Source organism: Xenorhabdus sp. SGI 60 (assembly GCF_056632175.1).
The window spans coordinates 749730-807400 of record NZ_CP196860.1; the positions used below are offsets into that span (position 1 = coordinate 749730).

Sequence of the window (57671 nt, forward strand, 5' to 3'; positions counted from 1 at the left end):
CGCGCAAAATGCGGATACCGGTGGCATTATCCTGATTGATCGCCTAACCAACGTTACCGTAGGAGCGGGATTGGTGCGTGAAATTCAAGTCGATGTTTACGAAGAGACGAAAGAATACAGTGAGTTTGAACTGGAACTTAATCGCTTAGTTCGTCGTCACTTCCCGCACTGGGGCGTACGTGATCTATTGGGAGGAAAATAAGTGGCTCAGGAGAATATCGTCTGGCATCCACATGCTTTGGATAGGGCACAGCGGGAAAGCGCAAATGGTCATCCTGCATTGGTGATTTGGTTTACAGGGCTATCTGGCTCAGGAAAATCCACTCTTGCAGGGGCATTGGAGCAGACATTGTTTGCACAGGGAATCAAAACGTACTTACTGGATGGTGATAATGTGCGCCACGGCCTATGCAGTGATTTGGGCTTTTCTGAAACAGATCGGCAGGAAAATATCCGACGAGTCGGTGAAGTCGCAAAATTGATGGTTGATGCAGGCCTGGTTGTTCTGACCGCATTTATTTCTCCCCATAGAGCTGAGCGGCAAAAAATCCGTGAATTAATGGAAGAGGGGCAATTCATTGAAGTGTACGTCGATACGCCACTGGAGATATGTGAGAGCCGTGATCCCAAAGGACTCTATAAAAAAGCACGGGCGGGAACATTGCACAATTTCACCGGAATTGATGCGGCCTATGAAACGCCCGAACAGCCAGAAGTCTATTTAGATGGTTCACAGTCTATGGAATCTTCAATTGAAAAACTGCTTTTTGTCCTGAAAAACGGCAATATCCTGCCAACTTAACGACCAAATCAAACAAACTGTCATGAAACACATTATTATTGTTAGTGAAATAATGTGTTTTTACACTCAGTTAATTCAATATCTCGCGTGATCCTGTTTTTGAGTGGGTTTGCAAATGGTTTTGTGAGAGTCAGTGGCGTCATGCTTTCAGTTGTGGGATGATTAGCGAGTTTTCAGGGGGGGAGATGGGCAAATTAACGCTATTATTACTGGTTCTACTAGGTTGGTTACAGTATTCGCTGTGGTTCGGCAAAAATGGTATTCACGATTATGTGCGGGTGAAGGCTGACGTTGATAAACAAGAGGTTGATAACCTTAAACTGAAAGCACGTAACGAACAGTTATTAGCTGAAATTCAGGATCTTAAAGGAGGACAGGAAGCGATTGAAGAACGTGCTCGTAATGAATTGGGCATGATTAAACCAGGAGAATCTTTTTATCGTATGGTGCCTGATACCTCAAAAAATAATGCGCAGTAACTTTAAATCAAGACAGTAAATAATAATCGAAATGAATAATTCACAACTTCGTCCCCCTGCTGAAATCATCGCCTTGATCCCGGCTGCGGGTATCGGTAGCCGGATGAAATTAGATTGCCCAAAACAGTATCTGAAAGTTGCCGGAAAAACGATTCTTGAACATACCCTGACAGCACTGCTTGAGCATCCTCGTATACAACGCGTTATTATCGCGCTGAATCCTGCTGATACACAATTTGCGCAATTACCTATTGCTTCTGATCCAAGAATAATGACTGTCATTGGCGGTGAAGAACGCGCTGATTCGGTATTGGCTGGATTAGATTATCTGATTGGTTTGGCTACAGACAAGGCAATCTGGGTCTTAGTGCATGATGCAGCCCGTCCTTGTCTTCATAGAAATGATCTTGATAGCTTGTTGCGGGTGATTGATCACAACACAGAATCCCCTGACATATGTGGCGGGCTTTTGGCATCTCCTGTGAGGGATACGATGAAACGCATGGTATCGCTATCAGTGGCAGGATCATCCACACTTTCCCCCCCTTGATTGCTCATACCGTTGACCGTAACGGACTTTGGCATGCTTTGACCCCACAATTATTCCCTTTGCAGCTATTGCGTGATTGCTTGCTCAAGGCACTTGCAGATCAAGCCTGCACCACCGATGAATCTTCGGCGCTTGAACATTGTGGTTATCGTCCCGTACTGATCAAGGGACGAGCGGATAATATAAAAGTGACCCAACCTGAAGATTTGGCACTGGCTGAATTTTACCTATCCCGAAAAGCTAAGGAATCTATCGTATGAGAATTGGACACGGTTTTGATGTGCATAAATTTGGCGGAGAAGGGCCATTGGTCATTGGCGGTGTCCGTATTCCTTATGAACAAGGGTTAATTGCCCATTCAGATGGTGATGTCGCCTTACATGCAGCTACAGATGCCTTACTGGGCGCGGCAGCTTTAGGTGATATTGGTAAATTATTTCCCGATACCGATCCTGCCTTCAAAGGCGCAGATAGCCGTGAGCTACTGAAAGAAGCCTACCGCCGCATTCGTGCGAAGGGCTATCGGCTGGGAAACCTGGATATCACGATTATCGCACAAGCGCCGAAAATGCTGCCACATATTCCCCAGATGCGGGTTAATCTGGCAGAAGATCTTGAATGTCATATGGACGATATTAACGTTAAAGCGACAACAACAGAAAAATTGGGATTTGTTGGGCGTAAAGAAGGCATTGCCTGCGAAGCGGTTGCTTTGTTGGTTAAAGAGTAAGCAGATAAAAGAAATAAGCATGACACTGAGTAAATTACATTGGCTTTATGGCCAGCCGGAAGCAACCGGTATTATTAAAGCCACACCAGAAGATTTTATTGTTCGCGAAGATTTGGGATTTTCTCCTGATGGAGAAGGCGAACACTTAATGGTATATATCCGTAAAACAGGATGTAATACCCAGTTTGTCGCGGATCAGCTTGCCTGTTTTGCCAAAATACCGGCTCGCTCTGTCAGCTATGCGGGATTGAAAGATCGCAACGCAGTGACGGAACAGTGGTTCTGCTTACACTTACCGGGGAAACAAGATCCGGATTTAGCGGCATTTCAACTTGAAGGTTGTGAAATGCTGGCAACTTCCCGCCAGAAACGCAAGCTGCGGATTGGCGCATTGAAAGGCAATGATTTCATTCTGGTATTAAGAGACATTTCTGACCGACAATCGGTGGAAAAACGCTTGCAGCAGATAGCGCAAACCGGCGTTCCAAATTACTTTGGTGAACAACGTTTCGGGCGGGATGGACAAAATTTAGTTCAGGCTCAACGCTGGGCAGCTAATGAAATCCATGTCAAAGAACGCAACCGCCGCAGTTTTTATCTTTCTGCCTGTCGCAGCGCGATGTTTAATGCTGTTGCCAGCCGACGTATTGCCCAGGATGAACACCAAAAGGTAAAAAATGGCGATGCATTACAATTAACAGGGCGTAGTAGCTGGTTTGTCGCTGATGAATCTGAATTGTCGGTATTGCAGCAACGAGTTATGGGTGGAGAATTACAAATAACGGCTCCTTTACCGGGTGATAAGGCATTAGGAACGCAGCATCAGGCTTTGGATTTCGAACAACAATGCTTATTGGATTATGAGGATTTTTGGGGATTAGCCAAACGTGAACGTGTGGAGAGCGCCCGTCGGGCAATATTGGTGAAACCACTGAACTTGCGTTGGGAATGGCAAGATGATCAAACTGTCACTCTGCATTTCTCTTTGCCATCTGGTAGCTTTGCAACCAGTGTTGTTAGAGAACTGATCAATCAGGATCTCGGCTCTTCCCTTGATGTGGCTTGATTGCAAAGCACTCTACAAAACTGTCAACGTCATGCTAAGATCAAACACACACAGGGTAATTTACATTATTAACCTATTTTATTTTTATTAAAATCAATGAGATATATCAATGTTGCGGATATTGCTGAGTAACGATGATGGTGTCACCGCACCGGGTATTCAAACCTTAGCGGCTACATTGCGGAAACACTATCATGTTCAGGTCGTTGCACCTGACCGTAACCGTAGTGGGGCGTCGAATGCCTTAACGCTGGATCGCCCTTTGCGCATCAACACACTGAACAATGGTGATATTTCTGTTCAGGAAGGTACACCGACGGATTGTGTCTATTTGGGCGTAAATAATCTGGTACTCCCTCGTCCTGACATTGTCGTTTCTGGCATCAACTGTGGCCCTAACCTTGGTGATGACGTGATTTACTCTGGCACGGTCGCGGCTGCAATGGAAGGACGCCACTTAGGCCTACCCGCATTGGCGGTATCACTCAATGGTGACCAACATTACGAAACGGCGGCAGAAGTGACCGTGCGTTTATTAGCTTTGCTGCAAAAATCCCCATTGAGAGCAGGTAATATTCTGAATGTTAACGTACCTGATATTCCCTTTGAACAGATCAAAGGGTTTCGGGTGACGCGATGCGGTCGCCGTAGTGCTGCTGAACAAGTCTATGCGATGGAAGATCCCAAAGGCAATATGCTCTATTGGCTAGGTCCTCCGGGAGAAAAAAGTGATTTTGGGCCTGAAACAGATTTTGCTGCGGTAGAAGAAGGATTTGTCTCCATTACCCCTTTGCATGTGGACTTAACAGCTTATAAAGCCCAGGCGCTGATAAGTGATTGGTTGGCAAAAGTCGGGGATATTGGGGAATGTTAAACCGATCAATGAAAAATTTGCTGGTGCAACTGCGCCAGCAAGGAATTCACAATGAGCCACTATTGGAGGTTATTGGCAAAGTCCCTCGAGAATGTTTTGTTGATGAAGCTCTCGCACATAAGGCATATGAAAATACCGCACTGCCTATTGGTCATGGGCAAACGATATCCCAACCCTATATTGTTGCTCGCATGACTGAGTTGCTGAATTTAACCCCGGCATCCAACGTATTGGAAATTGGAACAGGCTCAGGTTATCAAACAGCAATACTTGCCCACTTAGCCAAACGCGTTTTCTCCGTGGAGCGGATTAAAGGATTGCAGTGGCAGGCTAAACGCAGATTGAAGCAACTCGACCTACATAATATCTCAACCCGCCACGGTGATGGCTGGGATGGATGGCCATCAAAAGGACCCTTTGACGCTATTATTGTCACAGCCGCACCACCAGAAATTCCGCAGGCATTACTCCATCAACTTGCTGACGGAGGTGTGATGGTTTTACCTGTCGGCGAGCGTACTCAGTTACTGAAAGTCGTACATCGTTATGGGAATGATTTTCATGGCGATGTTATCGAACCTGTCCGTTTTGTACCTCTAATTCAAGGCGAGCTAACATAATCAGCTAATTTATTTGAGGGTAGTTTCAAATTAGCTGTTCTTTTTTCTGAATTTAAGCAAAATGTTTCGCTTTAAATCTTTCGTAATCCTAAATTTTCATAAATCATTATTATTTTCACTTATATTTGCCTTTATGGGGGAATAAAGTATGAATCTGGAAAAACCAGTGAAAAAAATAAAGTGGATAATCGCCAGTACTGTTATGGGCGTTGTGTTGATAGGTTGCAGTAATACACCAAATCGTCCAGCTCCAATCGTGAATATCGATACAAATCGTGTTTCGGATAATCATGCGATTAAAAATCGTCAGGCAGTGAATAATGCTGCCAATAGTAATTCATCTCAAGGGCGAATTATTTATCGCCGTAACTATGAAAATATTCCCAAAGGAAGCTACAACGGAAGCACTTATACGGTTAAACATAGCGATACTTTGTTTTATATCGCCTGGATTACAGGCAGTGATTTCCGTGATCTAGCTCTCAGAAATAATATTTCAGAGCCTTATAGCTTAAATGTTGGTCAGGTCCTGAGAATAGGTAATTCAACCTCCAAAAATGGTGTATTAATAGCATCAAATAGTACTGAATCAAAAATTAGTCAGGTTGATTTTCAAAAAATTAATGCGTATCCTGCAAATATTGATAAACCAAAGTCAGGGAAAATGTTGCCAAAGGCAACCATTTCTGATGGCGACAATTCTGCTCCAAAATTATCTATAGCAACAGATACAGGGGCAAATAATGCTATTAATGGTATTGATACTATTAATAGTTGGAGGTGGCCGGCAGAAGGAAAAATTCTTGAAGGTTTCTCTGATTCTCAAGGAGGAAATAAAGGCATTGATATTGCGGGGAGCCGTGGTCAACCCGTATTTGCTACAGCCCGTGGGAAAGTGGTTTATGCCGGAAATGCATTACGTGGCTATGGAAATCTAATAATAATAAAACATAACGATGACTACCTAAGTGCTTATGCGCACAACGACACAATGTTGGTTCGTGAGCAACAGGACGTTCAAGCGGGGCAAAAAATTGCCACTATGGGTAGCACCGGAACAAGTTCAGTAAGATTGCATTTTGAAATTCGCTATAAGGGAAAATCCGTAAACCCGCTGCGTTATCTTTCGCAGCGATAAACCGGGGCAGGGATCTGAAATTCCTGCCCGCATTATCATGGGTAGGAGCAGCTGATGAGCCAAAGTACGCTTAAAGTTAATGAGTTGTATGATGATGCGAATTTAGACGAAAATAGCACGGAAGCTGATGACTTTGATGAAGCGTTGCTGAAAGATGAGGATGATATAACTGGTCTTGATGAAGATTTGGATTTGTTGCAAGGAGTAAACCAACGGGTTCTTGATGCAACACAGCTTTATCTCGGAGAGATTGGTTTCTCACCTCTGCTGACAGCAGAGGAAGAGGTTCTTTTCGCCAGACGAGCACTACGAGGGGATGTTGCTGCACGCCAACGCATGATTGAAAGTAACTTGCGATTGGTTGTAAAAATATCCCGCCGATATAGCAATCGTGGATTAGCACTGCTAGATCTGATTGAAGAAGGTAACCTTGGGCTTATTCGTGCAGTGGAAAAATTTGATCCTGAAAGAGGTTTTCGTTTTTCTACTTATGCAACATGGTGGATCCGTCAAACCATTGAACGTGCCATTATGAATCAAACTCGCACAATTCGCTTGCCTATTCACATTGTCAAAGAATTGAACGTCTATTTACGTACTGCAAGAGAACTGGCACACAAATTGGATCATGAACCCAGTATCGAAGAAATTGCGGAAAAACTGGATAAACCTATTGAAGATGTCAGTCGTATGATGCGACTTAACGAACGCATTACTTCTGTTGATACACCAATGAGTGGTGATTCAGATAAGGCATTATTGGATATTTTATCTGATGAGAATGATTCAGGGCCAGAAACAACCATTCAAGATGATGATATGAAACAGAGTATCGTGAAATGGCTGTTTGAGCTGAACGCAAAACAGCGCGAAGTTTTGGCCCGTCGTTTCGGTTTGCTTGGATACGAAGCAGAAACATTGGAAGATGTTGGGCGAGAAATTGGTTTAACAAGAGAGAGAGTTCGTCAGATTCAAGTTGAGGGATTGCGCCGTCTTAGAGACATATTGCATACCCAAGGTTTGAATATAGAATCATTATTTCGTACTTAATTTTTTATTCCTGAGAACGTATACCTAAGAAATTTTAAATTGCAGCGTGAGTGGAAAATAGATGAATTTCCAGAAACAAAGATAATTAGATAACTTGGTGATGGCAAGAGTAGAAGTAATTCCAAAAGTGATAATTGAAAAGATAAAGGAATAGAGAAGAGAGGCAGTAATCTTAAGGTGGGCTTATTTAGCCCACCTTTTATTTAGGCATTTATATTTCTATTACCATTTGGTGTGACATTTATCAAAAGCTAGATAATCGGAACACCACTATGAAATTTAAAATCATGATCGGGAGTTTGAATAAGTTCTGCTTCAACCTGGCCGAAATAATTCACTCTTTCTGTAATATCTTCTTTAGATATTGACTGAGCGAGCATTAAATAATCTTGGTAATGGCGAGCTTCTGAACGCAGCAGAGAAATATAAAACTTACCCAAGTCCTCATCCAGATGAGGAGCCAGTTTTGCGAAACGTTCGCATGAGCGTGCTTCAATATAAGCACCAATAATTAATTTATCGACCAACGTATAAGGTTCATGATTGGTAACATGCTGAAATAGGGATTTAGCATAGCGGCTGGCACTGATACTGTCATAGCTTACCCCTCTGGCATCCATGATTTCTAATACTTGATAAAAATGATGCAACTCTTCCTTAATTAATAACACCATCTTATCGATGAGATCTTGACTATAAGGTGATTTTGCCCGCGCGGTAATTTGCTTGGTGGCCTGATTTTTTCCTTTCAATGAATGGATATCCCCCATTTTTTTATAGGCAAAATCCTCATAGGGCTGAAACCAAGCCAGCAGAGCATCCGCACTCTCAGGATCAACGGCATATTTACGAATTAAGAACATAGCACTTTGTGCCGCTTTTAATTCACATAGTAGATGATCGCGCAATAAAATGGGCAAATGCTCGGGCAGCCGCGCTTTTTCTACCCATTGGTCGGGAGTCTCGCACTGTAAAAATTGATAAATGGGTACTAACAGATGAGTATCAAACTTCATTGTTGTTCCCTTCATGGCTGTTTCATTCATTGCTAAACCATCTCTTTCAGACGATAAATCCACTCTAATGCCTGACGTGGTGTCAAGGTATCTGGATTCAGGTTTTCCAATGCTTCAACTGCCGGAGAGGTTTCTTCTGTCAGCAGGGTTAACTGCGGAGTATCGACATGGCCTATTGCCGCATTATTGGAGAGTGATTCCAGCTCTTTCAATTTTTGGCGCGCACGTTTAATGACATCGCGTGGAACACCGGCCAGCGAAGCGACCGCCAATCCATAACTCTTGCTTGCTGCCCCTTCCTGTACACTGTGCATGAAAGCAATGGTATCGCCATGTTCGACAGCATCAAGATGAATATTGACGACCCCTTCCAGTTTCTCAGGTAGTGTTGTCAGTTCGAAATAGTGGGTTGCAAACAGGGTCATTGCTTTGATGCGATTAGCTAAATTTTCCGCACAGGCCCACGCCAGGGATAAACCATCATAAGTTGATGTACCACGACCGATCTCATCCATCAAAACCAGACTGTGTTCAGTCGCGTTATGCAAGATATTGGCCGTTTCAGTCATTTCCACCATAAAAGTAGAACGTCCTGATGCCAGGTCATCGGATGCACCGACACGCGTAAAGATGCGATCTACAGGGCCAATAACCGCTTTTTCGGCAGGAACAAAGCTTCCAATATAAGCCATCAACGTGATCAAAGCCGTCTGACGCATATAGGTACTTTTACCCCCCATATTTGGCCCTGTAATAATCAGCAAACGGCGCTGTGATGAGAGCGTCAATGGGTTAGAAATAAACGGTTCACTTAATACTTGTTCGACAACCGGATGCCGACCGCCAGTGATCTGAATACCCACTTTATCGGTTAGTATCGGGCGGGTGTAATTTAGAGTTTCAGCACGTTCGGCGAGGTTTGCCAGTACATCCAGCTCTGACAGCGCTTCGGCACAGGTTTGCAAATCGGCCAGATGAGGCAGCAACAGATCAAACAACTCTTCGTACAGGGCTTTTTCGATGGCAAGTGCTTTGCCTTTGGAAGTCAGCACCTTGTCTTCATATTCCTTTAATTCAGGAATGATATAGCGTTCTGCATTTTTCAGCGTTTGACGACGAACGTAATGGATAGGGACTAGATGGCTTTGTCCACGACTGACCTGAATATAGTAACCATGTACCGCATTAAAGCCCACTTTCAGGGTATCAATGCCAAGTTTTTCACGTTCGCGGATCTCCAGTTTATCCAGATAATCACTGGCACCATCGGCTAGTGCTCGCCATTCATCCAATTCAGCATTATAGCCTGTGGCAATGACGCCACCGTCACGCACCAGGACAGGAGGCGTTTCGACAATCGCATTCTCTAGCAGAATCTGCAATTCATCAAAATGTCCCACACGCTGCTGTAGTACTTGGATATAAGGGGCATCGGAGGACGCCAGGATCTGATGAATATCAGGCAATTGCTGAAAAGCATGGCGCATTCTGGCCAGATCACGGGGACGAGCAGAGCGGAGAGCAAGACGGCCAAGCACACGCTCTAAGTCACCGACCTGACGCAAAAACGGCCGTAATTCATAACCGATTTCCTGTAATGCGGAAATAGCTTGATGGCGATTTTCCAGCATAACTTTATTGCGGGTTGGTGCATGCAGCCAGCGTTTCAGCATTCGGCTGCCCATCGGTGTCACACATTGATCGAGTACCGCCGCCAGCGTATTCTCAGTGCCACCGGACAAATTTTGTGTCAGCTCCAGATTACGGCGGGTGGCGGCATCCATAATCACCGTTTCCTGCTGGCGTTCCATCGTAATACTGCGAATATGAGGTAAAGTGGTGCGTTGAGTATCTTTGACATATTGCAGCAAACAGCCTGCTGCACGCAGGGCGAGCATCGCTTTTTCCACCCCGAAGCCAATCAGGTCACGGGTGCCAAATTGCAAATTAAGTTGCTGTCTTGCTGTATCCAGCTCAAATTCCCACATTGGGCGCCGGCGCAGACCATGACAACGTTCAATCAGCGCCATATGCTCAAAGGTTTCAGGATAAAGCAATTCCGCGGGACGGGTGCGCTGCAATTCTGCGGCAATACTATCTTGATCGGACATTTCAGAAACGCGGAAACGGCCAGAAGTGATATCCAGCGTCGCGTAACCAAATCCCTGATTATCATGCCAGATAGCGGCGAGCAGATTATCCTGACGTTCTTGTAGTAAAGCTTCATCAGTGACGGTGCCAGGAGTGACAATACGCACAACTTTGCGTTCAACAGGGCCTTTACTGGTTGCAGGATCACCAACTTGTTCGCAGATCGCCGCAGATTCACCGAGTTGTACCAGTTTTGCCAGATAGTTTTCGATCGCGTGATAAGGAACACCTGCCATCGGAATAGGCTGACCAGCCGATTGCCCGCGCTTGGTTAGGGAGATATCCAGTAACCTCGCCGCTTTTTTGGCATCGTCATAAAACAACTCGTAAAAATCCCCCATTCTATACAGCAGCATAATATCGGGGTGCTGCGCTTTCAGACGCAGATACTGCTGCATCATGGGAGTATGGCTATCTATATCCTTTGCTGGAGATTCTTTCATATTGACTTGATTCAATTCTATTATTCCTGTTGACTCAGTTGGGCTATCGACGCTCAGTCAACCCATCTAAATGACAAAACCTAAATATAATCAGCTAAGGATGGAACGCTAATAGACCTCATCCTGGGCGAAAACGCTATCTTATCACTGATAATCTGTGTGATTCATCTGTGGATGCGATGAGAAGATTTAAACGGTAGGTTAGCAGGATTACTCGCAGGAATGTATCAGATTTTTTCACAATTCAGCAGGATTGCGAAGCAGCTCGATTGTTGTTTGGTTTGAGTCATGTTCTTTGCCATGATGATATCATCAATACCCTTGATGCGATACCGGGTAGCTTAGGGCAATATGGTTTTCCTTATACAGTCAATACCTCAGTAAATCACGTTGTTTGTCATGGCTGGCCTTCGGAAAAGAAGCTGAAATCGCTGGCTGGCTACTGAAAGGTGGGGATATTGTTAATGTGGATGTTACCGCCAAAAAAGAGGGATATTATAGCGATAGCACATAGCAGCATAGAAGCATAGGGACTGCATAGTTTGTATGAGGGATTTATTGTCCGCACATAGCCATTGATGACTGGATTGGTTGATCGTCCATGCCAATACGTTTGGTTGATGTGAATTTATCAAGGCAGTTTATCGATATGGCATAATCTTACCGTCAATACCACGGCTCACTCAGGGGGAATATGACATGGTGCAACATACGGTACAGCGACATGCCAAGCAATGACACGATGAGTGAATTAATTATAATTACACGATGGTAACCGTGAATCGTTTGTGAGCAATATTGATTTTGAGCACGGTATTGGCGGCAATATGCATGAGGAACCGACAAGTTCTGCATTATGGCAAGGCGGGAGAAGGTATTATTTGGCTTGGAAGAGTGACTTTCATGACTTTCACCATTTATCGAACCTATGCAAAAAATCAACTGAAGCAAAAAGATTTTGGAGCTGTAATAAAGAAGATTGCGTTGTCGGTAGACAGTAACAACCAAGGTATGCAGATAACCAATTGGCCGTGATGGTATCGGCCCAGTTTGAGCATACGATCGTACCCGTGATGGTGTTAACGTGTTGACGCTCTTGGCCCGTGTGGTGTGTTAACGTGTTGACGCTGCGGGATGAAGAACGCGAAATTGAAGAACGCGAAATTTTTGCACGTTATAGAGTCAGTCAATAAATTACAATTTATTATGTGATAGTTATTCCCAATACTGTGTTGTGCAGTGTTGGGCTTATAGAAATTTAACTGCGACTATGTGAAATTACAGGGTGATTATGTCTTGGCTTTATAAAAACAAGAATCTTTCTTGTTTTATTGTTCTCTTTTTTCTTATTTTTCTGATACATAAATGTTTGGGGTATCAATTAAAACTCATATATGTCTTTAGTGCCTTTGCACTCTTTTTATTTTTGGCTGCTATCAGTAGACGAATATATATCTTTTTGATTGCTTTTTTTTCCTTGACAGGAATGCTCTATACCCCAATTGGCCTCAATTACGGTTATCCAGACATCAATGCGGTGGGATCATTAATCTATACAAATAGGAATGAAACGGCGGAATATATTAGTGGCCTTTCTGTTTCAACATATTTAACTGCTATAGCTATTTTTGTTCTGATGATATTTTCACTTAAGCTAAATGTCACCTTAACAGGCAAAAGTAAAAAGTGGCTGTTTACCCTGTTTTTTATTTCGGCTTTCTGGTCCCCAGCCAAAGGGTATATAAAATCGGGTTTTGAAGATAGCTCGGAACTTTTGAATACCAGCTTACCGGAAGTTCGCTTTTTCAGTGATGTCTATCAGAGCTACAAGCAAGTCATGTCAGAAAATCACCGATTTGCCAAGATCATTAAATATCGGGATGACTGGCAGCCAGTGGTGAAAGAAGAGAAATACGATACCTATATCATGGTGATCGGTGAGAGCGTCCGAAAAGATTTTATGAGTGTCTATGGGTTCCCGGATAAAAATACCTCTTGGTTGGATAACGCAAATGCCACCGTGTTAACCAACTATATTTCTGCGGCACCATCGACACAGTTATCGTTGACTAACTCTCTGGCAGTTCGTGAAGCAAATGAAATTCAACTGAACAACAGTATTGTTTCACTGGCGAAAAAAGCGGGATTTGAAACGTACTGGCTGTCCAACCAGGGAATGAAGGGAGGGTTTGATTCTCCTGTAGCACTGATTGGTCAGCAGGCCACTCATTATACTTTTCTAAAAGAAGGCAATTCAGATGATCGCAGTTATATGCCGGATGAAAATTTATTGCCTTATATTCGCAAAGCATTAGGGAAGAGTGAGCAAAAAAAGAAACTGATTATTATTCACTTAATGGGTTCGCATCCACAACCTTGCACCAGAACGAATGATAAATACGGCATCTATTTTCATTCCAAAAATATTTCATGTTATCTCCAGAGTATTCATAATACGGACAGCCTGCTGGCTGACATTGAAAGTATTGCCAATAAAAATCAATTGCACTGGACAATGCTTTACTTTGCGGATCATGGTTTGTCGCTTGTGAATAAGAATACAGATAGCGAGAATCTGACCCATAACGATAGTAATAAGCAGAACTATCAAGTTCCCTTTATTATTACCGGTTATGACTATGGCATTAAAAATGCCGACAAGAACACAGCAAACAAAAATATCATAGATGCTCACCGCAGCGGTTTGAATCTACTGTCTATGTTATCCACATGGTTGGGAATTGAAGAACCTCGCCTGGTATCCAAATGTGCTTGGTTTTCCAACCAAGCGTGTCCGAACCAACATACCGTGATTTCATTCAGTAACGAATATAAAGACTTTAATCACCTAAAGGATGACGCTATTAACTTCGATTGGTGAATATACCTTCGTCTTGCAATTTATTGAGGAAGTGAGTTACCTCACAAAACCCGGCTCATGCTCTATATGTATGAACCACTGATTGGGGGATTTTGACCGCTTAATGTTGGTATTCAACCGCTGAGTAAGATCCTCTCCCTCTTATCAGGGAGAGTTTTATATCATAGTGCAGTGTGACGAGGAGTATATACCTTTTAATGGGTATCGCTTCCTGCCGGCTGTAGATGGTCGGTTTATGGAGAAGGAAGTAAAAATTAAATAATGACTTGCTGTTCGTCTTACTGTGGAAAAGGAAGTTTTATGAAGAATAATAAATTGTTAAAACATATCCCCTGGATGATATTGGGGATAATTGGTGCATTCTGTCTTGGAGTCGTTGCGCTGCGCCGGGGAGAACACGTTAGTGCTTTGTGGATCATAGTCGCTTCCGTAGCCGTTTATTTGGTTGCTTATCGGTATTACAGTCTGTACATCGCTACGAAGGTGATGAAGCTGGATGCCACGCGAGCAACGCCTGCTGTTGTCAATAATGATGGCTTGAACTATGTTCCCACCAACAAAAATGTCCTGTTTGGTCACCATTTTGCCGCCATTGCAGGGGCGGGTCCGTTGGTAGGGCCGGTATTGGCGGCACAGGTTGGTTATCTGCCAGGAACATTGTGGCTATTGGCAGGGGTAGTGCTTGCCGGAGCGGTACAGGACTTTATGGTGCTGTTTATCTCCTCCCGCCGTAATGGGGCATCACTGGGTGAGATCGTCAAGGAAGAGATGGGGCGCGTGCCAGGCACAATCGCCCTGTTTGGTTGCTTCTTAATCATGATCATCATTCTGGCGGTACTAGCCTTAATCGTCGTGAAAGCATTGGCGGAAAGTCCGTGGGGCGTATTTACTGTTTGCTCAACAGTACCAATTGCGCTTTTCATGGGGATCTACATGCGATATATCCGTCCGGGGCGTGTGGGTGAAGTCTCTGTGATCGGTATTTTCCTGCTGATTGCCGCCATTTGGTTAGGTGGCGTTGTCGCCGCAGATCCTTACTGGGGACCCGCGCTGACTTTCAAAGATACCACCATCACTTATGCACTGATCGGGTATGCCTTTATCTCTGCATTATTGCCCGTCTGGCTTATTTTGGCGCCACGTGATTATCTGGCAACCTTCCTGAAAATAGGGGTTATTGTTGGTCTTGCAATTGGGATTGTCATCCTGAACCCTGAACTGAAAATGCCAGCCGTCACACAATATATTGATGGTACAGGGCCAGTCTGGAAAGGAACGTTGTTCCCATTCTTGTTCATTACTATTGCTTGTGGCGCGGTGTCTGGTTTCCATGCCCTGATCTCTTCGGGGACGACACCTAAACTGTTGGCAAATGAAAAAGATGCTCGCTTCATTGGTTACGGTGCGATGTTAATGGAATCGTTTGTGGCGATCATGGCATTGGTTGCTGCATCCATCATTGAGCCAGGCCTGTATTTTGCGATGAATACCCCGCCGGCAGCACTGGGCATTACCATGCCTGATTTGCATAATTTGGGTACTGCCGAAGCGCCAATGATCATGGCCTCTTTGCAAGAAGTCACGAGCCATGCGGCAGCGACCGTCAGTTCCTGGGGCTTTGTTATTTCACCCGATCAAATTCTGCAAACGGCAAAAGACATTGGTGAGCCATCCGTTCTGAACCGCGCAGGGGGAGCGCCAACCTTGGCAGTGGGTATTGCCCATGTATTCCATCAGATCATGCCTGCGGCAGACATGGGCTTTTGGTATCATTTTGGTATTCTGTTTGAAGCGTTGTTTATTCTGACGGCGCTGGATGCAGGTACACGCTCTGGCCGTTTCATGTTGCAGGATCTTCTGGGTAACTTTGTTCCATTCCTGAAAAAAACGGACTCTTTGATTGCGGGTATTATTGGTACAGCCGGTTGTGTCGGCTTATGGGGTTATTTGCTGTATCAAGGTGTGGTTGATCCATTGGGTGGCGTCAAGAGCTTGTGGCCGCTATTTGGTATCTCCAACCAGATGTTGGCCGCCGTTGCGTTGGTATTGGGTACGGTTGTCTTAATCAAGATGAAACGCACCCGATATATCTGGGTAACGGTTATTCCTGCGGTTTGGTTGTTGATTTGTACCACATGGGCGTTGGGGCTGAAATTATTCAGTGATAACCCACGGCTTGAAGGCTTCTTCTTTCTGGCGAAAGAATACAAGCAGCGGATTGCCGAAGGTGGTGCAGAATTAACAGTTCAGCAAATCAGTAACATGAACCATATTGTTATAAACAATTACACCAATGCGGGCTTAAGTATTTTGTTCCTAATCGTGGTGTATAGCATCATTATTTATGGTATCAAAACGGCGATCAAAGCAAGTAAGAACCCAGAGCGTACCGATAATGAAACGCCTTATGTTCCGGTTCCTGAAGGTGGGGTGAAAGTCTCTTCTACGCACTGATGCGATACGAAAACTGATACCGACCCAATCATTCCGTATCAGTAACCGCTATACCCCACATAATTGACTTTGTATTATGTGGGGTATTTTTTATTGGGAAGCTATTCCTTATAGAACAAAGAACAAGCCTTGGAGAACAATTTATGTTTGATAACCTTGGTCGGGCAGGCAAGTATTTGGGGCAGGCTGCCCGCATGTTGGTGGGCGTTCCTGACTATGACACCTATGTACAACATATGAAGGAAAACCACCCAGATAAGCCTTATATGTCTTATGAAGAATTTTTTCGCGAACGTCAGAATGCTCGCTATGGTGGCGATGGCAAAGGCGGGATGCGTTGCTGTTAGTGAAAAATTGGGAAACGAAAATGCAACCAATATCAGTCACGATCCTGAGCGGTTTTTTGGGTTCAGGCAAAACGACGCTGCTGCGTCATATCCTTAATGCCAATCATGGTTATAAAATCGCCGTCATTGAAAATGAATTTGGTGAAGTCCCTATTGATAATGAATTGATTGGTGATCGGGCAACTCAGATTAAGACATTAAGTAACGGATGCATCTGTTGTAGTCGTTCGAATGAGCTGGAAGATGCATTATTGGACTTGCTGGATAGCTTGGATAAAGGGCAGATCAACTTTGGCCGCTTGATTATCGAATGTACGGGCATGGCTGATCCTGGTCCGATTACGCAAACTTTCTTTTCCCATGAAATTTTGTGTCAGCGTTTTTTGCTCGATGGCATTATTACGCTGGTGGATGTGGTTCATGCGGAACAGCAGTTAGATCGTTTTTCCATTGCACAGGCACAGGTAGGATATGCAGACAGCATTCTTTTAACCAAAACAGATGTTGCTCCCGTTCATGATGCCTTAGTTGAACGTTTGCAGCGAATCAATGCCAGAGCACCCATCCACAAAGTTATTCAAGGTGAAGCAGATTTAGACTTACTGTTCGATATCGAAGGTTTTATGTTGAATGACAAACTGTCGGTTTCGACACCTATTTTTCGATTTTTACCCAAACAACAAAACTCGGTTCAGTCGATTGTCATTAACTTGGCGTATCCAGTTGAACTGCCAGAAATTTCTAACCTGATGGAAGAGCTATTACTGAGTTTTGCGGATAATTTCCTGCGATACAAAGGCATTCTTGCTATCAAAGAAGAACCTCGTCGGTTACTGTTTCAAGGGGTTCAGCGTCTGTATAGCGCAGATTGGGATAGGGAATGGCGCGATAATGAAGTACGTGAAAGTGTGCTGGTTTTTATTGGTATAGATCTGCCAGAACAGAAAATCCGTGAAAAATTTGCGGAATTGGTTGAAGAATAATTGATTGAGTAATCAATTTTTGTGGAATTTTAATGGAAAAGGCTCTCTGCTTTTTACAAAGTTATCCGTACGTTCGACTTCGAGATAGCGTGTTGTAATGCGTGATATGGACCTAAAAAGCAATGCAGTTCCCAGTCACTCAGGACACCAAGAAAATCCCAGATATTGCGCGGGTCGTAAAAACGGAAAAAGACCGGTTTATCCTGCCGGGGAAGCAGTACTTGCAGGTATTTGCGTAAATGCTGGCGCACGGTTTTCATATCCGCTTCACTATGGATGAAAATTCCCCACGGCGTGCGGCGGCATTCCAGCCAGATTTTGACTTCTTCAGTAACCTGCACCAGATAAGGCGCGATTTTAACCAGCTCTGGCTGAAGGGGTTCACCATAAAGGCAGGCCGAAGGCGGATCGTAGCGTTCCAGCGCCAAAAACAAATCGGGTTCTGCCGCGCCATCAATAATCGCGTAACGTTTTGCCTGACTCATTCCTGCTTCTCCTTATCTTTCATGGGGCAATGGGCGACGAACATCGAACCCTCACTTGCCGCAGCAAGTAAAATAGCGGGTGATAATTTTTATTTCTTATTGAGCAGTGAAGTTATTTATATAAATTCGCTGCTCAAGTTTAAATAAAATTTATATATTGACCTGTTGGACTTAAGTTTTTTTAAAGAATAAACTTAGGTTATTTAACAGATGGAAAACAATAAAAATAAAATTTATTTACAAATCAGGTTTGTCATGCGTATAAAATAGTAATTTATCTTAGATGTACATGGCATTGTCTATTTTGCCTGTCGGCAATCTCCACAAATTAATTAGTGGAGATTGTTACAATAACCGATCATGTTAGTGAAAACAGCAGAAAAAATAACACAACTATTTAGAGTGAGACTCCCAAATTCTGGAAAAACGTTTCACATTACTGGCGGTGTAAATTACAGTATGCGAAATATTACGGTGTCCGAGATAGTCTTGAATCAAGCGGGTATCGCGACCGAGATCAGCTAAAGCATAACCACAAGCGTGCCTTAACATATGCGGATGTGGAGAAACACTGACAGATGCCTGCTTTCCATAACGTTTTAATAAACCATAAACTTGTTGCCGTGAAACAGGACCCGATTTTTGGGAGAGAAATACCCACGGAGAATCGGCTTCACGCCATTTTTGACGAATATCTAGCCACTTATTTAACGCTTCAATTTCCTCTGGAATTAAAGGATGTGTGGTTGAAAGCCCACCTTTTAACCGTCTGATGTGAATGATCGCTGAATTCAAATCGAGATCAGATAGGCATAGATTACATAACTCACTTACTCTAAAGCCGTGAATGAAACACATTAACAGCATGCAATAATCCCGCTCTGCGTGACGTCCTTGTTTTGTTGCTGCCAAAATTGCGTCTATTTCGTATCGGGTTAAAAACTTACGTTGTTTCATGAAATTATCATTCCTATGAAATCAGAGAGATAAATTGTGAATAGCGAGGTATTTAAGTTAATCGAATACAACAAAACATTAGTTTTTTTTAAATATGATTAGCTAAATACCAGATTAATTTAATTGGAATAACGCAAATAAAAAAATTGCTGCTTATTTTTGTCTTATTTTTAATGAAAATGCTAATTGAAATCGTATAAATACGTGTTATGTGATTCTGATACACAGAATGAGGCAATCATAAATAGAATTCCATATATAAAAACAGCTCTATTGAACTTTACAACTAATCATTTAGCTTGGTTTGTTTTTTAGTTTTTTATTCTTTTAAAAATCCTTTTAAGTGTACTGGGTTTGTATTTTTACTGCATTTAGTGGAAAAAGTAAATGATTTATCTAATTTGTTTAGATAACGCCTTATTATTGATTGAAAATTAACTTTTACTTGGTGTTTTTGAAACAATATTTTTATTTTTTGTTTGATATTGGATTTTTATCCTGATTTACTGCGTTTTTTGGATAAAAAAGGAGAAATATTGAGGGAGATCAAGGGATAATGCTTGAAATAACATTAGGTTAAAATAAGGGTTTTCGTTAACTTGGTAACATTGGTTATAGTTTCCAATATTTATTATATCTTTGTTTGGATTGAGCTGGGCGGTCGTTTTTTGTTCATTTTGTGCAATTTAATTAAATAGATATTTTTCATGATTAATTAAATATAGCGTCATCATTAAAAGGATTATTTAATGAATAAATGAAGTAGAATTTTGTAGGGCGTTGATTAGTTGAATGCGCCTTATATCCCCTAACTAGAAAGACGAGGATTTAGGGCGCACTGGGTAAACCTTAATAATAAGCCCTCATATCAGGAGAAGGCCAGGAAAGGGGAAATACATAGCAAGATCCCAGTAAAGATGATCAAGATGAGCGATATCCCTTTGTAATGGTGCAGTCCAGGGAGCTTGTAGACCAAATAAGCCGGAATAAGGCAGCCAACAATGCCAAATATTGGGCTACAAATAGAAGTAAAACTTAATACTGGGGCATTCAGGAGGATCGCGCCCCATGACAATAAGATGGCAAAAACCATGATGCCTTTTTGTACCCACTTTTCATTGATCTTTTCGGCAGGCACCAGGCGACTAAGAATATTCATGGCAATGCCTTGGCTGGCTTCGCGAAACCCAAGGTAAACACCAAAAAACGCAGTCATCACGGCAAAGACATTGAGCATGATACTGACGGCAATAACCCAACCGCCGGGAAAGAATTGGGCGGCAATGGCTAATGCTGAAATATTCTGTTCATAGGCTTTGAGTGCTTCGTCATGTCCCATTGCCAGCGTAAAAGAGATAGCATAGAAAAATACCGTACAAAACAGGATACCAAAGGCAATGTTCATAGCTCGCAGTGCCTTGTGACGGGCAACTTCACGGTTTTTCTCCCGATTGCGATAAGAAATCACCATTGGGCTAAGTGTTTGGATAAACAGGATGGACGTGAGCGTAAAAGGTAACGTGATGATGGCTTGTTTGATCAATAGCCCCAAGGGAGGCAATGCCCCGATATTGTAAAGATGCCACATACCGATCATGGAAAATCCTAATGCTGCGATAACAAATAACTTTGTTATGACCATCAGGCTGGATATTTTGAACAGTAATTGTTCACCACGGGAAGAGATAGCGACTAATACACAGATTAATACCAATCCATAAAGCGGATTTTTCGATATTAATTCATCAGTGATCCCAAATGTTTGCAGGTAAGAAGCACTATCATTGGTTATCGCGGTGGAATAAACAAACATCCAGATCACCAGCATAATAAAGTAGAGTATTCCTAACAGAATGCCCCAATTTTTACCAAGATAACCACTAATAACACTAGGATAATCTTTGCATTCTGGTGACTCGGCAAGGGTGTTGATGAAGAGTCGCTGAAAGAGATACATGGCAGGATAACCAATAATGGAAGAGAGGAGGAAAACCCACAATCCCATCAATCCAACCTGAACAGGCAAGAAAACAATTCCGGCTCCGATTGCCATACCAATACTCATAATGACCCAACCGGTATCGATATGGTCAAATTTTATTGCTTTTTTCCACTCAGCCTCCGTCATGTTGGCTCGTTTGGCCGATGGAGATAACTGTGGCGTGACATCATTGTTGTTTGTTGCTGTTTTCATATCTTTTAATAAGTGAATTGTCGTTTGCTGATCGTCAATGTGATTCCAAGGAGAACAACTTTTTCATGAAGAAGAAATTACAAAGGGAAACTGCGCAAAAAAGAAAATTGTCAAAAACACGTTGTCAGGATTAAATCCTTTTTATCGTTAATATTATGCTGTAATTCAAAGGATTAATCTATACCAATCTAACTTCAAGATGCGTGTGATATCTCCCCGCGAAGCGGGGAGATATCAGGTTTCATATCGTGTTGTAAATTGCAGCTTGAAGTTTAATGCGTATAGAATTTTTTACTATACGCGTTACCTTTCAAGTTACTCATTGTAAGACAACATAACTTATTGTTTCTCACTCGCTTTGCGGGGAGAAACAATATGCATCTTGAAGTTAGATTGGTATAAATAGGTTTCCATAATACTGAGAATATCAGATGTTGGCTTTCCTTACCCCGCGCGGCGTAAGGAATATTCCTATCATTTTGAAACGCTATTTAGTGAAATAGGATTAAACTATGTGTCATCCTGTTTCTCGATGAAAAATAAAGGAAAATTAATACTTAATTGGTAAGGCCTTATTTTACTATACCAATCCAACTTCAAATCAATGTGATTGTTTATATCTCCCCGCTATGCGCTGAGGGATCCCCACAAAACGGTGCTAATAAATCAAAACCATATTTTGGTAGATTTTGGCGAGGTATTTGAGGAGTTGATTAAGAACTATTTCAAATAATATTAGCGGGGAATGGCGTAATACATTCTCCGCTAATGTCAGGTAAGAGATGACCCTTCTTGATTTGAGACTATTTGCCTGATAATGGAGGTGTAACCCTTGGTTTTCAGCATAAAATCCAATCAGCCAAAGGACAATTGAGCTGAGTGTAGCAAGCAGGCTCAATACGGATAAACGACCAGCGCCTTGGCTATAACTCGCCCTGAGTCCAAATCCAAAACGCTCGCTCTTTTCATCTCTAAAATTTTGCTCTATTTGCATTCTTCGGCTGTATAATTTCATGACCTGCCGAGGTTTAAAATCATCCATGCTGGTAAAAATTAGCCAGGGTTCTTTGGCTGACGAACGTCCATCTTTCACCTGCGACATTCGTTCCATTCGGTAGCGTGACTTTTTAAATTTTCTACCTTTATTGGGTCTCTTATGGAGATAGAAGAAACCATCACAACGTGCATATTTTGCTTTTGATAATGTCCCCATGCCCAAAAATTGGGGGGTTTCCGTGGCTTTTAACGCTTGTCGTTTAAACCAAAGCTCACCGTATTTCTCAAGCCTTAATTGCGTATTTCCCCGAATGCGTCCGACAAAATCCCAACCGAGTGTTTTTATATGCTTAAACCAGGCATTTTGAAAACCGGCATCGGTGATAATAAGGACTCTGGCTTTAGGGTTAACGGCTTGCGCTAAACTGTCAAGAAACACCTTCTGTATCTTTGAATTTTGTTGCTCGCATGACGGAACTATTTGACTTAACAAAGGGATTGAGCGTCCATCACAAATCAAACTCGCGCGCAGTACATGATGTTCTTGTGATGGATATCCACTCCAATCAACAGCAATCACACACAGTGATAGCGGTTCAGTCAGCATGGCGATAATGTGACGAAAAATATCAGGAATATCTCTATGGAGTGCTTCATTACCGAGTAATCGGTCAACGCGTTTAATTTTATGTTTGACGTGAGCCTTTCCGGGCAAAAAACGTCCTATACTGGTTAACGTCAGAGAAGCCCCATTAATTAAAGCGGTAGTGGCATCGATTAATGCGTTCTGACGATATTGATGAAACGGCGCTAAGGCATCTTTGAAGAAGTTATGGCATACTTGACGTGCAGGCATAGCAGTGACCCTATTGACTTGGTGGAACAATCAGTAGATCACACAACGCTATGCTTGTCTATTTTCTGGGGATTCCTCAGCGCTATGCGGGGAGATATAAGACGCATCTTGAAAGACGATTGGTATATAGACTTGGTATTAATAAAAACAAAGCGGATAATGTTATTTATAAAATAAAACGGAAATAGCCCTGTTTTTTATTTTTTCACAGTCTTGAAATTAAGTTATCAGATAAAGACTGAATAACATATTAATGAGAAACTTGTTCAAGTTACTATGCAATTATTAGTCAAACCCATCTTTGATTAAAATGCCGCAAGTTTATTTGCGGCATTTTTTATACCAATCTAACTTCAAGATGCGTGTGATATCGTGTTGTAAATCGCAGCTTGAAGTTTAATGTGTATGCACTTATTGTTACTGTTATTTTTTAACTAGACATTCAATCGCTTGGTTTGCCATTTTTTAGACTTCCAACGCCAGGCGTTCACTAACCCACGGATCCACTCATCACAGAAGAATCCTATCCAGATCCCCAATATCCCCATGCCCATAGTAATTCCCAGAAAATAACCGACTGGAATAGATATTCCCCACATACAAATCAATGCAGTATAGAGTGGAAAACGTGCATCACCGGAAGCACGCAGGGCATTGACCATCACAATGTTGAAAGTGCGTCCTGGTTCCAAAAATACCGAGAGCAGGAACAAAGGCAGCAGAAGTTCAACAATCTTCTGATCTTCTGTCATGATATAGAGAAGCGGCTCCCTGAAAATCCAGAACATTAAGACGATGCCTACTGTAACAATCACACCAATTCTCAGGCTCTTCAACCCTCGAAGATAGGCATCTTCAAAACGCTTTGCTCCAACAAGGTGACCAACCATAATCTCATTGCCAATGCTGATAGAGATACCAAACAACATAATGAACAGAGATAGCTGGAAGTACAGCGTTTGCGCGGCCAGAGACATTTCACCCATCAGGCCGATAAATGCCTGTGCAGTCATATATTGCAGGATCCACACCAAATTTTCACCTGCGGCGGGTAAACCGACGTGCAGGATTTTTCCCAATATATTCTTGGACCAGTTCACGAGCAATTTAGGTTCGAGTTTGAGCTTCAAACCCCAAAACAGTAATCCGAAGAGCAGAATAACAGCCACAGTACGGCCAAATACCGTAGACCACGCTACGCCTTCAAGCCCATATTGAGGCAGTCCAAAGAATCCATACAACACGATCATATTGCCGATAATGGTAAGCAAGTTGGCAATCAGCGTGACATACATGGCCGATTTCGACTTGCCATAAACCCGCATACAGGCGGCCAGAATAATTGAAATCGCTTCGGGGATCAGACAGATACCAAGAACATGCAGATAAGCGAACCCATCTTCCATCAGATTTTCAGGCAGGTTCATGAGATGCAGGATCTTATAACCGAAGAACACGGTGATCAGCGCACAACTGAAACCCAACAGAAAATTAAAGGCGATGGAAATATGAATCGCCTGACCTGCTTTATTGCGTTTCCCTGATCCCAGATATTGCGCGATGACAACACTGCAACCTACGCTAATGAAGTTAAAAATTGTAATAAAGAGATCAAAAACATGATTACCCACTCCCATTGCAGCAAGGTAAGCAGTAGAAATATGGCTGACCATATACGTATTGATTAATAACGTCGCCATATGCAGAAAGATATCAATGAAAATCGGCCAGCTTAATGAAAAAAGCGAGCGATCAACAACATCAGACTGATGCATTAGTAAAACCTATTTATTAGAAGTGAAATGAAGGGTCTTTTGCGGTGAGACATACCCAGAAAGCATAGTTGATTTTACAGGGTTTATTGGTGATTTGATAGGCAGAGCAAGCGATTTATGTCTTAATCTCCCTGCGGCAATTATCGGTGTTTTTTTTTAAGGTCTGTAGGTATTGGTTTTTGTTTTGTTAACTTTTCCATCCGCAGGAGTCAGGTGTTGTGGAATTATTTTCCAAAAGAGTCTGATAAACACGGTAAATTTGGTTATGAGTTTGTTATTTTTTCGCGTGACCTTCGGCGCTTTCCTGCCTTGCCGTCTTACCGTTGAGTTTTGTTAAGCCTAAGCATGTGTCTCCTCGTCCAAAACAAACATCCCGATTGGTGTTTAATTTCCAGATAATAATCTTCATCAACTTTGGGTTGTAGCTGAGTGGCATTGACTTGCAATAGCAGCGTTTGTCCATGCAGTCAACCGTTACTTCATATTGTGCTCCCATATACGCGACATGATTGACCTTACAGCGCCGGCTTTCACTGCCTTGCCAAAGGTAATGGCTTCAGGGCGAATGCAATGTGTTAACTGTTTTTTGATAATAATTTTTATAGATGTATTTCAGTGATCCTGAGACTTAATTTTATTGTGTTAATAATATAGTGTTGTTCTAATCGTGTAGTGTTCAATTTACTTGAACACTACAGCGATATCATTCTGTTATCAGTATGCTTTATACTCTTTACTGACGTCAGCCATTAACATTGGCATCAGTAATAACCCCATCACAGCGGCTGCAAGAGTCAGCAAAGCAAACATGCCTGTCCAATCATAGTGGTCAATGACTTGGCTTAATGGCCAACCAGCAATTGCAGCACCATAATAGGCATACAATCCTAAATATCCAGTTACCGTACCTGCCGCTTTTTTGTGGCAGTGTTCAGTTGCTGAAAGGCCTATTAACATCTGGGGACCAAATACAAAAAAGCCAATACTAAAAATACAGATAGATAATAGTACATAATTATTTATAGGAATTAACCAGAGCGCGGCCATAGAAAAGAAAAGGCCGAGAGAAAATAGTAGAATTACTGGTGTACGTTGACTGCGAAATAATAAATCAGAGCCCCATCCAGAACAAAGAGCACCTAATAATCCTCCCAGTTCAAATAGTGATAGGGTGGCATTGGCATTCAGTAAGTTAGCTCCATGTTTTTCTAATAACCATAAATTACCCCAGTCATTAATTGCGATCCTAATGAAATAGACGAGGATATAAGAAAAACCAAGGAGCCAGATGGTACGGTTGAATAAAATGGTTTCCTTTAGGATTTTTATCATGGGCATGGGTAAAGACAATCGTTCTTGCCGTAGTTCCATAGTATCTTGTCGCCAATGCCCTACGCTAGGTAAACCATGTTCCTGTGGAATTCCCCGTATTCTCCGGCATAACCAAATTCCAAGCACAATGCTAATGAGTCCAGGAACGAATAATGCCGCGCGCCAACCATAATAATTTGCTAAAAATGCAGACAATAATGGCAGAAAAATACCACTTATATTGATAGATATATTCCAGCAGCCCCACCAGAAACCTCGCTCATTACGCGAATACCAGTGAGTGAGAAGTCGAGCACATGTTGGCCATCCCCATCCCTGAAAAAAGCCATTCAACGTCCAGACAAAGAGTAAGGAAGGCAGTGATGAGCAGAAGGTAAAAATAATATTTAGTACTCCTGTCATTAATAGCCCTATCCCCATGAACCAGCGATAACCAGTATGATCGTGAAAAATGCCGGAAAAAAATTTTGAACTGCCATATGCAAGGTAAAATAAACTGGTTATCCATCCAATATCAGTTTTATTAAGAGCCAATTCCAGCTGCATGGCTGGCATAACGACATTCAAACTTTTGCGAGTTAGGTAGAATGCGGAATAGCCTATAATCATTGACATGAGCAAATGGCTTCGCCAATAACGATAATGTTGTGATATTTGCTTATGGCTGGTGCCTTGCATTAGTGCCTCCATAAAAAAGATACGAATAGTCGTTGTTGCTTTAGCCGTCCCAAAGAGGATAGTTTGTTATTCAGTATCACTGCCTGAATCTATTGGTAAATATATAATGACATGGGTTCCTTGTTGGATTTTGAGCCTCCAATGGCCTCCGAGTGCCCGGACACGTTCTTCAATACCCTTAAGCCCAAATCCCGTATTTTTTTTATCATTAATAATACCAATACCGTTATCGCCAATCTGAAGCACAATTAAATTTCTTTTTTGCTTTAATGTAATGTCTATTTGGTTGGCGTTAGCATGTTTACTGATATTGTTCAGTAATTCTTGAATCAGCCTATAAAGTGTCAGAGTGATCGTGTTATCACTGGGAGTGTGTGGTAACTGGTAATCAAAATGGCAGCAAATGTGTTGTTCTTCAAAAGCAAACTCATTTATTAAGTGATGAATTGATTGCTCAAGAGACATTTCGTCAAGTGCAGGTGGGCGAAGTTCACGCAGCAGTTGACGAGTCGTTTGATGTATTTGTTGGGAGAGTTGATTAATCTGTTCGGCAGATTTATGAGCTAATGATAACGTTGAAGTACGCTTTATTAGCATAGATTGAATTTGAATGGCAGTTATATTTTGTCCAATGGCATCATGAAGTTCTCTGGCAATATTTTTACGAATATCTTCTTCTGTATGTACTAATTTTTGCATCAAAATATGGCGTGTTGCTAACTCTTTTTCTAATCGTTCACGATAACGGTTTAAATTATTTGCCAACTGTTTTTGATAGGTTAGGCTACCTGCCAATTGTTGCTGGCGACTGATGGCAATACCAAGCCCTATCCCTAATAAAGCCTGAGTGGTTAAAAAAATCTCCAATTCCTGTAATTCACTGAATGAGCCATTGAATTGACGGGCAGAAGTGACGAGTAAACTTCCTAACAATGCGGAGAGAACACCGCCTTGCCAACCATAATGATAAGCCATGAATATATTAGGAATAAAGACTAAAATTGACAGTAACCACTCTATTTCCGAGGATAGAAGATATTGGCCACTTATTCCCAGTAAACTAAACAGGAAACACCACATTAGCAAGGATGTTCTTAATTGTGGTTCGGGTATATCGGCTTTGGTATGCTGATTCTTCCAATATTTCTCATATAAATAAACATAAATCAGATAGATGAACGGGGAGAGTAAAAATCCGCCAGTTAAGGAAGAGAGAAAAATAAAGCTGATTTGATCAGGTAACGAAAAGCTTAAAAACAAGATTTGTAAAAGGCTATTAATGATAACGCCCGCCAACAAGATAGAAAGCTGTTGCCAATAAAGAGAATAATTCCACCATATCTTTTGAATAGTTAGTGCTGTGATCACACTAATAAATGGTGAAAGCAGAATGATTGGATATATAATGAGTTGCTCGCTTTTTAGCCACAGCAATATACAGGTTTCACTCATCAGAAGGATTGGAAGATAACGCCGCCCCAGTAATATCATAAATACTAAACGTATCCCTTGGGGTAAAAATAGTGTCGCCTGTAGTCCACTATTGTGAAAATAAAAACTAATGACCCATAATGAAATCCAAATCAGTGAATAAAATAGACAAAGGAACAGTGATTGTAAAATGAAGAGAAATTTTTCATTCATTGATTAACTCGTCGTAATGATTTGATTCTTGAGGGCATAATGAACTAGATCAATAGTGGTATTACATTGTAATTTATCTAAAATTCTGGCTCGATGGACATGAACTGTATTGTGGCTAAGTTCAAGTTGCTCTGCAATTACTTTTACACTGCTCCCATTGACTAATAGGGTAAAAATTTCTCTTTCTCTTGGTGTCAGAGCGTGTAGTGCTGTAATTTCTTGAGGCTTTTGGCGAAGTGCTTTTAGTGCATGAGCGCAAAGATAAATATTTCCTTGATGGACTAACCGGACGGCCTGTACTAATTCCTCTGGCCCACAGCATTTCGTCAAATAACCTCGTGCACCTGAATCTAGCGCACTTTGCACAAGCGCAGCGGTGTCATAAATGCTTAACATGATCGTACGAAAATTTGGGTTGGTGGGGCGAAGCCGGGTCAGAAGCTGTAGGCCACTTTCGTTGGGCATGGAGATATCCATGATAACAATATCAATCGTTTTTCTTAGTAAATCCGACCATGCTTCATCGGCACTGCTGTATTGGCCAACGATTATAATATCATCTTCAAGTGTCAATAATTGGGCAAAACCTGAACGGACAACAACATGATCATCAATGAGGGCAATTTTTATCGTCATTTTTATTGTATGTCGTAAGGAGTTTTATTATAAATCATTTAGATATCATAATGTTCATAAAATAAAAATCATGCAAATAAATAAAGTAAATTTGTTAGTTAGATAACAAAATTTAGTTTAAGGCAGGTAAAGCCTATTGATTTCAGTTGGTTATTATTATTTTTTTATTGTTATTTCTGTACCCCTATATAGTAGTAATGAATGCTATTTTTATGGATTTCCATAAAAACTAAAAACATTCATGAATATTAAATGGTGTTTTTTTTCTTACGCTTTATTATTTCCATTATTATTTTTCGGAAAAATGACGTATAACACACAAAGAGGATCTTTAAAATAAAGAATGTTATGTTTGATAAAAAATGAATGACTGGTTGATTGATATTCAGCCAGTCAAATAGATCAGGCTGAATTCAATTAGTTATAGATCGGGTAAATTTCGGCCATAATAGATTTCTTTTATCTCTTTCTTAAGTAACTGGATGATTTCTCTCTTTTCCGTTTCACTCAAGTCTTCAGCTGTGGTATTGAACAAATATTCATTCAGATCAAATTCTTTCAGCATCATTTTAGTATGGAAGAGATTTTCCTGGAAAATATTCACATCAATCATATGGTACTGAGATTGGATCTCTTCTGTCACATAATTCTGGATGGAGCTAATTTCATGGTCGATATAGTGCTTTACGCCATTAATATCTCGGGTAAAACCACGAACACGATAATCCATTGTCACAATGTCAGATTCCAATTCATAAATCAGATAATTCAGAGCATTAAGGGGAGAAATAACACCACAGGTTGAGACTTCAATATCTGCCCTGAAGGTACATATGCCGCCATCTGGATGGCTTTCTGGATAGGTATGCACACAGATATGGCTCTTGTCCAAGTGAGCAACGACAGAATCAGGGAGTAGGCCTAGGCTTTCCGTATTATCCACCAGCTTGGGATCAATGGGGTCTTCACTAATTAAAATGGTAACGCTTGCCCCTTTGGGGTCATAGTCTTGGCGAGCAATATTAAGAATGTTTGCACCAATGATTGAACAGGTTTCACTGAGAATTTCAGTTAGGCGGGTTGCATTATACTGTTCATCAATGTACGCGATATAACTGTCGCGATCGGCTTTTGTTTTTGCATAACAGATGTCATAGATACAGAAACTCAAGCTTTTTGTTAGATTATTAAAGCCGTGCAATTTCAGTTTGCGCAATTTAGTTCACCTCCCGGTTAATGGATGATTATTGGTTTCCAGATAGAGCATCCAGTAAGTATTGCGGTAGTGCAAAACTGCCTGCATGTACGGCGGGTGTGTAGTAACGGCAGGTTATGGCCGCGTCTTCAACGCGTTGTTGTAACGTTGTCAGAGATACCTGACGCAAGGCAGAATTCTGGGTTGCCCATGCAAATGTCATGATCCCACCGTAATAGGTTGGAATGGCTGCCTGATAAAAACTGCTGTCAGTAAAATAGTGGCTTAACTTTTTATGGCTGTTGACGGCTTCATCCTGTTGAAAGAAACAGACACCGTTTTGGGCAACAAAAATACCACCTTCGTTTAGGCAACCAGCGCAGCCTGCATAAAATTCAGAAGTAAACAGGCTTTCACCTGGTCCATCAGGATCGGTACAATCTGAAATGATGACATCAAATTTTTCAGATATGGTTTTGACAAAATTAATGCCATCGTCAATCACCAGCTTGAAACGGGGATCGTTATAGGCTCCCGCGTTATGGTTTGGCAAATATTGGCGACAGAATTCGACTACACCAGCATCAATTTCTACCATTGTAATATTGTCGAGATAGTGATGACGGCAAACTTCACGCAGCATCCCGCCATCACCACCGCCAATGATCAACACTTTCTGGGCTTGGCCGTGCGCAAATAGTGGTACATGGGCCATCATTTCATGGTAGATAAACTCATCGCGCTCTGTGGTTTGAACCACACCATCAAGTGCCATGATGCGGCCTAGTTCTGTATTTTCAAAAATAATGAGATCTTGATGCTCTGTTTTATCGTGATAAAGTACGTTTTCAACTGCGAAATACTGACCGAAATTGGGATGTAACGTTTCATACCAAATTTCTTTTTGTGACATGTTCTGCTATTCCTCCATTGTGATCTTCATCGGCATTGGGTGCACATAGTAACCAACAATTCACATAGCTGTCACTTAGTTTCAACATGAAATTAATCTTGGAAGTCGTTAAAAGGAACTTTTTATATAGGAGAGCAGGCTGAGGGAGTTCCTTGCAAGAGAACGGCATTTAACCTCATGAGGCAGGTTGATTTCCTTTAAATCGTTGTAACCTAATTGATTTAGTTTTTGCATTAACTGACTATCATAGTTATTGAGATCCCACTTGTTGCGTTGGGCAAAATAGATAATTGTACGCTTAATTTGAAAATCTGGGATTTGGCTATAGCCGCAGTCATGTTTTAGATAGATATAGACGGCTGTCAGATCAGCGAGATCTTCAGCTTCATTCTCAGACAGTGCTGTTGCTGGTTGAGCAAAACTAAACAGAGCCAGAATGTACGCGAATAAGGCAATTTTTTGCATAATTTCTATTATACTGATTTTTTACCATTTTACTTAAATTAACATATTAATGTCTTTGTTAGCCAAACTTTATTTGCTTCAATTTAATAAAATTACCGTTTTTTCTGCCAGTGAGAAAATTGGGTTGTATGTTAACGAACAGGTTTGTTCTGATGGCAGAGAGTGTTATTTTATGCGCTCGGTGAGCTTATGCTATTGAGCGGTATGTTTAAAATAGTCACATTCATTTTTGGGTTTTGCTTGTAACTATTTAGATAAAATCAACTGGTTATATTAATGAAGAAACATATTGTAGAAGTAATGATCTCCGAACAAGAGGTTAAGCAACGTATTGCTGAGTTAGGGCAGCAGATTACAGAACACTATCGTAATAGCGATCGTGAATTAGTGTTGGTTGGCTTGTTGAGAGGGTCGTTTATCTTTATGGCAGATTTATGCCGTGAAATTCAGGTTCCCCACGAAGTGGATTTTATGACTGCATCCAGCTATGGCAATGAGATGAGTTCTACCCGCGATGTGAAAATCCTCAAGGATCTGGATGAAGACATTCGTGGTAAAGATGTGCTGATCGTTGAAGATATTATCGACTCAGGCAATACACTGAACAAAATCCGCGAGATTCTGGCGCTGCGTGAACCTAATTCACTGGCGATTTGTACCTTGTTGAACAAACCCTCTCGTCGCGAAGTCGATGTGCCAGTTGAGTGGATCGGTTATTCAATTGAAGATAAATTTGTCATCGGTTACGGCATTGACTATGCACAGCGTTATCGCCATCTGCCTTATATCGGACATGTCACCTTGCTAGAGGATTAATTTTTGCGATAAGCAGAAATAATCAATATGGTATAAGCAAATGGCAGCTTTTGGGCTGCCATTTGTTTTTCTAATAATAGATTGTCTTTCGAGTTGCTATTTTGTCTGAGATAACTTGGAAATAGCCTGACGGTAATTAAGCTCCAATTTTTCACGGCTGTCAGCGGTAATATCCAGATCATGTAACTCACCATCCTTTAAACCGTATACCCAACCGTGGATCATCACTTTCTGCCCGCGTTTCCATGCAGATTGCATAATGGTTGAGTGACCAAGGTTGTAAACCTGTTCAATGACATTCAACTCACACAGGCGATTCAGTCGATCATTAGGCGGTAACTCACCCAGCATGGAACTGTGCTTGTACCACAAATCACGGATATGGAGCAGCCAGTTATTGATTAAGCCCAATTCAGTGCCATCCACGGCAGCTTCAATGCCACCGCAACCGTAGTGACCACAGATGATGATGTGCTCAACCTGCAAAACATCAACGGCATATTGTACAACAGATAAACAGTTTAAATCGGTATGGATAACAAGGTTAGCGACGTTTCGGTGAACAAAAAGATCGCCAGGGGCTGCATCAATCAGTTTTTCGGCAGGTACTCGGCTATCAGAGCAGCCTATCCACAGAAAATGGGGTTTTTGTGCTTTTGATAATTCTTTGAAGAAAAGGGGGTTTTCTTCGTTTACGGACTTTGACCACTGTTTGTTCCTGGCAAACAGCTCTTCAATTTTTCTCATCATAACTAATAGCCTAGTAACATGTTTAAGATAGAATCATATACAACATTAATTGAGAATTTAATATTTTATTGAAGAATGTTTTTTATTGGCCCCCTATCATTGCTAAGAAATAGGAGAAAAATAATGGCATACTTTCTCTCTTGCAGCAGTCAGAATTAGCAAATAATAAAGGTATTTTTTACTTATGGCTTACGCATTGGAATTGACGCAGCTCACGAAAGTCTATGAGAGTGGAGTGAAAGCACTGCGGGGGATTGATTTGCGTGTAGAAGCAGGCGATTTCTACGCGCTTTTAGGGCCAAATGGCGCCGGGAAATCGACCACGATAGGGATTATTAGCTCCTTGGTTAATAAAAGTGGCGGTGAGGTCAACGTCTTTGGCTACGATATTGATACGGATCTCGTTAATGCCAAACGGCAACTTGGCCTTGTTCCACAGGAATTTAATTTCAATCCATTCGAAACAGTGATTCAGATTGTATTGAATCAAGCGGGATACTATGGCGTTCCACGCGATCTGGCACAGGAGAGAGCGGAAACCTACCTTACTCAATTGGATCTATGGGAAAAGCGCAACGAGCGGGCAATTCGTTTATCTGGTGGTATGAAACGGCGTTTAATGATTGCTCGTGCCTTAATGCACCAGCCAAAATTGTTGATTCTTGATGAACCTACAGCGGGAGTGGATATCGAACTGCGTCGCTCTATGTGGGAATTTTTGAAAGAATTGAATGCACAGGGAACCACAATCATCCTGACAACCCACTATCTTGAAGAAGCTGAGATGCTGTGTCGTAACATCGGCATTATCCAACATGGTGAGCTGGTGGAAAACACAAGCATGAAAAACCTGCTTAGTCAACTTGAAAGTGAAACATTCTTGCTGGATTTATTACCAAAAGAAGCAAAGCCTGTTGTTGAAGGCTACGACTACCGTCTGATTGATGCAGTAACACTGGAAGTGGATGTAAAACGTGGGCAGGGATTAAATGATGTTTTCTCCCAGTTAAGCACGCAGGGCATACAAATCAGTAGCATGCGCAATAAAGCGAATCGCCTGGAAGAGCTATTTGTCGGATTAACCAATAACAATCAAGGAGAGAGGTAATGATCCAACTATATTGGGTAGCTCTGAAAACCATTTGGAGCAAAGAAGTTACCCGTTTTGGTCGTATTTGGGTACAGACATTACTGCCGCCAGTGATCACGATGTCTCTTTATTTCGTTATCTTCGGCAATCTGGTCGGTTCCCGCATTGGCGAAATGGGTGGGGTGGGTTATATGCAGTTTATTGTACCCGGGTTGATAATGATGTCAGTGATCACCAACTCTTACTCTAACGTTTCTTCGTCTTTCTTTGGCGCTAAGTTCCAGCGCAGTATTGAAGAAGTACTGGTCGCTCCGGTTCCAACCCATATCATTATTGCTGGGTTTGTTGGGGGGGGAGTAGCGCGTGGGGTATGCGTTGGCATCCTGGTGACACTGGTTTCCCTATTGTTCGTACCGTTACAGATACATTCATGGGGAATGGTGGTGATCACTTTATTGGCAACATCAATCTTATTTTCGTTGGCGGGGCTATTGAATGCCATTTTTGCGAAAACGTTTGATGATATTAGTATTATTCCAACATTTGTTCTGACCCCGTTAACCTATCTGGGGGGCGTATTCTACTCCCTTACCCTGTTGCCTGCTTTCTGGCAAATAGTGTCAAAGCTAAACCCCATCGTCTATATGGTCAGTGGCTTCCGTTATGGTTTTCTCGGTATTATGGATGTTTCTCTGGCGATGACATTAGGTATGCTGGGGCTTTTTATTGTTGGATTCTATCTATTGGCCTGGTATCTGATTGAATCAGGGCGAGGGCTGAGAACTTAATAGCCAAAAAATTCAATACTCCGCCGTTGATTGCGGCGGAGTAGATATACGCATTAAAAATTTACAACACTAACGCGATGCTCGACTTTAACATCCTATAACGTTAGCTTGTTGAAGCCAGTCGCGTTGACTTTTACCTTGTTTAAAATTAGCAAAAATACCCAACGTATGAGAAAGCAGTTTTCTGGCGATTCCATTACCCAAATGCCACAAATCCCGCGCCCAGCACTTCTCGATAGCAAATTGCCCGGCAAGTTGACCAATCACGGTTTCAATTTAGACGGCGTTTGTCATTAATACGCTTTCTGGTTTCCCTGGGAATCGGATCATCCATATTGGCACGCACCGGCGTAATCATCTCAATACCCTGCTTTTTCATTTCCTGTTTAAACTCAACGCCTAAATACCCTTTATCACCCAGCAAATAGCCTTTTATCGGGCCGACACATCCCAGGCCGCTTCACGCTCACTGACATTAGCAGGTGTTAACGTGAACCCCGTGACTACGCCGATTTCATCTATCATGAGATGCCCTTTAAAGCCGTAGTAAGTTTCGTTCTTGGCGGCACAGTATCCATAATCGGCTTGTCCTTTAAAATTGGCACTGCCTTTCGCTCTTTTGAATCCACAGACGGGCAGCGGAAATCCGTCGAGGATATGTACCGGCCTGTCGAATGCACCCAATAATCTCGCCAGCTTCTCTTGCAGTTTTTGTTTAACAACCCAAAGATTTGAAGCCTGTTTAGCAAAATTGGCACGTGAACCGAGTCCTGGAAACCACTCACGCCAGTGGTCACAAAAATACGTCCAAATGCCTTTATCTGTTGAAAACCCTAAGAATTCACCAATCACTTCCATCGTGATGACTTCCGCATCACTCAGCTTAGGTGGATTCCCCCGGCTCCTTAATCGTATGTCTTGCTGTAACGCTGTTAAATTATCGTCTACCCAACAAAACACCCAAATGATAAAATCTTGCTGTGACATAGCCTTTGTTCCTTTATTTCTCTCAGTTTGGCGACTTAAAGTTATAAAGGAGCGGCTATGTCATTTCAACTCACCACGAAAGTCGAGCATCGCGTTAGACTATATAAGACATCACACGTATCTTGAAGTTAGATTGGTATATCATATTAATTATTAAATTGAATATTCAATATGTTGATTCTTGTATCGCTATTAGGGTTGAAAATAAAGAGTAGACACAACTAATAACACCTTGAATACGAAATTTGGTTTCATTGGTTTTATTTTTACATGATTTTCGGTCGTGACATCAATTTATTGAATCATGTATAGTATGCCTATTTGGAGAACATTCAGATGGCAAAGATTGATGTGACCTGTCCCTCTTGTTGTGCAGTTAAAGGGATCCACCGTAATGGGCGCTCACGTTCTGGTCAGCAACGTTATCTTTGCCAATCCTGCCGTCACTCCTGGCAACTCGAATTCACTTATGCCGCTTGTCGTCCCGGTACACATAAACAAATCGTCGATATGGCCATGAATGGCATGGGATGTCGGGCGACAGCACGAGTGATGGGAATTGGCCTGAATACCGTTCTTCGCCATTTAAAAAGCTCAAACCCAAATCGGTAACCGAAACCATTGCTCCTGGCACTGAAGTGATTGTCTGCTGTGAAATGGATGAGCAGTGGTCGTACGTGAAGTCAAAGAATCAGCCCCGCTGGCTCTTTTATGCCTACGACAGGATAAGACGAAAAGTGATCGCCCATGTTTTTGGCCCGAGAACAAAGAGGACCTTGGGGCGTCTGATGGCTTTGCTGGCGCCTTTTAACATAGTGGTCTATATGACAGATGGTTGGAGAAGTTATGAAAAAATACTGGCCGGTAAACTGCATGTGGTCAGCAAGCGTTATACACAACGCATAGAGAGGCATAACCTGAATCTTCGTCAGCATTTGGCAAGACTGACTCGCAAGACCTTATCTTTTTCAAAATCCATAGAAATGCATGACAGAGTCATTGGGTATTATTTGAACATTCGTCACTATCAATAAATTGGAATCATGACCTGATTTTCTATTTATTGGTCACAAGATATTGAAATAGTTGACTCTGTTTGAGCCGGAAGAAATGTTCGACTTATGGTAAATTTCTATGACTAACCATTACAATAAAGCACTGGCGACAATCTCCTTTCCGGTTGTAAGGTTGATGTTGAAACGAAAGTAAATACCGATGATCTCACAGCGGTTGAGCATAAATTGGTTAAGGGTAATATCGATATTGAAGTGTCATCCTGTAATGACTATGAAGATTCACGTAAGGAATCAAAGAACCTCATCGAACTAAAACAGAAAGTCCCCACTATTTTTAAAAATGCCGAGTACGTGGAATGTTATCGCAAGAAATTTGATTCCTATGCGCATTTCACTATTCCTGTCGCAGTGCAGGGCGAGATCTCACATTTTTAGCAAGGTTATTGAGGTTAAATAAAGACCAGAATATGACTTTCTATAGCTATTTCTCCCATTAAAACGCTAAGATCACGCTATTCCATAAAAATAGCGATCATAACAATGAGTATTTTTTATTTTATCAGCAAGATAGATGACCCACGTTCTGACATCAATAAAAAACATGAATTGATGGATGTGATTTTTTTGGCTTTTGCAGCCGTGTTATGTGGTGCATCAGGTTGGAAATCGATTCAAGAATTTGGTGAGATACAAATCGAGTGGCTTAAAAAATATACGCGCTTTACTCATGGTATTCCTCGTCGTCACTGTATTGCCAATATTATCAAAATGATAGAACAAGATGCCCTGGTTGAAGCCTTTTATAGCTGGGTAAATCAGCGCCGGCTCAAAGCAGGAAAAAGCCTTATCGCTATTGATGGAAAAACGATGAAAGGGACGTGTAAAGGGACTCTGTTTGAAGCCCTGCATATAGTCAGTGCTTATGATGTGGACTCCGGTGTTGCCCTGTATCATCGGACAGCCGAAAGTAAAGGCAAAGAAGGTCCGGTTGCAAGACAACTGATTGAATTATTGGCGCTTGATGATGCGATCGTCACGATGGATGCGCTGCATTGCCAGAAAGAAACGCTTGAGTTAATTACTCAGCGGGGGGGCGACTTTATTGTTGCCGTTAAAGGTAATCAGAAAAGTCTGGCTGAGTTTGTTAAATCCCATTTTGCTGCGCATTATGAAAGTCATGAGCTTGTTGAATTTACAGAGAAAAGTAGAGGCCATGGGCGAGAAGAACTCCGTCACGTTATGCAAATTCCTGTGGCATTACCCGAAGGGCTTCAGGAAAAATGGCCTTCAATACAATCGGTTATAGAAGTAGTCAGTGAACGCAAAGTGAAAGGCCAAGCCCCCCATCGTGACTCACGCTGGTATGTCAGTTCATTGCCTTTAGATGCGGAACTGGCGGCCACAGCAATAAGAAGACACTGGTCGGTGGAAAATGAACTGCATTGGGTTTTGGATGTCACCTTTAGGGAAGATGCTATTTCGCTTAAAGATCCTGATGGTGCGGCACAAATGGCGCTTTTTAATCGTATAGCACTCAATGTGATTAAACAAAATACCAGTATAAAAGATAGTCAAGTGGCTAAACGTCGAAGAGCAACGTGGTCAGCAGAATTCCGTAGTCAGCTTATCTTTGATTGAATTAAATACAAAGTGGAATCCCGCCCTGTGTCGCAGTGGGGGTATTGCCAGAAGATGGTCAACTGGGTGATGAGGCGGATGTTTTTATTCTTTCCCACCAAAAGGCTTATGCAGGTGCGGTGATCCCAAAAGATGTGCTTAATAAAGTCAAAAAGGCACAAAAAGATATGATGGGTAAACTGGATATCAGAATGAGCATTATTCTGGAAAGAGGAACAAAACCTGTGCCAACCTTGGTTAGTCTGGGTACTTATATGACCAGTACGAAAAATAAAGATTACCCGCTTGTGGCAAATGGGATCAATCTGGCTAAGGAAATGAAATTTAGACTATCGGATGTTTCCAACTCATCTTTGTCTAATGGTGATTTTGTTCCTTTTCTTGTTACACCTGACTATTTCGATTTTTTACAAACAGATAAAAAATAGTGTGTTCTTGTCTTGATCCAAGACGACATTTACCTTAATCACAAGGCCGTAGTAATACGGCTTTTTCATTTGCCCAGCGAAGCTGGTAAACCTGTCAGACCGCAAGGTTTTGAATCGCTCCGATTGAGGGAAAGATCATCCGGATGGCAAGAGTGTTCCGGCCAACGTCAGGGGTTGAAGGGTAATCCTCCCATTTTCCATGGAGGTCAAAAGTAGAATTTAAGCGGCCCGTAATAAATGTTGTGTCGGTGTATACCCTCCTAATGCCATATTGGGTCTTTCATTATTATAAAACCACAACCATTTTGTCGCCGAATCTTGTCATTCACTCAAAGAAGCAAATAAATATTGGCCCAACCAGTCATAGCGTACTGTTCGATTATAACGTTCAACATAAGCATTCTGTTGCGGTTTTCCGGGTTGGATAAAATTCAGCTGGATTTGATGTTGCTTCGCCCAGGCTTGAAATTCAGCGCTGGTATATTCGGGACCGTTATCACAACGAATTGAAACCGGCTTGCCTCACCATTCTATCAGCTGTTCCAACGTGCGTATTACACGACAGCTTGGTAATGAAAAATCCACCTCCATCGCCAAGGCTTCACGATTAAAGTCATCAATGATGTTGAGCAAACGTACCGAACGCCCATCTGACAGCTGGTCGTACATAAAGTCCATAGACCAACTATCATTAGGCCTATCAGGGACTTTTAACGATTCAGGCTGTTCACGCTTTAAGCGCTTTTTAGGTTTTATGCGTTTATTCAGAGCCAATTCACAATAAATTCGATAAACCCGTTTATGATTCCAATAAAATCCTTTTACATTGCGTAAATACAGGTAGCAAAGCCCAAATCCCCAATGACGCTGTTGTTCTGTGAGCATGAGCAACCAATCCGCAATGAGCCGATTTTCTGAAGATAATCGGGGCCTAGCGTGATAGCTGCTTTCACTGACCCTAAAATCTGACAGGCCTGGCGAATGCTAATGGATTTCTGCTCAACCGCGTCTTTTGCCATCTGCCGACGTTGAGCGGGCTTTACCACTTTTTTGTCATGGCTTCCTGAATAATCTCAGCCTTTAACCGCTCTTCAGCATACATCTTCTTAAGGCGTCGGTTTTCTTCTTCCAGTTCTTTCAAACGGGTCATCAAAGAGGCATCCATTCCGCCGTATTTAGCCCGCCATTTGTAAAAACTGGCACTGCTTATGCCGTGTTCACGGCACAGTCCTGGTACAGGTGTACCTGCTTCAGCCTGTTTTAGAATGGCTAAGATTTGGCTGTCAGTAAAACGCGATTTTTTCATAAGATTTCAATCTCCTCTGATACTTTAAGCGTATGAGAAAATTCTACTTATGGACACTCTGGTATTTAGGGGGGATTACCATTGGATTAACATAAAAGCTGACGATAAAGAGTTCAAAGGATATGGAGGACCACAGAACTTAAACACTGTATTAGAATATGCTATGAAATGGATTAACCCATTTACAATAAAATAAGATCAAGCCGGAAAGATCCCCGTGATCTTCCGGCCCTCTCCTTTTTTTAGAGCGGCTCAGTCCCTGCCCTTAGTTGCTGTTGTAGTTGCCAAGCAGTTCCCGCATTCTGAGCTTAATCTCACTGAGCTGGTCTTGCTGGCGCTGGTACTGTTCCTTGACGCTGCGGTGTCGTCACTGTCAGGGATGAGCACCAGACAGCCGTCCATAATTTTAACGGTCAGTGTGCCGCCAATATCGAATCCAGCCTGTTTAAGACATCTTCCCGCTAAATTTATCGCGGGTCCCTGCCAAAAACCGCGCCAGAGCGGAACACCGTGCCCCGTCCGGCTAAAAGCGCTTCTTCTTTAGCTGCCATACGTTGTTCAGGCCAACCCCCCTGTAGGTAGGTCGGGCTGCGGCCTCCGTGTTTACCTCCTCCGTCCCAACCTCGCAGTCGCTGTGCTCCTTGCTCGTTCCCGTGAAAAACCGCACAAAAACAGGCTATTCAGTTAATAACAAGGGAAAAGGGGCGCTATACTGCATAACGGCTGACAGCGGAAGCAGGGCAAAAGTGCACCGGGCAAACAGGTTAAAAGGTGCCTATCGGCGTTTTAGGTTCGCGGGGTTGGGTGGAACAGGTAAAAACGGTTCTTTAACAATCTGATAGTCAAGGAAAAATCACTTAAAACAGTATGACCGCACCGGAATCATCCCTAAGATCCGCTAGGGATGCTGGAGCTTTTGAAAGCTATACAGGTACACTTGTTCGTTTTGGCTTAAATCTTGGTACAACAAAAGTTCTGGAACAGATTGGAGTGAGAGACACGTCCAAAATCACGATGAAGGAATATCCTGATATGCCAGTAATTAGCAAAGGATGGAGTAAATATAATGCTTATTTTAAAGCAGAAGATGAACAAATAAATGTAGGACTTGGTAAAGGTAAAGCTCTATACCAATCGCCTTTCAAGATGCGTCTTATATCTCCCCACGAAGCGGGGAGATATAAACAATCACATTGATTTGCAAGCTGCAACTTGAAGTTGGATTGATATAGATGTATTTAATGAAAATATATATAACTTTTCATAATCATGAGAGTTTCATATTTCCTATTCCTTTCCATGTGGTTGCTGAAGCGGCATTCAAAAAAATCTTAACTTTTTTGATTAGCTGCCACATATATTGGCAATAATGATTTCGTGTCACCGTTTCATGCAATGATTGCCATAACCATTCTATTTTATTCAACCATGGAGAGTAAATAGGAAGAAATAACAGTGTTACTGTCGGATTTAGCTCCAACCAGGCTTTGACTTGTTTGCTGGTATGAATGCTGTAATTATCTAAAATGACGGTTAGCGTTTTTGCATGATGGTAATGGTGCTTTAATTTCTCTAACATTTTGATAAATAATTGAGAGTTCTTTCTATTATAACCCGTATAGACAATTTCTCTGGTTTGAATATTAAAACAACCAGCAAAGTAGTATTTTTGATTTTTTCCCGGTGTAATGAGCCTTTTTTGCTGCCCTTTGAAATACCAGTCTGAACCTATTTTGGGATTGAAATTAATATCCACTTCATCCTCATAAAAGACGGGATTTTCTTCTGATGCCTGTGATAATGCCTGATTAATACGTGCCATTTTCTCCTCATAGTTAGGGTCTGGTTTATGTACGGTAGGGGCTACCCGTCGCCAAACGATTTTATTTTTATGGAGAAATCGATAAAGTGTACTGATTGAAAATTTCATGTTTATTATTTTGTTGATCTGAATAATAAAAAGCTCCAGACTCCAGCGAGAACGGACATAATCGAGCTGTTGTGGCGAAATTTCCAGTAAATGAAGAATAAAAGGTAAAAGTGGGGCCAGATCCCATTGGCGATGGCGGCCCGCTGGCTTACTTTTCAATCCTATCCAACCATATGTTCTAAAACGCTTAATCCAACGCCATACAGAAGATTGAGCGATACAAAATTCTTTAGCTACGACAGAAACTGATTCACCTCGGTAAAGTGCAAGCACGGCCATAACCCGGATAGCATAGGCTTTATCTTGCGTTTTTTGGGCAATTTTTTTCATCAAACGGCGTTCAATACGGAAAGTTGGTGGTAAGATAAGCATGACTCAGTCCTCTCTTTTGCTTTTTTGTTTGTGGAAAATCAAAATTCGCAAAAATTGGACTGAGTTTCTTCGACACTCCTACCATTTTGAAAAGTTATTTATCAAAATTTGAAAGAATAAAAGATATAAAAAAGGTTGATTAATATGCAGAGTAAAAAAATAGAACTCATAGATTCATTTATGGGAAAAGAGATCGACAAAGAAACTCTTGTCCAACGGTATATCGTTTTTTTTTGGAAAAATAAATATTTGCCATGATATTGAATTATCAATGATAAAAAAAGATGCTAATGCTATTGATAGTTTTCTATATTTGGCTGCAATCGTAGGGTATGAATATAAATGCATTTACATATTGAACGAATTAATATTAGCACAGTGGCATTATAAACACGAAGATTTAGCAAGGCTATTGCAGAAATATAAAAAACCTTCTAGTGTTGATGCGTTATATAAGGTAGCAACATTTGAATTGGAATATCTATATTTTGATGACAGTTATGCTTTAGCTGTAAAATGCATTTGGGGATTGGGTGATATAGGTACACCTGAAGCGCTGGAAAAGTTAAAAATACTTTCAACATCAGATAATGAAATAATTAAATAAAATGCACTTAATCAATTGAAAAGATATTTAAAATAATCGGTGAGATAGTCAAAATAATAGCCGTAAAGGTTTCCATGATCTTCCGACTTTGTTATATCCACCTTAACATATCACCTTGACATAGCATAATAAATGACAATTAGGTAGCAAAAAATGACCATATTTACATATAAAAACAACCCAATAAAAGCATTTTACACTCCACAATCAGTTAGAGTATATCAGGCGTATTCTACTATCATTGCTAACAGCGCCGTTAAAAATAACACGTTCGTTTCTCCACCTTTTAGTATGACGCGCATGACATGGATTAAACCCTCATTCTTATGGATGATGTATCGTTCTGGCTGGGGAATGAAAGACCGTGGTCAGGAACGTATTTTGGCTATTGATATCACGCATGATGGATTTAGAGAAATTCTTCAACAAGGCGTTATTAGTCATTATGACCCTGATTTGTTTAATTCTCAGGAAGAATGGAAAAAAGAAGTTCAACAAAGTGATGTGGTTATTCAATGGGACCCTGAACGAGACATTCATTTAAATAAGTTAGAACAGAGAACCATACAGATTGGTCTGCGTAATCAGGCTGTGGAACATTATGTCAACCAATGGATTATCAACATCGAGGATATAACGAGTAAAGCACATCGTATTCATGAGTTGGTAAAAATGAATAAACTGGATATGGCTTACGATTTGTTACCAGAAGAAAGAATTTATTTGGGATAATTCAGCATCTCATTTCAATAATCCAAAGGGAATAACATGACAACAGGATATCACCCCAGTAACCGTTCACCTTGAATAATTTAAAATATAAATAGGTTTTCATAATACTGAGAGTATCAGATGTTGGGGTTCCTTACCCCGCGCGGCGCGCAGGGTAAGGAATACTCCTATTATTTTGAAACGCTATTTATTCAGGGTGAAAAAAGAGAATTGATTATACCAATCGCCTTTTAAGATGCGTCTTATATCTCCTCGCGCAGCGAGGAGATATAAACAATCACATTGATTTGCAAGCCGGAATGATCTCCATTATCTTCCAGCTTTTGGTTTTCGATAAATCAACCCGTGCCAGTGGTAACTGAATTCACCACTGGCCGACTTTTTTGCTTATAAATTCACTCTACTTATAAGCGACCGTGGCAATGCTTATATTTTTTGCCAGAACCACATGGGCAAGGATCATTGCGTCCAACTTTACGCTCTCCCGTTGCCATTTGAGCTTCGGCCTTTGACATCAACGCACCCTGTTCGACTTCATGGCTCAAATGTTGTTGTTTTGCCAAACGTTCAGCTTCTTCACGACGCTGCTGTTCAAGCGCCTCTACTTCTTCCGGCATTCTAACCTGGACCTTGCTCAAGGTACTGATCACTTCATATTTCAGTGATTCCAGCATATTGGCAAACATGGCAAAAGATTCGCGTTTATACTCCTGTTTTGGATCCTTCTGGGCGTAACCACGCAAGTGAATGCCTTGGCGGAGGTAATCCATCGCCGCCAAATGCTCTTTCCACAATGTGTCCAGAGTTTGCAACATGATGCCTTTTTCAAAGTTACGCATCATTTCTGCACCGACAATTTCTTCTTTTTGCTTATAAATTTCGATCGCTTTTTCAAGAATACGTTCACGCAATGTTTCTTCGTGCAATTCAGGCTCTTTGTCCAACCACTCTTTGATTGGCAGATTCAAATCGAAATCGTTGATTAAACGTTCTTGCAATCCTTCAATATCCCACATTTCTTCCAGTGATTGCGGTGGAATATGAGCATCAATGGTTACCTTGAAGACATCTTCGCGGATGCTGGTGATGGTTTCGCTGACATCACTCACATCAAGCAAATCGTTACGTTGAGCATAAATAGCCCGGCGCTGATCGTTCGCAACATCATCATATTCCAGCAACTGTTTACGAATATCAAAGTTACGGCTCTCAACTTTACGTTGAGCATTCGCAATCGCTTTCGTTACCCATGGGTGTTCAATGGCTTCCCCTGGCTGCATGCCCAGTTTACGCATCATGCCGGTCACACGATCGGAAGCAAAAATGCGCATTAAGGAATCTTCCATTGAGAGGTAGAAACGTGAAGAACCCGCATCACCCTGACGGCCCGCACGACCACGTAACTGGTTATCTATACGGCGTGATTCATGACGCTCCGTACCAATAATATGTAAGCCACCCGCAGCCAATACTGCATCATGGCGTTCTTGCCATTCTGCCTTGATTTTCTCGATTTGTGCTTCGGTTGGCTCTTCCAATTTAGCGATTTCCGCCTGCCAACTGCCCCCCAACATGATGTCTGTACCACGTCCTGCCATGTTGGTTGCAATAGTCACTGTACCAGCTTGACCAGCCTGCGCGATGATGTCGGCTTCCAATGCGTGAAATTTTGCGTTCAGAACGTTATGTGTAATACCCGCTTTCGTTAATGCGTTAGCCACAAGTTCCGATTTCTCAATCGAGATTGTCCCCACCAAAACAGGCTGGCCAAGGTGTGTCCGCTCTTTGATGTCTTCAATGATTGCCTCAATTTTTTCCTCTTCTGTCATATAGACCAGATCCGGTAAATCCTGACGGATCATTGGGCGGTTGGTTGGAATAACAATGGTATCTAATTTATAAATGGAGCTGAATTCAAAAGCTTCCGTGTCGGCTGTGCCTGTCATCCCTGCCAGTTTTTCGTATATACGGAAATAGTTCTGGAATGTGATTGAAGCCAGCGTCTGATTTTCATTCTGAATATCAACACCTTCTTTCGCTTCCACAGCCTGGTGCAAGCCATCAGACCAACGACGTCCTTGCATGGTACGCCCGGTATGTTCATCAACGATGATAACTTCACCCTCTTTGACGATATAATCAACATCGCGGGTAAACAGGACGTGAGCGCGCAGAGCGGCTGTTACATGGTGCATCAGCATAATATTGGTCGGTGAATACAAGGATTCGCCTTCATCCATCAATTTGGCATCCACCAATAACTCTTCAATCAATACCAGGCCACGCTCTGTCAGGTTGACTTGACGTGTTTTTTCATCAACAGAGAAATGACCTTCACCCTGGAAGGTATCTGAATCTTCTTTTTCCTGACGAATCAGTTTCGGGATCAGCTTGTCTACTTTGATATAAAGCTCAGAACTGTCTTCCGCCGGTCCTGAAATAATCAGTGGCGTACGGGCTTCGTCGATCAGAATCGAGTCAACTTCATCCACCAACGCATAGTGCAATTTGCGTTGGACTCGCTCTTCTGGGCTAAATGCCATATTGTCGCGCAAATAGTCAAAACCAAACTCATTGTTAGTACCGTAAGTGATATCCGCAGCATAAGCTTCACGTTTTGCCGGTGATGGCATACCCGGTAAGTTAATACCGACACTTAAGCCAAGGAATTCAAACAGCGGGCGGTTATTTTCAGCATCGCGCTGTGCCAGGTAATCGTTCACGGTAACAATGTGAACACCTTTGCCACTTAGGGCATTAAGATAAGCCGGTAATGTTGCAGTCAGTGTTTTACCTTCACCTGTACGCATTTCTGCTATGCAGCGTTCATTCAAGACCATCCCGCCCAATAACTGCGCATCAAAGTGGCGCATACCAAATACACGTTTACTGGCTTCACGCACAGTAGCAAACGCTTCTGGCAGAATTTTATCCAGTGATTCTCTCTCGTTAAAACGGGCACGAAATTGTTCTGTTTTCGCTTTCAACTCTTCATCAGAGAGTTTTTCAAAGTCCGGTTCCATACGGTTGATCTCATCAACCACTTTGCGCAAACGGCGCAAGGTACGGTCATTGCGGCTACCAAAAATTTTTGTCAGTAATTTAGTCAGCATAATTAGCACATCTCAGATAGGGCTATTGTTGTAGCCAATCAATCATTCCTTAAAAATTGTCTTATTAAACTTAAAGTTAAATAAGACGGCAGTATTAAAGTAAAAATAGATGATTGGGCGTTGGCCCTGCCCTAATTCCCTGAACTTTAGCGATCCAGAGAGCTGGAGTATGGGTATCAGGAAGCACAGCATCAACCATCGCAACATCTGAGATAATTTCTTCAAATGGCGTTGATGCTTGTGTCAGCATGGCATGCAACGTATCCAGCATAAGTCGTTGCATGGAGGGAGAAGAAATCCGGAACTTTCTTTTGCGCCTTCGTACTTGATTGGCTCTGCAACCGAAAAAGCAAAAGAAAGTTGACGGATCACATTACGAACGGCATGTTGCTGCCAATAATTTAAATAATTAGCGGGTTGGCGCTGGACACTTTTTAATTGGAGTAAGTGTAATTTAAATAAGTGCTCAAAAGAGGAAAATGCCTGGTGACGGCTTCCTTGGGCAGAAGAAGTATTTGTATGATGTAGGCTTTCTGCCACTCCAGCGAAAACAGTAGGAACACCAATTCCTGTAGCAACCATGCCCAGTAAAAGGTGAGACCAAAAATAACGCCTACCAAATTGTCGCCAAAGATTTAAAATACTCATTAATCCTTCATTAATAAATACTGGAACTGCCCCTATTATGCGAGATAGCCGCCCACAATCACTGGATAAGCTGTTTGAAGACGCGGCAACTGTCGGAAAAAGCCCACTTCAAATCATCCAACAACATGCCATCGCATTACTGAAACTCAACCGTGCCGTTCTCAGTTTGCTTCCTGCACAATTGCACCCGTGGTGCAGGGTCGCTAATTATCGCAAACAAATTCTGGTCCTGGAAGCAGGAAATGCCAGTTGGATGACCCGGCTGCGCTATGAAATTCCTGTTTTGCTCTCTACATTGAGAAGCGAAATTCTACCATCTTTATCCTCAATCGACATCAGGATTAACCCATCATTAATGGTTAAGTGTGATAATAATGAACAAAGATTCTCAAAATTATCAACCAAAGCATCCAGTAATGATAATCAGGAATTACCAAAGCGCCAGCTCACTCATGAAAGTGCAAAAACATTAATGATGTTGGCTGAAAATAGCCCTGAAAAATTGAAAAAGAGGCTAGAGCGGTTGGCTGCGCTGGCCGGAGAGAGTACCAGTACAGCCAAAAAGAAGCGTTAACGCTGAATAAAAAACATCAGAGAAAGAAGCGTGACAGATAACATAACCCATTGGTGCATCATAGGAATGTTCTCAACATTCTTTATCAATACACATGTCAGCCATTATGCCAACACCAGTGATGGTGCGCGGAAAGCCAATGGCATTTCAGCTTCATCTTCAAATGTGACAAATTCCCACGCGCTTTCCTGTGCTAAAACAGTTTGCAGTAACTTGTTGTTTAGTGCATGGCCTGATTTAAACGCAGTAAAGGCACCAATGATATTATACCCACACATGAATAGATCACCGATGGCGTCCAACATTTTATGGCGGACGAATTCATCTTTAAAACGCAAACCATCTTCATTGAGTACGCGGTAGTCATCAACGACAATCGCACAATCAAAGCTGCCACCGAGGCACAAGCCTTTAGATTGCAAATACTCAATATCACGCATAAACCCGAAAGTACGCGCACGACTAATCTGGCGAACAAATGAATCCGCAGAGAACTCCAGGCCATAGCGCTGGGTACTCGCATCAATCGCCGGATGATTAAAATCGATGGTAAAATCCAGACTGAAACCATGATAAGGTGCCAATTCAGCCCATTTATCACCGTCTTCCACACGGACGCTTTCTTTCATTCGCACGAATTTCTTTGCGACATTCAGCTCTTCAATACCCGCATCCAATAATAGGAAAACAAACGGGCTAGCGCTGCCATCCATAATCGGGATCTCAGGTGCATCGACTTCAATAACAATATTATCGATCCCTAAACCTGCCAACGCTGCATTCAAATGTTCAACTGTTGAAATACGCACATTATGCTCATTCACCAGACAAGTACAGAGCATAGTATCACGCACAGATTTGGCATCTGCCGGAAAATCAACCGGAGGATTCAAGTCAGTACGACGATAGATGACCCCGGTATTAGCCGGCGCTGGGCGCATTGTCAGCGTGACTTTTTTACCGGTGTGCAAACCGACGCCGGTCGCTTGAACAATACGTTTTAGTGTCCTTTGTTTGATCATCGTTTATATCTCGCAATGTTACTTATCCCGCCAATCACTATAATGTATGACTGGCAGGATAGTTTAACACAAAAAGCGGAGAAGCCAATTTTTTAGCAATTAATCAGCCTGCTTACGCAAAAATGCAGGAATGTCCAGATAATCAGGCTCTTTGCTCGTATGTGCGTTTTGGTCATTCACGACTTTTGCTACCGTTTTGTTCTCATCAGACAATGAAGAGATTCCGCCAGATATCTGCTGGTAACGGCGCTCCATCGGATTTGTCTGAGGAGCTTTGTTATTGGTCACCAAGGTGATTTCTGGACGTTTGTCCATGCCAATGCCTGTTGCCACAACGGTTACACGCAGCTCATCATTCATATCTGGATCCAGTGATGTACCGATAACCACCGTTGCATTATCAGAAGCAAATGCACGGATTGTGTTACCCACTGTTTCAAACTCATCCAAACGCAGGTCAAAGCCCGCTGTGATGTTAACCAAAACGCCACGGGCGCCAGAAAGATCAATATCTTCCAGCAATGGGCTGGAGATAGCCATCTCTGCGGCTTCTTCCGCACGATCTTCACCTTGTGCGATACCTGAACCCATCATGGCATAACCCATTTCCGACATCACGGTACGAACGTCAGCGAAGTCAACGTTCATCAGACCTGGGCGAGTAATCAGTTCGGCAATCCCCTGAACCGCGCCTTTCAGAACATCATTGGCTGCACCGAATGCATCCAACAAGGAAATACCTCGTCCCAGGACTTTCAATAATTTGTCATTTGGAATAGTGATCAATGAGTCCACATGCTTGGACAGTTCAGTGATCCCTTGTTCCGCGAAGGCCATCCGTTTTTTGCCTTCGAAATTAAATGGTTTAGTGACAACGGCAACGGTCAAAATGCCAAGCTCTTTGGCAATTTCGGCTACAACAGGTGCAGCCCCCGTTCCCGTGCCACCTCCCATACCAGCGGCAATAAACACCATGTCTGCACCTTCCAGTGCTGTACGCAGTGATTCGCGGTCTTCTTCCGCAGCTGTACGACCAACTTCCGGGTTCGCACCAGCGCCTAATCCTTTTGTAATGCCGTTGCCAATCTGGATAGTCTGACCAACAGCTGTCTTACGCAGTGCCTGAGCGTCCGTGTTAACAGCAAAGAAGTCTACACCTTCAATGCGCTCACGCACCATGTGCTCCACAGCATTACCGCCGCCGCCGCCGACGCCGATGACTTTAATCACCGCGTCGTTGGTTAATTCCAGTGGTTCAAACATAATTTCTCTCCGTTTTGTGCCTTTATAACGAGGCCAGCGACTTTGTCATGGCCTCTGTATAAAAAATCAAAATTCTTTTTTCAGCCAGTTGCTAACTTTCTTAAACCAGCCACTCACTGACGTTCTTTTATCGGCATCGGAATCTCCGCCAAGGTGGGATTCTTTGCCATAATGCAGAAGTCCAACCGCTGTTGAGTAGCAAGACTCCTGCACATAATCTGTCAATCCAGTGATGTTCAGAGGGCGGCCAATGCGAACCTGGGTATGAAATACCCGTTGAGCACATTCGGCCAGACCATCAATTTGGGCGCCTCCCCCGGTCAGGACAATCCCTGCCGCCAGGTGGTGTTTCACTCCCTGCTGCCGTAATTGTTCCTGCAATCGCAATATTTCATCATTGACTAAATTCAGCAGTTCGGTATAACGGGGTTCGATAACTTCAGCCAGTGTTTGACGTTGCAAGCTACGAGGAGGGCGTCCTCCCACACTTGGAACTTCTACACTCTCATCCTTACTTACTATCGAACCCAATGCGCAGCCATGACGAACCTTGATGGTTTCAGCATCACTTGGAGGAGTACCAAACGCATAAGCGATATCACTGGTCACCACATTGCCTGCATAAGGAATCACCTTGGTATGACGCAATGCACCGCCAGTATATACAGCGATATCCATCGTCCCACCGCCGATATCAACGACACAGACGCCCAATTCACGTTCATCTTCTGTTAACACAGCATAACTTGCTGCCAATCCTGCAAAAATAAGTTGATCAACTTTCAATCCACAACGTTCAACAGCTTTTACAATGTTTTTCGCCATGTCGTTATGGCAGGTAATCAAGTGGACTTTCGCCTGCATACGCACACCAGAGAGTCCAACCGGATTTTTGATCCCTTCCTGATAGTCAATCGCGTATTCCTGTGGGATCACATGCAAAATACGGTGTTCATCACGAACACGAACTGACTTAGCTGTATGGACAACACTGTCCACATCATCCTGTGTAACTTCTTCTTCTGAAACCGGCACCATGCCTATTTCGTTCTGGCAACTAATATGCTTGCCGGAAAGCGCCAGATAGATTGAAGATATCTGGCAATCCGCCATGAGTTCAGCCTGATCAATGGCACGCTGTACGCACTTGACAACCGACTCAAGATCGTTGACACCGCCTTTGTCCATGCCGCGGGATGGGCAACTTCCTACTCCGATAATATTAACCATACCATCGGGCAGAATTTCACCAACCAGGGCAGATACCTTTGCTGTACCGATTTCAAGGCCAACTACTAATTTTCTGTCCGTTGATTTGATCATCGTTATTCTGCCTGTCTCTGTATTATTACCAGTCACTGTTTGTTTTCTTGCCTGTTCATTGAAACCGGCGTATCAGTTAATAAAGGAGCCCAACCTACCGCAGCACCACTGTCATAACGTAGGTCAACATAAGCCACACGTTTTTCAGTGTTTCTCAACAACACAGGATAAAGTTCAACAAAACGTTTCATTCGTTCCATTTTATCTCGATTTCCTAGCTCTAAACGGATATCGTTATCCAATATCAGTTGCCAGGAATTACGCGCTGTCATGATCACTGCTTTCAGTTTCATCTGGTGTTTTTCAAGAAAAGTCGCCATTGTGTGGTATTCATTCAATGCGTCTTTTTCTTTGCCTTCTGGCCCATACAACATCGGATACTGGCCATTTGCATTGCGCTCTATAGGTAAGCTAAATACCCGGCCTTCGGCATCCAACAGTTGGGTATCATTCCAGCGCGCATAAGGTACGTATTCTACCAGATGTATTTTAAGTTCATCAGGCCATTGTTTCCGAACAGTGACCTGCCGAATCCATGGCAATTGTTCAATCTTTTCCTGAATGACGTTGACATCCTGGGTCATAAATGTCCCGGGAGATCCCAGGGATAAAATAGTCTGTCTTACGTCATCATTCGTGGTGTAATGGCGCTCACCAGTCAGTACCAGCTTTGAGAGTGGTAATCTGCTAGGATCTTTCATCCAGTCCAGTGTCATCCAGCCCCCCCATATGATAGTGCCTACTACCATCAAGAAGAAGGCAATCCCTGCCAGATAGTAACCATTACTAGGACGAGATCTCTGCGCTTCACCCTCCCGCTCCCGGCTATTCCGGGCTGCTTGCGACATATTAATCAGCCAACTCCAAAATTCTCGCTACGAGTTGAGAAAAACTCAATCCAGCCTGACGCGCAGCAATTGGCACCAGACTATGGCTGGTCATGCCAGGGGAAGTATTCGCTTCCAACAGGTAGAAGTTACCATTCCCATCATCCATGATATCGACTCGCCCCCAGCCACGACATCCCAGCGCCTTATAAGCCTTTGATGCGATATCTAACAGTTCTTGCTCTTTTTCCGCACTCAAGTCACTTGGACAAAAATATTGCGTTTGGTTGGAAATATATTTCGCATCGTAATCATAAAATGTATCTGGAGCCTGAATACGGATAGAAGGAAGAGCTTCATCCCCTAAAAATCCGACGGTATATTCAGGGCCAAACAGCCATTTTTCAACCAACACATCAGTATCGTATTTAAATGCCAGCGCCAATGCGCTACGCAATTCGGCATATTCACTCACCTTAGTCATCCCTACGCTGGAGCCTTCCAGATTCGGTTTAATCATTAATGGCAGACCTAATTCTTGAACATACTCTTTGAGTTGAAAATCATTAAGTTGTTCAAATTTTGGAGAATTAATGACGACATAAGGTGAAACAGGCAGTTTTGCTCCTTGCCAGAGTTGTTTTGTGCGCAATTTGTCCATTGACAAGGCTGATGCCATCACTCCGCTGCCGGTATAAGAAATTTGCAAAAACTCCAGCAAACCTTGCAAGGTGCCATCTTCACCACCGCGACCATGCAGTGCGATAAAGACTTTATTGAATCCTTCCTCTTTGAGTTTAGTCACATCAAAGTCTTTTGTATCAATTGAATAAGCATTAATGCCGGCTTCCTTCAGCCCTGCCACAACCGCGTGTCCTGATTGCAATGAAACTTCGCGTTCAGCAGAAGTTCCGCCCAGCAGAACAGCAACCTTATCAACCACGATGTACTCCCTCATAAAAAGATGGCTGCAATTTTGTTTCAGCCAAATTGCGCGCTATTTTACCGATGTTACCTGCACCCTGCACCAAGACTAAGTCGTTGTTTTCTATCGCCTGTGACAGAATAGCTGAAACTTGTTCAGGTTCTGATACAAAAATCGGGTCCAACTTGCCACGACTGCGGATAGTACGGCATAAAGAACGGCTATCCGCGCCTGGGATCGGCGTTTCACCGGCGGCATACACATCCAACATTAATAGAACATCTACCTGACTCAGAACATTGGCAAAATCATCATATAAATCACGAGTTCTTGTATAACGGTGTGGCTGGAATACCATGACAATACGCTTATCCCCCCAACCCGCTCGTGCCGCTTTAATCGTGGCATCAACTTCTGTTGGATGATGACCATAATCATCAACCAGCATCACGCTACCTTCTTTGCCATTGATATGTTTAAGAGGAAAATCCCCCAGAAAATCAAAGCGGCGTCCAGTTCCCTGAAACTCAGCCAGTGACGCCAGAATAGCGGTATCATCAATGCCTTCTTCTGTTGCCACTGCAACTGCCGCAGTTGCATTCAGCGCATTGTGTCGTCCGGGAGCATTTAAGACCACATGCAAATCCGGCAAGTCAGATCGGCTGATGGTGAAAAATCCCTGAGCCCCTTTTTGCTCATAATGAGTAATACGGACGTCTGCTTCCTCACTGAAACCGTAGGTCGTGATATAACGCCCAATTCGGGGAATCAGTTCTTTCACGACAGGATCGTCAATACACATAACCGCACGTCCATAAAATGGCAGGTTATGCAGGAAATTAACGAACGTTTGCTTTAGGTTTTCAAAATCACCCTGGTAGGTATCCATGTGGTCAGCTTCAATATTAGTGACAACCGCCATCATGGGTTGCAAATGCAAGAATGAAGCATCACTTTCATCTGCTTCTGCAATCAGATAGCGGCTGCTACCTAATCGAGCATGTGTGCCCGCAGCTTTGACTAACCCACCATTCACAAAGGTAGGATCAAGCCCCGCTTGCGCATAAATGCCAGCAATCATTGCCGTTGTAGTGGTTTTTCCATGGGTTCCCGCAATCGCGATACCGTGGCGATAACGCATAAGCTCTGCCAGCATTTCCGCACGGCGGATCACGGGGATTCTCGCTTCACGCGCCGCCACAATTTCGGGGTTTTCTGCCGAAATGGCCGTGGATGCCACTACGACACTGGCGTCCCGCACATTTTCTGGACGGTGATTAAAATAAATAGTTGCACCCAATGCGATCAGTTGTTGTGTGACAGGATTGGGGGCCAAATCAGACCCACTTATCTGATAACCTTCATTAGCCAACACCTCGGCGATACCCCCCATGCCAGCACCACCAATGCCAACAAAATGGATATGCCTGACTTTTCTCATTTCAGGCACTGAAGTTCTTAATTTCGCCAACTGTTGCGTATTCACGTTTTAATCTTCACTCGTTATGTTTACATCAACCGTTCTACTTGAAACGGCCTGAATGATTCTCTACAGCATCAACCAATGCTGTTGCTACACGCTCGGTTGCATTAATAATGGCGACTGAGCGGGCTTTTTCTGCCATTTCCAGCAATTGTGGGCGTTGCCACTGAATTAATAGACCTACGACAGTATCAACCGTAAATTCGGGCTGTTCGAGTATCTTTGCGGCTCCCGCTTTTTCCAGTGGCAAGGCATTCCAATATTGCTGGCGATCTTTATGCTGGAAAGGAACAAAAATCGCCGGTAAGCCTGCGGCGGAAACCTCACTGACCGTAAGTGCACCAGAACGGCATACGACAATATCAGCCCACGCATAGGCCTGCGCCATATCATCAATAAATTCAGTCACTTTGAATTCAGATTTAACCGAATTTTCATATTGTTTCTGCGTCTCTTCCCTGGCACCCTTGCCTGCCTGATGCCATAAAGTAATTTTATCGCCCAAGCGAGCAGCGACTTCTGGCATAGTTTGGTTCAGAACCCTGGCTCCCTGACTACCGCCAACAACCAGTACCCGAACAGGTCCTTTACGCCCGGCCAAACGCTGTACTGGCTCTGGCAATGCCAATACATCCTCCCTTACAGGATTGCCAACAACCGGCGCATCAGAGAATGCCCCTGGAAATGCCTGTAAAACTGTTTTGGCAATTTTGGCTAACCAACGATTAGTGAGTCCCGCAATGCCATTTTGCTCATGCAGTACAACCGGAATGCCACACAACCATGCCGCTATTCCACCAGGCCCAGAGACATATCCTCCCATGCCCAGCACAACATCAGGCTGATAACGACGCATAATGGCTTTTGCCTGTCGAATGGCCTTAAAAATTCTCATTGGGGCTGCAAGCAACGCTTTGATCCCCTTGCCCCGCAAGCCTGAAATCTGAATAAATTCGATATCAATGCCATGCTTCGGCACTAAATCAGCTTCCATGCGATCCGCGGTTCCCAACCAGCGAATATCCCACCCCTGCTCTTTTAAATGGTGGGCAACGGCCAGCCCGGGGAACACATGGCCGCCCGTACCACCCGCCATCACCATTAAACGCCGGTTATTGCCACTCATTTAGGGCTCCTTACAAACGCCTGTGCTTTTGCCAGACGGACTTCATAATCAATTCGCAACAACAAGACGATGGCCGTTGACATCACTATCAAACTAGAGCCACCGTAACTGACTAAAGGTAATGTTAATCCCTTGGTTGGCAGCATACCTGCTGCCGCACCGACGTTAATGAACGCCTGAAAGCTGAACCATATGCCGATGGCACAAGCCAAAAAGCCGGAAAACCGTTGATTGAGCTGCAATGCCCGACGACCGATCCTCATTGCGCGGAAAGCGACGAAGAATACCATTGCCAGCACTAAAACCACACCGAAATAACCCAATTCTTCGGCCAGAATGGAGAAAATAAAGTCAGTGTGGGCTTCCGGCAGGTATTCAAGTTTTTGGACTGAATTTCCCAGCCCTTGCCCAAAGAAGTCGCCACGACCAAATGCCATTAACGATTGGGTTAACTGATAACCACTGCCAAAAGGATCTTCCCACGGATCCAGGAAAGAGGTCACCCTGCGTATCCGATAAGGTTCAGCAATAATCAGTACGCACACGGCAAATATTCCGCAACCAATAATGGCAAGGAACTGCCACAATTTCGCACCGGCCAGAAATAGCAGTGCCAAAGTTGTCACAAATAACACAACCACTGTCCCCAAGTCGGGCTGTGCCAGCAACAATATCGCCAATGCAACCATGACCCCCATCGGTTTGCAAAATCCCCAGAAGTTGTTTCTTACTTCCTCAACTTTTCTAACCAGGTAGCTGGAGAGATAACAAAAGAGTGATAGTTTCGACAATTCCGCTGGCTGAATACGTAATGGGCCAATCGCTACCCAACGTGACGCCCCATTGACTGAACTTCCCACAAACAGCACCACAATCAGCATCATGATTGTTACTAATAACATGACGTTGCTGTAACGCAGCCAGAAGTCCATCGGAATGCGCAACGTAATAAGGGACAAGAAAAAGCACAGTGACAAATAAATGGCATCACGTCGAGCAAAGATAAAAGGATCCTGAGCAAGGCGCTGTCCAACGGGCATTGATGCCGACGTCACCATGACAAAGCCAATCACAGCCAACCCTAATATCATCCAGACCAGGGTACGATCATACATAACGGTATCTGTGGCATCGGCTTCCACATTTCCCGCCAACCAAGTTTTAAATTTACCAAGGCCTGGAATGGTCATCAGCCTA

51 protein-coding genes and 7 pseudogenes (2 of these 58 cut by a window edge) are annotated in these 57671 nt (G+C 42.7%); 27 read left to right on the forward strand and 31 right to left on the reverse strand.

Annotated features, from left to right (window positions below; translation table 11 throughout):
- The 10 genes and pseudogenes from cysN to rpoS form a co-directional block, all read left to right on the forward strand.
- Positions 1-202: the end of a sulfate adenylyltransferase subunit CysN gene (cysN, locus tag ACSJJG_RS03435; protein ID WP_481088494.1), read on the forward strand. The gene continues 1241 nt to the left of window position 1, outside the view; the window shows 202 of its 1443 coding nt (coding positions 1242-1443); its start codon lies off the left edge, out of view; it ends in the stop codon at positions 200-202.
- Positions 203-802, forward strand: coding sequence for an adenylyl-sulfate kinase (gene cysC / locus ACSJJG_RS03440; RefSeq protein WP_481088495.1), 600 nt, complete (start codon positions 203-205; stop codon positions 800-802). It abuts the gene before it with no gap.
- A gap of 185 nt (positions 803-987) precedes the next feature.
- Entirely contained in the window at positions 988-1281 is a 294-nt protein-coding gene (gene ftsB, locus ACSJJG_RS03445; protein WP_481088496.1) for a cell division protein FtsB, read from the forward strand.
- A 31-nt stretch (positions 1282-1312) separates the two neighbouring features.
- A pseudogene (gene ispD / locus ACSJJG_RS03450) lies at positions 1313-2091 on the forward strand (2-C-methyl-D-erythritol 4-phosphate cytidylyltransferase).
- The gene (gene ispF / locus ACSJJG_RS03455) at positions 2088-2561 is read left to right on the forward strand and encodes a 2-C-methyl-D-erythritol 2,4-cyclodiphosphate synthase (protein WP_348987706.1); all 474 of its coding nucleotides are present in this window, start codon (positions 2088-2090) and stop codon (positions 2559-2561) included. Before ispD ends, ispF begins: the two are co-directional and overlap by 4 nt.
- A gap of 19 nt (positions 2562-2580) precedes the next feature.
- Positions 2581-3627 carry a tRNA pseudouridine(13) synthase TruD gene (truD, locus tag ACSJJG_RS03460; RefSeq protein ID WP_481088497.1) on the forward strand — a complete coding sequence of 349 codons (1047 nt, stop codon included), beginning with the start codon at positions 2581-2583 and terminating at the stop codon, positions 3625-3627.
- A 109-nt stretch (positions 3628-3736) separates the two neighbouring features.
- Positions 3737-4501: a 5'/3'-nucleotidase SurE gene (gene surE, locus ACSJJG_RS03465; RefSeq protein WP_481088498.1), complete on the forward strand. Its 765-nt coding sequence runs from the start codon at positions 3737-3739 to the stop codon at positions 4499-4501.
- A complete protein-coding gene (locus tag ACSJJG_RS03470; RefSeq protein ID WP_481088499.1) occupies positions 4495-5121 on the forward strand; it encodes a protein-L-isoaspartate(D-aspartate) O-methyltransferase in 627 nt (208 codons plus the stop codon). Before surE ends, ACSJJG_RS03470 begins: the two co-directional genes overlap by 7 nt.
- Positions 5122-5269: 148 nt before the next feature.
- A complete protein-coding gene (gene nlpD / locus ACSJJG_RS03475; protein WP_481088500.1) occupies positions 5270-6259 on the forward strand; it encodes a murein hydrolase activator NlpD in 990 nt (329 codons plus the stop codon).
- Between the two features lie 54 nt (positions 6260-6313).
- Positions 6314-7309 carry an RNA polymerase sigma factor RpoS gene (gene rpoS / locus ACSJJG_RS03480; protein WP_481088501.1) on the forward strand — a complete coding sequence of 332 codons (996 nt, stop codon included), beginning with the start codon at positions 6314-6316 and terminating at the stop codon, positions 7307-7309.
- A 251-nt stretch (positions 7310-7560) separates the two neighbouring features.
- On the opposite strand, the gene miaE is transcribed toward rpoS, so the two are convergent.
- Together miaE and mutS are read right to left on the reverse strand one after the other, a co-directional pair.
- Positions 7561-8340, reverse strand: coding sequence for a tRNA isopentenyl-2-thiomethyl-A-37 hydroxylase MiaE (gene miaE / locus ACSJJG_RS03485; protein WP_481090366.1), 780 nt, complete (start codon positions 8338-8340; stop codon positions 7561-7563).
- Between the two features lie 17 nt (positions 8341-8357).
- The gene (gene mutS, locus ACSJJG_RS03490; protein WP_481090367.1) at positions 8358-10919 is read right to left on the reverse strand and encodes a DNA mismatch repair protein MutS; all 2562 of its coding nucleotides are present in this window, start codon (positions 10917-10919) and stop codon (positions 8358-8360) included.
- 293 nt (positions 10920-11212) lie between these two features.
- Here mutS and ACSJJG_RS03495 point away from each other — a divergent pair.
- From ACSJJG_RS03495 to yjiA, 6 genes and pseudogenes are all read left to right on the forward strand, one after another.
- Positions 11213-11430: pseudogene (locus tag ACSJJG_RS03495) on the forward strand (M24 family metallopeptidase); the annotation flags it as partial.
- Positions 11431-11723: 293 nt separating this feature from the next.
- Positions 11724-11954, forward strand: a complete 231-nt coding sequence (locus ACSJJG_RS03500) for a hypothetical protein (RefSeq protein WP_481088502.1) — start codon at positions 11724-11726, stop codon at positions 11952-11954.
- A gap of 451 nt (positions 11955-12405) precedes the next feature.
- The gene (locus ACSJJG_RS03505) at positions 12406-13800 is read left to right on the forward strand and encodes a phosphoethanolamine transferase (RefSeq protein ID WP_481088503.1); all 1395 of its coding nucleotides are present in this window, start codon (positions 12406-12408) and stop codon (positions 13798-13800) included.
- 300 nt (positions 13801-14100) lie between these two features.
- Positions 14101-16254 (forward strand): carbon starvation CstA family protein, encoded by a 2154-nt coding sequence (locus ACSJJG_RS03510; RefSeq protein WP_481088504.1) that lies wholly within the window; start codon positions 14101-14103, stop codon positions 16252-16254.
- A 143-nt stretch (positions 16255-16397) separates the two neighbouring features.
- Entirely contained in the window at positions 16398-16601 is a 204-nt protein-coding gene (locus ACSJJG_RS03515) for a YbdD/YjiX family protein (RefSeq protein ID WP_481088505.1), read from the forward strand.
- Between the two features lie 20 nt (positions 16602-16621).
- Entirely contained in the window at positions 16622-17584 is a 963-nt protein-coding gene (gene yjiA / locus ACSJJG_RS03520) for a GTPase (protein WP_481088506.1), read from the forward strand.
- 53 nt (positions 17585-17637) lie between these two features.
- Here the strand turns inward: yjiA and ACSJJG_RS03525 are convergent, their stop codons facing one another.
- The 12 genes and pseudogenes from ACSJJG_RS03525 to ACSJJG_RS03580 form a co-directional block, all read right to left on the reverse strand.
- On the reverse strand, positions 17638-18069 hold the full coding sequence (locus ACSJJG_RS03525; protein ID WP_481088507.1) for a DUF4123 domain-containing protein: 432 nt from the start codon (positions 18067-18069) through the stop codon (positions 17638-17640).
- Between the two features lie 393 nt (positions 18070-18462).
- A pseudogene (locus tag ACSJJG_RS03530) lies at positions 18463-19029 on the reverse strand (tyrosine-type DNA invertase); the annotation flags it as partial.
- A gap of 865 nt (positions 19030-19894) precedes the next feature.
- The gene (locus ACSJJG_RS03535) at positions 19895-21220 is read right to left on the reverse strand and encodes an SLC5/6 family protein (RefSeq protein WP_481088508.1); all 1326 of its coding nucleotides are present in this window, start codon (positions 21218-21220) and stop codon (positions 19895-19897) included.
- A gap of 658 nt (positions 21221-21878) precedes the next feature.
- The gene (locus ACSJJG_RS03540) at positions 21879-23072 is read right to left on the reverse strand and encodes an IS4 family transposase (protein WP_189761394.1); all 1194 of its coding nucleotides are present in this window, start codon (positions 23070-23072) and stop codon (positions 21879-21881) included.
- Positions 23073-23506: 434 nt separating this feature from the next.
- Positions 23507-24847, reverse strand: a complete 1341-nt coding sequence (locus tag ACSJJG_RS03545) for an MATE family efflux transporter (protein WP_481088509.1) — start codon at positions 24845-24847, stop codon at positions 23507-23509.
- A 339-nt stretch (positions 24848-25186) separates the two neighbouring features.
- Positions 25187-25388: pseudogene (locus tag ACSJJG_RS03550) on the reverse strand (TOBE domain-containing protein); the annotation flags it as partial.
- A gap of 173 nt (positions 25389-25561) precedes the next feature.
- Complete coding sequence (uhpC, locus tag ACSJJG_RS03555; protein WP_481088510.1) at positions 25562-26857, reverse strand: MFS transporter family glucose-6-phosphate receptor UhpC; 1296 nt, start codon at positions 26855-26857, stop codon at positions 25562-25564.
- Between the two features lie 66 nt (positions 26858-26923).
- Entirely contained in the window at positions 26924-28501 is a 1578-nt protein-coding gene (locus tag ACSJJG_RS03560; RefSeq protein ID WP_481088511.1) for an MASE1 domain-containing sensor histidine kinase, read from the reverse strand.
- Positions 28502-28504: 3 nt separating this feature from the next.
- Entirely contained in the window at positions 28505-29137 is a 633-nt protein-coding gene (locus tag ACSJJG_RS03565; RefSeq protein ID WP_481088512.1) for a response regulator, read from the reverse strand.
- Between the two features lie 421 nt (positions 29138-29558).
- Complete coding sequence (speD, locus tag ACSJJG_RS03570; RefSeq protein WP_481088513.1) at positions 29559-30353, reverse strand: adenosylmethionine decarboxylase; 795 nt, start codon at positions 30351-30353, stop codon at positions 29559-29561.
- 28 nt (positions 30354-30381) lie between these two features.
- Complete coding sequence (speE, locus tag ACSJJG_RS03575) at positions 30382-31245, reverse strand: polyamine aminopropyltransferase (protein ID WP_481088514.1); 864 nt, start codon at positions 31243-31245, stop codon at positions 30382-30384.
- A 108-nt stretch (positions 31246-31353) separates the two neighbouring features.
- A complete protein-coding gene (locus tag ACSJJG_RS03580; protein WP_481088515.1) occupies positions 31354-31710 on the reverse strand; it encodes a YacC family pilotin-like protein in 357 nt (118 codons plus the stop codon).
- A 276-nt stretch (positions 31711-31986) separates the two neighbouring features.
- On the opposite strand from ACSJJG_RS03580, the gene hpt reads away from it, so the two are divergent.
- Positions 31987-32526 carry a hypoxanthine phosphoribosyltransferase gene (gene hpt, locus ACSJJG_RS03585; RefSeq protein WP_481088516.1) on the forward strand — a complete coding sequence of 180 codons (540 nt, stop codon included), beginning with the start codon at positions 31987-31989 and terminating at the stop codon, positions 32524-32526.
- A gap of 96 nt (positions 32527-32622) precedes the next feature.
- On the opposite strand, the gene can is transcribed toward hpt, so the two are convergent.
- Positions 32623-33276 (reverse strand): carbonate dehydratase, encoded by a 654-nt coding sequence (gene can, locus ACSJJG_RS03590; protein WP_099116848.1) that lies wholly within the window; start codon positions 33274-33276, stop codon positions 32623-32625.
- 184 nt (positions 33277-33460) lie between these two features.
- Here can and ACSJJG_RS03595 point away from each other — a divergent pair, with 184 nt between their 5' ends.
- Together ACSJJG_RS03595 and ACSJJG_RS03600 are read left to right on the forward strand one after the other, a co-directional pair.
- Positions 33461-34384 (forward strand): ABC transporter ATP-binding protein, encoded by a 924-nt coding sequence (locus ACSJJG_RS03595; RefSeq protein WP_481088517.1) that lies wholly within the window; start codon positions 33461-33463, stop codon positions 34382-34384.
- Entirely contained in the window at positions 34384-35154 is a 771-nt protein-coding gene (locus tag ACSJJG_RS03600; protein ID WP_481088518.1) for an ABC transporter permease, read from the forward strand. Before ACSJJG_RS03595 ends, ACSJJG_RS03600 begins: the two co-directional genes overlap by 1 nt.
- Before the next feature lie 87 nt (positions 35155-35241).
- Here the strand turns inward: ACSJJG_RS03600 and ACSJJG_RS03605 are convergent.
- A pseudogene (locus ACSJJG_RS03605) lies at positions 35242-36141 on the reverse strand (IS982 family transposase).
- Between the two features lie 336 nt (positions 36142-36477).
- Here ACSJJG_RS03605 and ACSJJG_RS03610 point away from each other — a divergent pair.
- The 4 genes and pseudogenes from ACSJJG_RS03610 to ACSJJG_RS03625 all read left to right on the forward strand — a co-directional run bounded on the left by ACSJJG_RS03610 (position 36478) and on the right by ACSJJG_RS03625 (position 39223).
- Positions 36478-37175 (forward strand): IS1 family transposase gene (locus ACSJJG_RS03610; RefSeq protein ID WP_223281913.1). Its coding sequence is split into 2 segments (ribosomal slippage): positions 36478-36727 and positions 36727-37175, totalling 699 coding nucleotides; the frame shifts between segments, so codons are not numbered across the junction.
- A 138-nt stretch (positions 37176-37313) separates the two neighbouring features.
- Positions 37314-37568 (forward strand): annotated as a pseudogene (locus ACSJJG_RS03615) (DUF7424 family protein); the annotation flags it as partial.
- Between the two features lie 129 nt (positions 37569-37697).
- Positions 37698-38795: an ISAs1 family transposase gene (locus tag ACSJJG_RS03620; RefSeq protein WP_189761399.1), complete on the forward strand. Its 1098-nt coding sequence runs from the start codon at positions 37698-37700 to the stop codon at positions 38793-38795.
- A 35-nt stretch (positions 38796-38830) separates the two neighbouring features.
- The gene (locus tag ACSJJG_RS03625; RefSeq protein ID WP_481088519.1) at positions 38831-39223 is read left to right on the forward strand and encodes a DUF7424 family protein; all 393 of its coding nucleotides are present in this window, start codon (positions 38831-38833) and stop codon (positions 39221-39223) included.
- A gap of 219 nt (positions 39224-39442) precedes the next feature.
- Here the strand turns inward: ACSJJG_RS03625 and ACSJJG_RS03630 are convergent.
- Positions 39443-40529 (reverse strand): annotated as a pseudogene (locus ACSJJG_RS03630) (IS3 family transposase).
- A 252-nt stretch (positions 40530-40781) separates the two neighbouring features.
- Positions 40782-41000, reverse strand: a complete 219-nt coding sequence (locus ACSJJG_RS03635) for a SymE family type I addiction module toxin (protein ID WP_481090368.1) — start codon at positions 40998-41000, stop codon at positions 40782-40784.
- 396 nt (positions 41001-41396) lie between these two features.
- Between ACSJJG_RS03635 and ACSJJG_RS03640 the strand changes: the two genes are divergently transcribed.
- Positions 41397-41726: a hypothetical protein gene (locus ACSJJG_RS03640; RefSeq protein ID WP_189759380.1), complete on the forward strand. Its 330-nt coding sequence runs from the start codon at positions 41397-41399 to the stop codon at positions 41724-41726.
- A 70-nt stretch (positions 41727-41796) separates the two neighbouring features.
- Here ACSJJG_RS03640 and ACSJJG_RS03645 read toward each other — a convergent pair whose 3' ends face one another.
- Positions 41797-42831, reverse strand: a complete 1035-nt coding sequence (locus tag ACSJJG_RS03645; protein ID WP_282885522.1) for an IS630 family transposase — start codon at positions 42829-42831, stop codon at positions 41797-41799.
- 271 nt (positions 42832-43102) lie between these two features.
- On the opposite strand from ACSJJG_RS03645, the gene ACSJJG_RS03650 reads away from it, so the two are divergent.
- Both ACSJJG_RS03650 and ACSJJG_RS03655 read left to right on the forward strand, forming a co-directional pair.
- On the forward strand, positions 43103-43438 hold the full coding sequence (locus ACSJJG_RS03650; protein WP_189758514.1) for a HEAT repeat domain-containing protein: 336 nt from the start codon (positions 43103-43105) through the stop codon (positions 43436-43438).
- Between the two features lie 153 nt (positions 43439-43591).
- Positions 43592-44170: a DUF4291 domain-containing protein gene (locus tag ACSJJG_RS03655; protein ID WP_189758515.1), complete on the forward strand. Its 579-nt coding sequence runs from the start codon at positions 43592-43594 to the stop codon at positions 44168-44170.
- Positions 44171-44574: 404 nt separating this feature from the next.
- On the opposite strand, the gene secA is transcribed toward ACSJJG_RS03655, so the two are convergent.
- The 3 genes from secA to secM form a co-directional block, all read right to left on the reverse strand.
- Positions 44575-47283: a preprotein translocase subunit SecA gene (gene secA / locus ACSJJG_RS03660; RefSeq protein WP_481088520.1), complete on the reverse strand. Its 2709-nt coding sequence runs from the start codon at positions 47281-47283 to the stop codon at positions 44575-44577.
- Between the two features lie 94 nt (positions 47284-47377).
- Positions 47378-47554 carry a hypothetical protein gene (locus tag ACSJJG_RS03665; RefSeq protein ID WP_481088521.1) on the reverse strand — a complete coding sequence of 59 codons (177 nt, stop codon included), beginning with the start codon at positions 47552-47554 and terminating at the stop codon, positions 47378-47380.
- Positions 47527-47931 (reverse strand): secA translation cis-regulator SecM, encoded by a 405-nt coding sequence (secM, locus tag ACSJJG_RS03670; RefSeq protein WP_481088522.1) that lies wholly within the window; start codon positions 47929-47931, stop codon positions 47527-47529. The genes ACSJJG_RS03665 and secM overlap by 28 nt, the downstream gene beginning before the upstream one ends.
- Positions 47932-47968: 37 nt before the next feature.
- On the opposite strand from secM, the gene ACSJJG_RS03675 reads away from it, so the two are divergent.
- Positions 47969-48505: a DUF721 domain-containing protein gene (locus tag ACSJJG_RS03675; RefSeq protein WP_481088523.1), complete on the forward strand. Its 537-nt coding sequence runs from the start codon at positions 47969-47971 to the stop codon at positions 48503-48505.
- 104 nt (positions 48506-48609) lie between these two features.
- Here the strand turns inward: ACSJJG_RS03675 and lpxC are convergent, their stop codons facing one another.
- From lpxC to murD, 9 genes are all read right to left on the reverse strand, one after another.
- Positions 48610-49527: a UDP-3-O-acyl-N-acetylglucosamine deacetylase gene (gene lpxC / locus ACSJJG_RS03680; protein WP_099131612.1), complete on the reverse strand. Its 918-nt coding sequence runs from the start codon at positions 49525-49527 to the stop codon at positions 48610-48612.
- A gap of 99 nt (positions 49528-49626) precedes the next feature.
- Positions 49627-50790: a cell division protein FtsZ gene (gene ftsZ / locus ACSJJG_RS03685; RefSeq protein ID WP_099131611.1), complete on the reverse strand. Its 1164-nt coding sequence runs from the start codon at positions 50788-50790 to the stop codon at positions 49627-49629.
- A gap of 66 nt (positions 50791-50856) precedes the next feature.
- Positions 50857-52113, reverse strand: a complete 1257-nt coding sequence (gene ftsA / locus ACSJJG_RS03690) for a cell division protein FtsA (protein WP_481088524.1) — start codon at positions 52111-52113, stop codon at positions 50857-50859.
- A gap of 32 nt (positions 52114-52145) precedes the next feature.
- Entirely contained in the window at positions 52146-52961 is an 816-nt protein-coding gene (ftsQ, locus tag ACSJJG_RS03695; RefSeq protein WP_481088525.1) for a cell division protein FtsQ, read from the reverse strand.
- Between the two features lies 1 nt (position 52962).
- The gene (locus ACSJJG_RS03700) at positions 52963-53883 is read right to left on the reverse strand and encodes a D-alanine--D-alanine ligase (protein ID WP_481088526.1); all 921 of its coding nucleotides are present in this window, start codon (positions 53881-53883) and stop codon (positions 52963-52965) included.
- Entirely contained in the window at positions 53876-55351 is a 1476-nt protein-coding gene (murC, locus tag ACSJJG_RS03705) for a UDP-N-acetylmuramate--L-alanine ligase (protein WP_481088527.1), read from the reverse strand. Before murC ends, ACSJJG_RS03700 begins: the two co-directional genes overlap by 8 nt.
- Before the next feature lie 37 nt (positions 55352-55388).
- Positions 55389-56474, reverse strand: a complete 1086-nt coding sequence (gene murG / locus ACSJJG_RS03710; RefSeq protein WP_481088528.1) for an undecaprenyldiphospho-muramoylpentapeptide beta-N-acetylglucosaminyltransferase — start codon at positions 56472-56474, stop codon at positions 55389-55391.
- A complete protein-coding gene (ftsW, locus tag ACSJJG_RS03715; protein WP_481088529.1) occupies positions 56471-57664 on the reverse strand; it encodes a cell division protein FtsW in 1194 nt (397 codons plus the stop codon). The genes murG and ftsW overlap by 4 nt, the downstream gene beginning before the upstream one ends.
- Positions 57664-57671 carry the end of a UDP-N-acetylmuramoyl-L-alanine--D-glutamate ligase gene (gene murD, locus ACSJJG_RS03720; protein ID WP_481090369.1) on the reverse strand. The gene runs 1303 nt beyond the window's last position, so only the last 8 of its 1311 coding nucleotides appear in the window; the start codon falls outside the window, past its right edge; it ends in the stop codon at positions 57664-57666. Before murD ends, ftsW begins: the two co-directional genes overlap by 1 nt.

Bases quoted from the DNA above. Each gene is read 5' to 3' on its own strand.
- nlpD (WP_481088500.1), top strand. From the start codon at position 5,270: ATGAATCTGGAAAAACCAGTGAAAAAAATAAAGTGGATAATCGCCAGT.
- ACSJJG_RS03525 (WP_481088507.1), bottom strand. From the start codon at position 18,069: ATGAGTCAGGCAAAACGTTACGCGATTATTGATGGCGCGGCAGAACCC.
- ACSJJG_RS03665 (WP_481088521.1), bottom strand. From the start codon at position 47,554: ATGCTGGATACGTTGCATGCCATGCTGACACAAGCATCAACGCCATTT.
- ACSJJG_RS03535 (WP_481088508.1), bottom strand. From the start codon at position 21,220: ATGAAAACAGCAACAAACAACAATGATGTCACGCCACAGTTATCTCCA.
- yjiA (WP_481088506.1), top strand. From the start codon at position 16,622: ATGCAACCAATATCAGTCACGATCCTGAGCGGTTTTTTGGGTTCAGGC.
- ACSJJG_RS03645 (WP_282885522.1), bottom strand. From the start codon at position 42,831: ATGCTTATCTTACCACCAACTTTCCGTATTGAACGCCGTTTGATGAAA.
- miaE (WP_481090366.1), bottom strand. From the start codon at position 8,340: ATGAAGGGAACAACAATGAAGTTTGATACTCATCTGTTAGTACCCATT.
- murG (WP_481088528.1), bottom strand. From the start codon at position 56,474: ATGAGTGGCAATAACCGGCGTTTAATGGTGATGGCGGGTGGTACGGGC.
- mutS (WP_481090367.1), bottom strand. From the start codon at position 10,919: ATGAAAGAATCTCCAGCAAAGGATATAGATAGCCATACTCCCATGATG.
- ACSJJG_RS03675 (WP_481088523.1), top strand. From the start codon at position 47,969: ATGCGAGATAGCCGCCCACAATCACTGGATAAGCTGTTTGAAGACGCG.
- ACSJJG_RS03600 (WP_481088518.1), top strand. From the start codon at position 34,384: ATGATCCAACTATATTGGGTAGCTCTGAAAACCATTTGGAGCAAAGAA.
- ACSJJG_RS03580 (WP_481088515.1), bottom strand. From the start codon at position 31,710: ATGCAAAAAATTGCCTTATTCGCGTACATTCTGGCTCTGTTTAGTTTT.
- speE (WP_481088514.1), bottom strand. From the start codon at position 31,245: ATGTCACAAAAAGAAATTTGGTATGAAACGTTACATCCCAATTTCGGT.
- ACSJJG_RS03565 (WP_481088512.1), bottom strand. From the start codon at position 29,137: ATGACGATAAAAATTGCCCTCATTGATGATCATGTTGTTGTCCGTTCA.
- ACSJJG_RS03515 (WP_481088505.1), top strand. From the start codon at position 16,398: ATGTTTGATAACCTTGGTCGGGCAGGCAAGTATTTGGGGCAGGCTGCC.
- uhpC (WP_481088510.1), bottom strand. From the start codon at position 26,857: ATGCAAGGCACCAGCCATAAGCAAATATCACAACATTATCGTTATTGG.
- truD (WP_481088497.1), top strand. From the start codon at position 2,581: ATGACACTGAGTAAATTACATTGGCTTTATGGCCAGCCGGAAGCAACC.
- ACSJJG_RS03595 (WP_481088517.1), top strand. From the start codon at position 33,461: ATGGCTTACGCATTGGAATTGACGCAGCTCACGAAAGTCTATGAGAGT.
- ACSJJG_RS03560 (WP_481088511.1), bottom strand. From the start codon at position 28,501: ATGAATGAAAAATTTCTCTTCATTTTACAATCACTGTTCCTTTGTCTA.
- ftsB (WP_481088496.1), top strand. From the start codon at position 988: ATGGGCAAATTAACGCTATTATTACTGGTTCTACTAGGTTGGTTACAG.
- ACSJJG_RS03650 (WP_189758514.1), top strand. From the start codon at position 43,103: ATGATAAAAAAAGATGCTAATGCTATTGATAGTTTTCTATATTTGGCT.
- ftsZ (WP_099131611.1), bottom strand. From the start codon at position 50,790: ATGTTTGAACCACTGGAATTAACCAACGACGCGGTGATTAAAGTCATC.
- ACSJJG_RS03545 (WP_481088509.1), bottom strand. From the start codon at position 24,847: ATGCATCAGTCTGATGTTGTTGATCGCTCGCTTTTTTCATTAAGCTGG.
- secA (WP_481088520.1), bottom strand. From the start codon at position 47,283: ATGCTGACTAAATTACTGACAAAAATTTTTGGTAGCCGCAATGACCGT.
- secM (WP_481088522.1), bottom strand. From the start codon at position 47,931: ATGAGTATTTTAAATCTTTGGCGACAATTTGGTAGGCGTTATTTTTGG.
- rpoS (WP_481088501.1), top strand. From the start codon at position 6,314: ATGAGCCAAAGTACGCTTAAAGTTAATGAGTTGTATGATGATGCGAAT.
- ACSJJG_RS03540 (WP_189761394.1), bottom strand. From the start codon at position 23,072: ATGCCTGCACGTCAAGTATGCCATAACTTCTTCAAAGATGCCTTAGCG.
- surE (WP_481088498.1), top strand. From the start codon at position 3,737: ATGTTGCGGATATTGCTGAGTAACGATGATGGTGTCACCGCACCGGGT.
- ACSJJG_RS03620 (WP_189761399.1), top strand. From the start codon at position 37,698: ATGAGTATTTTTTATTTTATCAGCAAGATAGATGACCCACGTTCTGAC.
- ACSJJG_RS03640 (WP_189759380.1), top strand. From the start codon at position 41,397: ATGACCGCACCGGAATCATCCCTAAGATCCGCTAGGGATGCTGGAGCT.
- ACSJJG_RS03510 (WP_481088504.1), top strand. From the start codon at position 14,101: ATGAAGAATAATAAATTGTTAAAACATATCCCCTGGATGATATTGGGG.
- ftsQ (WP_481088525.1), bottom strand. From the start codon at position 52,961: ATGTCGCAAGCAGCCCGGAATAGCCGGGAGCGGGAGGGTGAAGCGCAG.
- can (WP_099116848.1), bottom strand. From the start codon at position 33,276: ATGATGAGAAAAATTGAAGAGCTGTTTGCCAGGAACAAACAGTGGTCA.
- ftsA (WP_481088524.1), bottom strand. From the start codon at position 52,113: ATGATCAAATCAACGGACAGAAAATTAGTAGTTGGCCTTGAAATCGGT.
- ACSJJG_RS03655 (WP_189758515.1), top strand. From the start codon at position 43,592: ATGACCATATTTACATATAAAAACAACCCAATAAAAGCATTTTACACT.
- ACSJJG_RS03505 (WP_481088503.1), top strand. From the start codon at position 12,406: ATGCTCTATACCCCAATTGGCCTCAATTACGGTTATCCAGACATCAAT.
- ispF (WP_348987706.1), top strand. From the start codon at position 2,088: ATGAGAATTGGACACGGTTTTGATGTGCATAAATTTGGCGGAGAAGGG.
- ftsW (WP_481088529.1), bottom strand. From the start codon at position 57,664: ATGACCATTCCAGGCCTTGGTAAATTTAAAACTTGGTTGGCGGGAAAT.
- hpt (WP_481088516.1), top strand. From the start codon at position 31,987: ATGAAGAAACATATTGTAGAAGTAATGATCTCCGAACAAGAGGTTAAG.
- lpxC (WP_099131612.1), bottom strand. From the start codon at position 49,527: ATGATCAAACAAAGGACACTAAAACGTATTGTTCAAGCGACCGGCGTC.
- ACSJJG_RS03470 (WP_481088499.1), top strand. From the start codon at position 4,495: ATGTTAAACCGATCAATGAAAAATTTGCTGGTGCAACTGCGCCAGCAA.